Source organism: Streptomyces sp. NPDC005438 (assembly GCF_040606315.1).
In the GTDB taxonomy this organism is placed as follows: Bacteria; Actinomycetota; Actinomycetes; order Streptomycetales; family Streptomycetaceae; genus Streptomyces.
The window spans coordinates 1-57,671 of the sequence record NZ_JBEXEP010000001.1 but is presented as its reverse complement, the minus strand read 5'-3'; the positions used below and the strand labels follow the sequence as shown (position 1 = coordinate 57,671).

Annotated in this window: 52 protein-coding genes and 1 rRNA gene (1 of these 53 running past the window's edge); 15 read left to right on the top strand and 38 right to left on the bottom strand. The window is 71.8% G+C overall.

The window, feature by feature from the left end; genetic code table 11:
• A protein-coding gene (hemL, locus tag ABZT14_RS00265; protein ID WP_356296939.1) for a glutamate-1-semialdehyde 2,1-aminomutase crosses the window boundary here: on the bottom strand, positions 1–589 show its beginning. 734 nt of this gene lie to the left of the window's left edge; only the first 589 of its 1,323 coding nucleotides appear in the window; the start codon lies at positions 587–589; its stop codon lies off the left edge, out of view.
• A 118-nt stretch (positions 590–707) separates the two neighbouring features.
• Between hemL and ABZT14_RS00260 the strand changes: the two genes are divergently transcribed.
• On the top strand, positions 708–1,325 hold the full coding sequence (locus ABZT14_RS00260) for a hypothetical protein (protein WP_356294606.1): 618 nt from the start codon (positions 708–710) through the stop codon (positions 1,323–1,325).
• 1,112 nt (positions 1,326–2,437) lie between these two features.
• Positions 2,438–4,177, top strand: a complete 1,740-nt coding sequence (locus ABZT14_RS00255; protein WP_356294603.1) for a BCCT family transporter — start codon at positions 2,438–2,440, stop codon at positions 4,175–4,177.
• An 837-nt stretch (positions 4,178–5,014) separates the two neighbouring features.
• On the opposite strand, the gene ABZT14_RS00250 is transcribed toward ABZT14_RS00255, so the two are convergent.
• Positions 5,015–5,740: a VTT domain-containing protein gene (locus tag ABZT14_RS00250; RefSeq protein ID WP_356294600.1), complete on the bottom strand. Its 726-nt coding sequence runs from the start codon at positions 5,738–5,740 to the stop codon at positions 5,015–5,017.
• Positions 5,741–5,986: 246 nt separating this feature from the next.
• Here ABZT14_RS00250 and ABZT14_RS00245 point away from each other — a divergent pair, with 246 nt between their 5' ends.
• Positions 5,987–6,730 (top strand): SDR family oxidoreductase, encoded by a 744-nt coding sequence (locus tag ABZT14_RS00245; RefSeq protein WP_356294596.1) that lies wholly within the window; start codon positions 5,987–5,989, stop codon positions 6,728–6,730.
• A 131-nt stretch (positions 6,731–6,861) separates the two neighbouring features.
• Here the strand turns inward: ABZT14_RS00245 and ABZT14_RS00240 are convergent, their stop codons facing one another.
• Positions 6,862–8,055, bottom strand: a complete 1,194-nt coding sequence (locus ABZT14_RS00240) for an RtcB family protein (protein WP_356294593.1) — start codon at positions 8,053–8,055, stop codon at positions 6,862–6,864.
• Positions 8,056–8,350: 295 nt separating this feature from the next.
• On the opposite strand from ABZT14_RS00240, the gene ABZT14_RS00235 reads away from it, so the two are divergent.
• From ABZT14_RS00235 to ABZT14_RS00225, 3 genes are all read left to right on the top strand, one after another.
• Complete coding sequence (locus tag ABZT14_RS00235; protein WP_356294591.1) at positions 8,351–9,193, top strand: hypothetical protein; 843 nt, start codon at positions 8,351–8,353, stop codon at positions 9,191–9,193.
• A 136-nt stretch (positions 9,194–9,329) separates the two neighbouring features.
• Complete coding sequence (locus tag ABZT14_RS00230) at positions 9,330–10,025, top strand: DUF3558 domain-containing protein (RefSeq protein WP_356294588.1); 696 nt, start codon at positions 9,330–9,332, stop codon at positions 10,023–10,025.
• A 166-nt stretch (positions 10,026–10,191) separates the two neighbouring features.
• A complete protein-coding gene (locus ABZT14_RS00225) occupies positions 10,192–11,634 on the top strand; it encodes a DUF2637 domain-containing protein (RefSeq protein ID WP_356296936.1) in 1,443 nt (480 codons plus the stop codon).
• Positions 11,635–12,084: 450 nt separating this feature from the next.
• Here the strand turns inward: ABZT14_RS00225 and lysS are convergent, their stop codons facing one another.
• Positions 12,085–13,806, bottom strand: a complete 1,722-nt coding sequence (gene lysS, locus ABZT14_RS00220) for a lysine--tRNA ligase (RefSeq protein ID WP_356294585.1) — start codon at positions 13,804–13,806, stop codon at positions 12,085–12,087.
• A 344-nt stretch (positions 13,807–14,150) separates the two neighbouring features.
• On the opposite strand from lysS, the gene ABZT14_RS00215 reads away from it, so the two are divergent.
• Together ABZT14_RS00215 and argS are read left to right on the top strand one after the other, a co-directional pair.
• Positions 14,151–15,011 carry a DUF1206 domain-containing protein gene (locus tag ABZT14_RS00215; RefSeq protein ID WP_356294582.1) on the top strand — a complete coding sequence of 287 codons (861 nt, stop codon included), beginning with the start codon at positions 14,151–14,153 and terminating at the stop codon, positions 15,009–15,011.
• Between the two features lie 228 nt (positions 15,012–15,239).
• Positions 15,240–17,039 (top strand): arginine--tRNA ligase, encoded by a 1,800-nt coding sequence (argS, locus tag ABZT14_RS00210; protein WP_356294579.1) that lies wholly within the window; start codon positions 15,240–15,242, stop codon positions 17,037–17,039.
• Between the two features lie 283 nt (positions 17,040–17,322).
• On the opposite strand, the gene ABZT14_RS00205 is transcribed toward argS, so the two are convergent.
• Positions 17,323–18,276 carry an alpha/beta hydrolase gene (locus ABZT14_RS00205; RefSeq protein WP_356294577.1) on the bottom strand — a complete coding sequence of 318 codons (954 nt, stop codon included), beginning with the start codon at positions 18,274–18,276 and terminating at the stop codon, positions 17,323–17,325.
• A gap of 268 nt (positions 18,277–18,544) precedes the next feature.
• Between ABZT14_RS00205 and ABZT14_RS00200 the strand changes: the two genes are divergently transcribed.
• On the top strand, positions 18,545–18,940 hold the full coding sequence (locus ABZT14_RS00200; RefSeq protein ID WP_356294574.1) for an SseB family protein: 396 nt from the start codon (positions 18,545–18,547) through the stop codon (positions 18,938–18,940).
• A gap of 37 nt (positions 18,941–18,977) precedes the next feature.
• Here the strand turns inward: ABZT14_RS00200 and ABZT14_RS00195 are convergent, their stop codons facing one another.
• From ABZT14_RS00195 to ABZT14_RS00150, 10 genes are all read right to left on the bottom strand, one after another.
• Entirely contained in the window at positions 18,978–19,892 is a 915-nt protein-coding gene (locus tag ABZT14_RS00195; RefSeq protein ID WP_356294571.1) for an alpha/beta hydrolase, read from the bottom strand.
• Positions 19,889–20,719 carry an IclR family transcriptional regulator gene (locus tag ABZT14_RS00190; protein WP_356294568.1) on the bottom strand — a complete coding sequence of 277 codons (831 nt, stop codon included), beginning with the start codon at positions 20,717–20,719 and terminating at the stop codon, positions 19,889–19,891. The genes ABZT14_RS00195 and ABZT14_RS00190 overlap by 4 nt, the downstream gene beginning before the upstream one ends.
• Positions 20,720–20,788: 69 nt before the next feature.
• Complete coding sequence (locus ABZT14_RS00185; protein ID WP_356294565.1) at positions 20,789–21,616, bottom strand: DUF6282 family protein; 828 nt, start codon at positions 21,614–21,616, stop codon at positions 20,789–20,791.
• Positions 21,617–22,094: 478 nt separating this feature from the next.
• Positions 22,095–22,925 carry a nitrilase-related carbon-nitrogen hydrolase gene (locus tag ABZT14_RS00180; protein ID WP_356294562.1) on the bottom strand — a complete coding sequence of 277 codons (831 nt, stop codon included), beginning with the start codon at positions 22,923–22,925 and terminating at the stop codon, positions 22,095–22,097.
• Positions 22,926–24,652: 1,727 nt separating this feature from the next.
• Positions 24,653–25,648 carry a porphobilinogen synthase gene (hemB, locus tag ABZT14_RS00175; protein ID WP_356294560.1) on the bottom strand — a complete coding sequence of 332 codons (996 nt, stop codon included), beginning with the start codon at positions 25,646–25,648 and terminating at the stop codon, positions 24,653–24,655.
• Positions 25,645–27,276, bottom strand: coding sequence for a bifunctional uroporphyrinogen-III C-methyltransferase/uroporphyrinogen-III synthase (locus tag ABZT14_RS00170; protein ID WP_356294557.1), 1,632 nt, complete (start codon positions 27,274–27,276; stop codon positions 25,645–25,647). Before ABZT14_RS00170 ends, hemB begins: the two co-directional genes overlap by 4 nt.
• Positions 27,273–28,256, bottom strand: coding sequence for a hydroxymethylbilane synthase (gene hemC, locus ABZT14_RS00165; protein ID WP_356294555.1), 984 nt, complete (start codon positions 28,254–28,256; stop codon positions 27,273–27,275). The genes ABZT14_RS00170 and hemC overlap by 4 nt, the downstream gene beginning before the upstream one ends.
• Positions 28,257–28,338: 82 nt before the next feature.
• Entirely contained in the window at positions 28,339–29,646 is a 1,308-nt protein-coding gene (locus tag ABZT14_RS00160) for a glutamyl-tRNA reductase (RefSeq protein WP_356294552.1), read from the bottom strand.
• Positions 29,647–29,680: 34 nt separating this feature from the next.
• On the bottom strand, positions 29,681–30,472 hold the full coding sequence (locus tag ABZT14_RS00155) for a redox-sensing transcriptional repressor Rex (RefSeq protein WP_356294549.1): 792 nt from the start codon (positions 30,470–30,472) through the stop codon (positions 29,681–29,683).
• 270 nt (positions 30,473–30,742) lie between these two features.
• Positions 30,743–31,021, bottom strand: coding sequence for a glutaredoxin family protein (locus ABZT14_RS00150; protein ID WP_356294546.1), 279 nt, complete (start codon positions 31,019–31,021; stop codon positions 30,743–30,745).
• 191 nt (positions 31,022–31,212) lie between these two features.
• On the opposite strand from ABZT14_RS00150, the gene ABZT14_RS00145 reads away from it, so the two are divergent.
• The gene (locus ABZT14_RS00145) at positions 31,213–32,160 is read left to right on the top strand and encodes an HAD-IB family hydrolase (RefSeq protein WP_356294543.1); all 948 of its coding nucleotides are present in this window, start codon (positions 31,213–31,215) and stop codon (positions 32,158–32,160) included.
• A 262-nt stretch (positions 32,161–32,422) separates the two neighbouring features.
• Here ABZT14_RS00145 and ABZT14_RS00140 read toward each other — a convergent pair whose 3' ends face one another.
• Complete coding sequence (locus ABZT14_RS00140; RefSeq protein WP_356294540.1) at positions 32,423–33,019, bottom strand: TIGR03086 family metal-binding protein; 597 nt, start codon at positions 33,017–33,019, stop codon at positions 32,423–32,425.
• Positions 33,020–33,081: 62 nt separating this feature from the next.
• Between ABZT14_RS00140 and ABZT14_RS00135 the strand changes: the two genes are divergently transcribed.
• From ABZT14_RS00135 to ABZT14_RS00125, 3 genes are all read left to right on the top strand, one after another.
• Positions 33,082–33,924 (top strand): AraC family transcriptional regulator, encoded by an 843-nt coding sequence (locus ABZT14_RS00135; RefSeq protein ID WP_356294537.1) that lies wholly within the window; start codon positions 33,082–33,084, stop codon positions 33,922–33,924.
• Positions 33,925–34,350: 426 nt separating this feature from the next.
• Positions 34,351–35,241 (top strand): ECF subfamily RNA polymerase sigma factor, BldN family, encoded by an 891-nt coding sequence (locus tag ABZT14_RS00130; RefSeq protein WP_356294534.1) that lies wholly within the window; start codon positions 34,351–34,353, stop codon positions 35,239–35,241.
• A gap of 180 nt (positions 35,242–35,421) precedes the next feature.
• Positions 35,422–36,654, top strand: coding sequence for a DUF5667 domain-containing protein (locus tag ABZT14_RS00125; protein ID WP_356294531.1), 1,233 nt, complete (start codon positions 35,422–35,424; stop codon positions 36,652–36,654).
• Between the two features lie 63 nt (positions 36,655–36,717).
• Here ABZT14_RS00125 and ABZT14_RS00120 read toward each other — a convergent pair whose 3' ends face one another.
• The 5 genes from ABZT14_RS00120 to ABZT14_RS00100 form a co-directional block, all read right to left on the bottom strand.
• The gene (locus tag ABZT14_RS00120; protein ID WP_356294528.1) at positions 36,718–37,734 is read right to left on the bottom strand and encodes a lysophospholipid acyltransferase family protein; all 1,017 of its coding nucleotides are present in this window, start codon (positions 37,732–37,734) and stop codon (positions 36,718–36,720) included.
• Positions 37,734–38,819, bottom strand: a complete 1,086-nt coding sequence (locus ABZT14_RS00115; protein WP_356294525.1) for an NAD-dependent epimerase/dehydratase family protein — start codon at positions 38,817–38,819, stop codon at positions 37,734–37,736. The genes ABZT14_RS00120 and ABZT14_RS00115 overlap by 1 nt, the downstream gene beginning before the upstream one ends.
• A gap of 222 nt (positions 38,820–39,041) precedes the next feature.
• Complete coding sequence (locus ABZT14_RS00110) at positions 39,042–39,140, bottom strand: AURKAIP1/COX24 domain-containing protein (protein WP_003948845.1); 99 nt, start codon at positions 39,138–39,140, stop codon at positions 39,042–39,044.
• Positions 39,141–39,327: 187 nt separating this feature from the next.
• A complete protein-coding gene (locus ABZT14_RS00105; RefSeq protein WP_356294522.1) occupies positions 39,328–39,537 on the bottom strand; it encodes a helix-turn-helix domain-containing protein in 210 nt (69 codons plus the stop codon).
• 392 nt (positions 39,538–39,929) lie between these two features.
• On the bottom strand, positions 39,930–41,102 hold the full coding sequence (locus ABZT14_RS00100) for an acetoin utilization protein AcuC (RefSeq protein ID WP_356294519.1): 1,173 nt from the start codon (positions 41,100–41,102) through the stop codon (positions 39,930–39,932).
• Between the two features lie 189 nt (positions 41,103–41,291).
• On the opposite strand from ABZT14_RS00100, the gene ABZT14_RS00095 reads away from it, so the two are divergent.
• Positions 41,292–41,732, top strand: a complete 441-nt coding sequence (locus tag ABZT14_RS00095; protein ID WP_356294516.1) for a hypothetical protein — start codon at positions 41,292–41,294, stop codon at positions 41,730–41,732.
• 67 nt (positions 41,733–41,799) lie between these two features.
• A complete protein-coding gene (locus ABZT14_RS00090) occupies positions 41,800–42,531 on the top strand; it encodes an A24 family peptidase (protein ID WP_356296933.1) in 732 nt (243 codons plus the stop codon).
• Positions 42,532–42,562: 31 nt separating this feature from the next.
• On the opposite strand, the gene ABZT14_RS00085 is transcribed toward ABZT14_RS00090, so the two are convergent.
• The 17 genes from ABZT14_RS00085 to rrf form a co-directional block, all read right to left on the bottom strand.
• Positions 42,563–43,072: a GNAT family N-acetyltransferase gene (locus ABZT14_RS00085; protein ID WP_356294513.1), complete on the bottom strand. Its 510-nt coding sequence runs from the start codon at positions 43,070–43,072 to the stop codon at positions 42,563–42,565.
• A gap of 881 nt (positions 43,073–43,953) precedes the next feature.
• A complete protein-coding gene (locus tag ABZT14_RS00080) occupies positions 43,954–44,583 on the bottom strand; it encodes an OmpA family protein (protein ID WP_356294510.1) in 630 nt (209 codons plus the stop codon).
• Positions 44,583–45,170: a hypothetical protein gene (locus ABZT14_RS00075; protein ID WP_356294507.1), complete on the bottom strand. Its 588-nt coding sequence runs from the start codon at positions 45,168–45,170 to the stop codon at positions 44,583–44,585. Before ABZT14_RS00075 ends, ABZT14_RS00080 begins: the two co-directional genes overlap by 1 nt.
• 31 nt (positions 45,171–45,201) lie before the next feature.
• Positions 45,202–45,828 carry a pilus assembly protein TadG-related protein gene (locus ABZT14_RS00070; protein ID WP_356296931.1) on the bottom strand — a complete coding sequence of 209 codons (627 nt, stop codon included), beginning with the start codon at positions 45,826–45,828 and terminating at the stop codon, positions 45,202–45,204.
• Positions 45,829–45,839: 11 nt separating this feature from the next.
• Positions 45,840–46,079, bottom strand: coding sequence for a hypothetical protein (locus ABZT14_RS00065; RefSeq protein WP_356294504.1), 240 nt, complete (start codon positions 46,077–46,079; stop codon positions 45,840–45,842).
• Positions 46,080–46,285: 206 nt separating this feature from the next.
• Complete coding sequence (locus tag ABZT14_RS00060) at positions 46,286–47,161, bottom strand: response regulator transcription factor (RefSeq protein ID WP_356296928.1); 876 nt, start codon at positions 47,159–47,161, stop codon at positions 46,286–46,288.
• 160 nt (positions 47,162–47,321) lie between these two features.
• Entirely contained in the window at positions 47,322–48,623 is a 1,302-nt protein-coding gene (locus tag ABZT14_RS00055; RefSeq protein WP_356296925.1) for a histidine kinase, read from the bottom strand.
• 92 nt (positions 48,624–48,715) lie between these two features.
• Positions 48,716–49,606: a DUF5936 domain-containing protein gene (locus ABZT14_RS00050; RefSeq protein WP_356294501.1), complete on the bottom strand. Its 891-nt coding sequence runs from the start codon at positions 49,604–49,606 to the stop codon at positions 48,716–48,718.
• A 13-nt stretch (positions 49,607–49,619) separates the two neighbouring features.
• Positions 49,620–50,555, bottom strand: coding sequence for a type II secretion system F family protein (locus tag ABZT14_RS00045; protein WP_356294499.1), 936 nt, complete (start codon positions 50,553–50,555; stop codon positions 49,620–49,622).
• 68 nt (positions 50,556–50,623) lie between these two features.
• Positions 50,624–51,961, bottom strand: coding sequence for a CpaF family protein (locus ABZT14_RS00040; RefSeq protein WP_356294496.1), 1,338 nt, complete (start codon positions 51,959–51,961; stop codon positions 50,624–50,626).
• Positions 51,962–52,035: 74 nt separating this feature from the next.
• Positions 52,036–52,419 carry a TadE family protein gene (locus ABZT14_RS00035; protein WP_356294493.1) on the bottom strand — a complete coding sequence of 128 codons (384 nt, stop codon included), beginning with the start codon at positions 52,417–52,419 and terminating at the stop codon, positions 52,036–52,038.
• A 10-nt stretch (positions 52,420–52,429) separates the two neighbouring features.
• A complete protein-coding gene (locus tag ABZT14_RS00030) occupies positions 52,430–52,777 on the bottom strand; it encodes a TadE family protein (RefSeq protein ID WP_356294491.1) in 348 nt (115 codons plus the stop codon).
• An 84-nt stretch (positions 52,778–52,861) separates the two neighbouring features.
• Positions 52,862–54,226, bottom strand: coding sequence for a P-loop NTPase (locus tag ABZT14_RS00025; protein ID WP_356294488.1), 1,365 nt, complete (start codon positions 54,224–54,226; stop codon positions 52,862–52,864).
• Positions 54,227–54,238: 12 nt separating this feature from the next.
• Positions 54,239–54,955, bottom strand: a complete 717-nt coding sequence (gene cpaB / locus ABZT14_RS00020; protein ID WP_356294485.1) for a Flp pilus assembly protein CpaB — start codon at positions 54,953–54,955, stop codon at positions 54,239–54,241.
• 156 nt (positions 54,956–55,111) lie between these two features.
• Positions 55,112–55,972, bottom strand: coding sequence for a hypothetical protein (locus ABZT14_RS00015; RefSeq protein WP_356294482.1), 861 nt, complete (start codon positions 55,970–55,972; stop codon positions 55,112–55,114).
• 539 nt (positions 55,973–56,511) lie between these two features.
• Entirely contained in the window at positions 56,512–57,192 is a 681-nt protein-coding gene (locus ABZT14_RS00010) for an HAD family hydrolase (protein WP_356294479.1), read from the bottom strand.
• Positions 57,193–57,372: 180 nt separating this feature from the next.
• A 5S ribosomal RNA gene (gene rrf, locus ABZT14_RS00005) occupies positions 57,373–57,489 on the bottom strand.
• Positions 57,490–57,671 lie beyond the last annotated feature (182 nt).

Below are 57,671 nucleotides of genomic sequence, written 5' to 3'. Positions count from 1 at the left end.
CCTCCAGGTCGTTGTACGGCAGCACCAGGGTCTCCCCGGCCTGCGCCCCGGTCACCCCGGGGGTGTCCGGCAGCCCGAAGGTGGCGACCCCGGAGCCGGCGGCGGCCAACAGCGCGTCCACGTGACCGTGGTAGCAGCCGGCGAACTTGATGACCTTGGCCCGGCCGGTGAAGCCCCGGGCCAGCCGGATCGCGGACATGGTGGCCTCGGTACCGCTGGACACCAGGCGTACCCGCTCCACCGGCCCGACCCGGTCCACGATCTCCTCCGCCAGGGCCACCTCGTCCTCCCCGGGCGTACCGAAGGAGGTGCCGCGCTCGACCGCCCTGCGCACCGCCTCCAACACCTGCGGGTGGGCGTGGCCGAGAATCGTCGGCCCCCAGGAACAGACCAGGTCAACATAGTCACGACCGTCCGCGTCCGTCAGATAGGGGCCACTGCCGTGGGTCATGAACCGAGGGGTGCCGCCGACCGCGCCGAAGGCCCGCACCGGCGAGTTCACGCCTCCCGGAGTGACGGCCTGGGCCCGGTCGAACAGGGACTGCGATACTGGGGCTTCGTCTGCGTACGGGTAGCTCACGGCCACCATGGTGGCAGAGCCCACGCGACAGGGTGCCGCCCGGGCGTTTCACCTCCGTCAGGGCGGGGAGGTCACTGTCACATTGATCGGGTTGCGCGGCGGGGGTCGCGAGTGTTCGGGTGGTGACATGCAGCGCGGAGGCGAACTGGGCGAGGGCACCGGGGACCTTGGGCCCAAGCGCACGCGGGGACGGCACCGTCGGAGAGAACAGACGGATACGGGCGGCGCCCAGGGTGAGTTCGCCCTGGGACGGCAGCAGGAACACCGGGGAGAGCCCTCCACGGACAGGGGAAGCAAGGGTGGCGGCCGAGTGGGGGTGACCTACAAGTACTTCGGCGCTCCCGACGGCGCGACCGCCGCGCGGGTCCCCATATCGATGCGCCCCGAGGAGCTTGGCGGAGACGAGCTGGGCCAGGGGATGTTCACCAAGATCAAGCCGGAGACCATGGCCGCCATGGTCCTCACCGGCATCGAGGGCATCCCCCTGCACCGGGTCCCCCCACTGGAACTGGTGGTGCTGCACCCCGACTACGCCGTGGTGAAGCTGCCGATGACCGTGGTCGACCCGCTGCGCGGGGTCGGCGAGGAGTCGGTGGGCGCCGCGGCGTTCATCTGGTCCACCGTGCCCGACCGTGGCGGCCCCCAGGACGCCTTCAACGTCTACCAACTCCTGCACCAGTGGCAGGACTTCAGCCACCGCCTCCACTCCGCCGGCCACCAGCCGTACTGCCTGGTGTGGCCCTGAGCGTCTGAGCCTCCGGGACGGGACGGCGCGGCGAAACGGCACGGAATTCGGGCGGGACCCCTGACGGTCCCGCCCTTCTCGTACGTCCTGGCGTCCCCTTTGGTCGGCCCCTACGTACGTCACCGCACCCCGGTCACGGCGGCCGGCCGTGATCGGGGTGATGTCGGGGCCGCTGGCGGCCGGAGGGGGCGGGCCCGCACCGGCCAGCGAGGACACGGCACCACCGGGAGAGCAGCACCCCGCGCCCCGGGCACCCGAACAGGGCGTCTGGCAACGGCCCGTGGACCCTGGGGTCGCCGGGGGCCAGCCGCGCGGGCCCGCGCCCCCGACTCCTGGCCTGCCGTGTCAGTGGCCGGCTCCTGGCGGGGCGCGAACCGGGGTCGCGCACCGGTCAGTTGGCCTCCCCCCTCGGACGTACGGGCCCCGGGGCGTCCGGGCGGAGGGGGTGCCGTACCGCCCGCCCAGCCGCTTCGGACCGTGGACACCGGGCATCCGCGGGGGCGGGCCGCCCGCCCCGTTCACCCCCTTCGACCGCTTCTGTCGCCAACACCCGAGCGACGTTTCCCGCCATGATCACCAGCGCCGCCACCACCAGGACGCCCACCACCCCGAGCGGCCTCGCCACGCCGGCCCACCGGCCCCTCCGACCGGGGCCCCTCGGAAATTCGGCCACCGCGTCGGAGGCTCGACCCCGGAGATCACGCCACCGCCGCGAGGGGGCGCCGTGGGGCCGGGGTACCCGCCCACCGAGGGGACCGCGTACGCCGCCGCCACTGCGGGCGACCAACCGTCCGACAGAGGGGAGGTTTCCAGCCCCGTACGCTCTGTACGCACCCGCGAACCGAGTGGCGCGAACCGTTCGCCCGTACACGGCGGCAACCGGACACCTCACGGGAGGCGGCCTCGGGCGCCCTAACAAAAGCACAGCTCGTACGAGCGGGCGTCGGTCCTCCAGAGTCGACCCTTTGCCCTCGAAACTTACGGAACGCTTACCTCCGAGCCGTCTCGGCAGGGAGTGAACGAGCCGTTACGGAGGAGCCGTTGCATGGGGCAAGGGATGTCGGGTAGCGGCCAGGAGTTCACGTGAACAACAGAACGGAAGGTTCCAAGCCATGTCCGCTGAAGGGGACAGCAAGGAGATAAGGGGTGGTTCGGCTGGTTCGGGCACTCCTGGAAGTCTGCTGGACAGGGCCCCACAGACCGACCGGTGGGTGTTCGGCATCACGGCCTTCGCCACCCTGGCCTTCGTCCTGTGGGGCGCCCTGGGCACCGACTCGCTGAAGAACACCTCCCAGAGAATGCTGAACTGGGCGATGCACAACGGCGGTTGGGCCTTCGTACTGGCCGCCTCCGGCTTTGTGATCTTCTCACTGTGGCTGGCCTTCAGCCGCTACGGAAAGATCACCCTGGGGCAGGAGGGCGAGAAGCCCGAGTTCCGCACCGTGTCCTGGATCGCCATGATGTTCAGCGCGGGCATGGGCATCGGCCTGATGTTCTACGGCGTCAACGAGCCGCTCACCCACTTCGACTCCTCGCCTCCGGGGACCGGTGGGGACGCCAACGCGAAGACGGCCACCGCGATGGCCACCACGCTCTTCCACTGGACCCTGCACCCCTGGGCCATCTACGCGGTCGTCGGTCTGGCCATCGCCTACAGCACCTTCCGCAGGCGCCGCCGGGGCACGGTCAGCGCGGTGTTCACCCCGCTCATCGGGGAACGGCACGCCAACGGCGGGCTGGGGCGCGCCATCGACATCCTGGCCATCTTCGCCACCCTGTTCGGCTCCGCCGCCTCCCTGGGCCTCGGCGCCCTGCAGATCGGCAGCGGGGTCAAGGAGGTCGGCTGGATGGAGAGCGTCAGCACCACGCTGCTGGTGGTCATCATCGCCGTACTGACCGGGGCGTTCATCGCCTCCGCCATCTCCGGTGTGGAGAAGGGCATCCAGTGGCTGTCCAACATCAACATGGTGCTCGCCGGACTGCTGGTGCTGTTCGTGTTCGTGGCCGGGCCCACGATCTTCATGCTGAACCTGATCCCCTCCTCCATCGCGGACTTCTTCCGTGAGCTGCCGCAGATGGCCGGCCGCACCGACGCCAGCGGCGGCAAGGAGGTCGCCACCTGGTTGTCCAAGTGGACGGTCTTCTACTGGGCCTGGTGGATCTCCTGGACGCCCTTCGTGGGCATGTTCATCGCCCGTATCAGCCGGGGCCGCACCATCCGCCAGTTCGTCGGCGGCGTGATCCTGGTGCCCAGCGTGGTCAGCCTGCTGTGGTTCTGCGTCTTCGGCGGGGCGGCCATCCGCGAGCAGCGGGGCGGTGCCGGCCTGGTGGAGAAGGGCGGCCAGGAGGCCCAGCTGTTCGGGCTCCTCGACCAGTACCCGATCGCCGGCGTCACCACCCTGCTGGTGATGACCCTGGTGGCGATCTTCTTCGTGTCCGGTGCGGACGCGGCGTCCATCGTCATGGGCACCCTCTCCCAGAAGGGCACGCTGGAGCCCAGCCGTATGGTCGTGATCTTCTGGGGCGCGGCCACCGGTGCCGTCGGAGCGATCATGCTGCTGATCGGCGGAGGTGGGGACAAGGCCCTGGAGGGCCTTCAGAACCTCACCATCCTGGTCGCCGTACCGTTCACGGCGGTGATGGTGATGCTCTGCATCGCGCTCACCCGTGACCTGCGGCGCGACCCGCTGATCATCCGTGGTGAGCAGGGCGACGTGGCGGTGGAGACGGCCGTCATCGCCGGACAGGAGCGCTACGACGGCGACTTCGAGTTCCACATCGTCCCGGCCGAGAACGGTGACGGCCCCGACGAGGGCGGTTCCCCGCACAAGACCCCTGTCAGCAAGAACTAGCGGTCGCCCACGGAACGCGGTGGGGTGCCCCTCCCTCGGAGGGGCACCCCACCGGTCGTTTCGGTACCTCGGTCGTACGGCGCCCCCGGACGCGCGCACCGTGGATCCACGGTGACCGCCGGTCCTCGAAGCCCCTTCCGTACGGCCGCCCCTCCGGTCCCGGTACGGCGCCCACCCCAGGGCGGGACCCACCCGCCACCCGCCCCTCCGACGCGAGGCCCCTCGGGGTGGCCCACCCCCACGGCACCCCGGCCGTACGGGCACGCCAAGGCAAGGCCCGCCCGGCACCCGCCCCTCCGACGGCGCCCTGTCCCACCGCACCCGGCCCCACGGCGCCCCGGCCGTACGCGCACCGGCGGCGGGAGGGCTCGCCTTCGTACCGTCCACGAGTGCGTACCGCACCCCAGGGCGGGCCCCGGACACGGCAACCCCCACCCCGCCCCGGTCCTCCACCCGACTCCGCACCCCCACACCCCGTACCGGCCCCACCTACGCCCGCCCCAGGGCGGGCCCGGCCCACCGGGCGCACCACGAGGGGCGAGCCCTCACCGGGGCCGGCACCCCCTCGGGGATGCCCCCGGGGCGGTGCCGCGAGGAGGGGGCCGGGCCGGACGGGGTCAGGTGAAGCCCGTAGCGAGCAGCCGGACAGGGCCGAGCCAGCCACGTACCGAGCGGCCCGACGAGGTCAGGTGGCGGCCGTAGCGAGCGGGCGGTCAGGGCCGGTGGAGGCCGTAGCGAGCGGGCGGTCAGGGCCGGTGGCGGCCGTAGCGAGCGGGCGGTCAGGGGGAGGAACCGGACCGGCGGGCCCGGTGCTCACGCCGGTCAGCGCGTCGTCGGTCAGCGCATCGCGTGACGGCCGCGACCGCGCCGGCCCCGGCGCGGCTCCTCGCCGCCGCCCGGGCCCTGGGCGCCCTCCGAGGAGGCCGCCTCCCTGGCCTTGGCGCTGCCCCGTCGGGCGCGGAGGAACTCGATCACGATCGGCATCACCGACAGCAGCACGATGCCGACCAGGATCATCTCGATGTGCTGGTGCACGAAGTCGACCTGTCCCAGGGCCGCACCCAGCAGGGTCACCCCGGCGCCCCACAGCACACCGCCGAGCACGTTGAAGATGACGAAGGAGCGGTACCGCATCCCGCTGACGCCGGCGATGATCGGGGTGAAGGTACGGACGATGGGCACGAAGCGGGCCAGCACCAGGGACTTGGGGCCGTGCTTCTCGAAGAACTCGTGCGCCTTCTCCACGTTCTCCTGTTTGAACAGCTTGGAGTCCGGGCGGTTGAACAGCGCCGGCCCCACCTTGCGTCCGAACAGGTAGCCCGCCTGGTCCCCCAGCACGGCCGCGATCACGATCAGCGTGCACACCAGCCACAGCGGCTGGTGCAGGTACTGGCCGGTGGCCACCAGCAGACCGGTGGTGAACAGCAGGGAGTCACCCGGCAGGAAGAAGCCGATGAGCAGGCCCGACTCGGCGAAGACGATCACCAGGATGCCCAGCAGCCCGAACTGGGGGATCAGATAGTCCGGGTCGAGCCATTGCGGACCGAGCGCGAGTTGGGTCACGTAAGGGGCTCCTCGTCAGGGCACGTCGACGGGCGGCGCGGGAGTGGAGAGTCGCTCCACGCTACCAAGACCACGCCTCGCGCCCGCCCGGCAGCGGCCTCGGCTCTGTGGGGTAAGAACGCCCCTCCACCCCGCCCGGTTCCCCACCAGGGGCCGCCGGCCCTGGTGATCACGGCGCCGTATCTCGTTAGGCTCGCCCCTGGAAAGCGGCAGCAGCCGGCCGACCGAGGAAGCCAGGAGCAGATCGTGAGCACCCGTACCGCCGTCGTCACGGGCGCCAGCAGCGGCATCGGCGCCGCCTGCGCCCGCCAGCTGGCCCACGCGGGATACCGCGTCGTCCTCCTCGCCCGCCGACGGGACCGCGTCGAGGCGCTGGCCGGAGAACTCCCCCAGGCCGAGGCCCGGGTCGTGGACGTCACGGACCGGGAGGCGGTGGACGCCTTCGCGGCCTCCCTCGACCGTTGCGACGTCCTGGTCAACAACGCCGGCGGGGCCTTCGGCCAGGACACCGTGGCCGGGGGTGACCCCGCCGACTGGCGCTGGATGTACGAGGTGAACGTCCTGGGCACGCTCCACGTGACCCAGGCCCTGCTGCCCGCCCTGGAGGCCTCCGGCGACGGCACGGTGGTGGTGCTCTCCTCCACCGCCGCCCTCGGCACCTACGAGGGGGGCGGTGGTTACGCCGCCGCCAAGCACGGCGCCCACGCCCTGGCGGCCACCCTGCGTCTGGAGATCGTCGACCGTCCGGTACGGGTCATCGAGATCGCCCCGGGCATGGTGCGCACCGAGGAGTTCTCCCTCAACCGCTTCGGCGGCGACCAGGAACGGGCCGACCGGGTCTACCAGGGCGTGCCGGCACCCCTGACGGCGGACGACGTGGCGGACACCGTCACCTGGGCGGTGACCCGCCCCTCGCATGTGAACGTCGACCTGCTGGTGGTCCGGCCCCGGGTGCAGGCCTCCAACTACAAGGTGCACCGGGAGGGTTGAGCCCCCGGGCGGACGCCGACGGTCCGGCGCCCGCCCCGAGCGGCGACGGGGTGCCCGGGGTGCCGGGACCGTGGTCCCGACGGAGTCCCGGGCACCCCGACCCGTACGGCCTCGCTCCGGCCGGCAGGGGCTCAGCCCTTCACGCACACCACCTGCTTGAGCTTGGCGACCACCTCGACCAGGTCGCCCTGCCGCTCGATGACCTGCTCGATGGACTTGTAGGCGGCCGGGATCTCGTCCACCACCCCGGAGTCCTTACGGCACTCCACCCCCTGGGTCTGCCGCTCCAGGTCGTCCGCGGAGTACCGCCGCTTGGCGGCGCTACGGCTCATCTTCCGGCCCGCCCCGTGGGAGGCGGACTGGAAGGAGGCGTCGTTGCCCAGGCCCCGGACGATGTACGAGCCGGTGCCCATGGAACCGGGGATGATGCCCAGTTCGCCGGCGCCGGCCCGGATGGCGCCCTTGCGGGTCACCAGCAGGTCGACGTCGTCGTACCGTTCCTCGGCCACGTAGTTGTGGTGGCAGGAGATGACCGGGTCGAAGGTCGGCCGGGCCTTCCTGAACTCCCGCCGCACCACGTCCCGCAACAGCCCCATCATCAGCGCCCGGTTGTGCCGCGCGTACTCCTGGGCCCAGAACAGGTCGTGGCGGTACGCGGCCATCTGCGGGGTCTCGTCGACGAACACCGCCAGGTCGCGGTCGACCAGCCCCTGGTTGTGCGGCAGTTGCTGGGCCCGCTGGATGTGGAACTCGGCCAGTTCCTTGCCGATGTTCCGCGAACCGGAGTGCAGCATCAGCCACACCCGGTCCTCGGTGTCCAGGCAGACCTCGACGAAGTGGTTGCCCGAACCCAGTGTGCCCAGCTGCCTGGTGGCCCGCTCCCGCCGGAACCGCACCGACTCGGCGACCCCGTCGAAGCGGTTCCAGAAGTCGTCCCAGCCGGAGGTGGGCAGCCCGTGCACGTCGCCGGGGTGCACCGGGTCCTGGTGCATCCCCCGGCCGACCGGGATGGCCTGCTCGATCCGGGACCTCAACCGGGAGAGGTCGCCGGGGAGTTGCCCGGCGGTCAGCGAGGTCCGTACCGCGGACATGCCGCAGCCGATGTCCACGCCGACGGCGGCCGGGCAGACCGCGCCGCGCATGGCGATGACCGAACCGACGGTGGCGCCCTTGCCGTAGTGCACGTCGGGCATCACCGCGAGCCCCTCGACCCAGGGCAGGGTGGTGACGTTGCGCAGTTGGCGCATGGCGCCGTCCTCCACGGTGGCCGGGTCGGCCCACATGCGGATCGGTACCCGTGCCCCGGGCACCTCGGTGAACGCCATCCGTCTCACTCCCCCCGTGTTGGTGACGGTCGCACCCGGGCACTACGTGACCCCCGAGGAAAAACCGGACGTATGCCGGCAACTCGCGCAACGGACCGGACGGTCCGGCATCGGGTGCGGTAGACATTGTGTTCCGCTGCCCTCGGGCGACGGCAACACGTTTTCGACCCGCTCCCCCTTCGGGGCAACCGTGGCGGTGTCGAAGGTCGCACCCGTACCGGGCCGCCCCCTCGGGTGATGTGGAACCGGCCACTCCTGGTGGCCGTCCCAGTAGACGGAGGAGCAGGAGGTCACCGTGCGTCGAAGGGCCGGTCTCATCAGCGCCCCGGGAGCCGCCGCGGCGGTCGCCGCGGGAGTCACCGCGCTGGCCCTGGGCGTGAGCGGCTGCACCGGCGGCTCCTCGGAGGGGAGCACCGGGGACACCAAGCCCGGTGAGCCCAAGGAGAGTTCCAGCGCCGCGCCCCCGGGGAAGTACCGCACCCTCCCCGAACCCTGCGGGGCGGTGGGCGCCGGGACGCTGGAGGAGATGCTGCCCGGCACCAGCGTGGCCCCGGACGGCGGCGGCCCCTCGGGCGCCAGCCCCTCCCCGTACGAGGGCGAGGCCACGGTCACCTACGACACCGACCGTCGGGTGGGCTGCCGTTGGCAGAGCGAGACCCGGCTGAGCACCCGCCATCTGAAGGTCAGCTTCGAACGGGTGGTCTCCTACGACAAGGAGGTCTCCGACGACGAGCGGGCCGAGGAGCTGTTCAACGAGCAGGCGTCCGCCGCCCGCATCAGCCTGCCGAAGAAGGACAACGCGACCGGCGACCCGGCGGACAAGCAACTGCCGCCCAAGCGCCCGACGCCGGAGCGGACCGGTGCGGACAGTTCCGACGATCCAGACGCCCAGGACCCGGAGTTGGCCCCCCGGGCGCTGACCGACGTGGGGGACGCGGCCTACCTCGACGACCAGTTGGTGACCGGGGACTCGGGGGTGCACCGGGACGTCACCGTGGTCTTCCGTACCGCGAACGTCCTGGTGACCATCGAGTTCGACCGCTGGGTGACGGACAAGCGGAACGTGCCCGACAGCGAGCCCCTGCAACGCCACTCGCGGCGGCTGGCGTCCCAGCTGGCCGGCAGCTTCCAGGACTGAACCCGGGCCCCGCCCTCCCCCGTCCGGGGAGTGAGACCAGCCACTTGTACCCGCTTTGTGTGGACTTCCCGACCGAACCGCTCCCGCGCTACGGCACACTGTGTGGGCCGTACGAGACCACGGAAGCGAAGGAACCATGCACCTTCAACGCGCCTCGCGCCTCACCCGCACCCTGCTCAGCGCTGCGGTAGCGGTCCCCGTTCTGCTGGCGGCCGGGTGCTCCTCGGACGACTCCGGCGGTTCGGACGAGGACGCCAAGGCCAAGCCCTCCAGCAAGCCGAGCGCGTCCCTGGAGCCGGCACGGTTCAAGAAGCTGCCCCCCGTCTGCGAGAGCCTCACCAAGGGCACCGTCGAGGACGTCGTGCCAGGGGTGGACAAGGCGAAGGGCAAGAACCTGGGCCCCAAGGACGGCGACAGCTACGGCAGTTGCATCTGGACCGGCCTCAAGGAGTACGACTACCGCTCGCTCACCCTGTCCATGCGCCGCTTCGACTCCCACGCCACCCTCGGCTCGGCGGACGCCCGGGCCAAGAAGTTCCTGTCCCAGCAGGTCGCCGCCACCCGCTCGGACAAGAGCAACGACAGCCTGGACGAGAAGCCCCTCAAGGGCGTCGGCGACGAGGCGACCTCCCTGGAGTACAAGACCAAGGAGAAGTACGGCAAGTCCAAGGAGGAGCACCGGCTCAACAAGCTGGTCGTCCGCTCCGCGAACACCGTACTCACCGTCGACTACGGCGGCGCCGGCTTCGAGGACGGCAAGCTCCCCAAGGCCGAGGACCTGCGCAAGGGCGCCGAGAAGGCCGCCAAGGAAGCCCTCTCCTCCCTGGGCTGACCCCCACCGTCCACCAACCCGCCCGGTACGCCCGGGAGTTCACCGTCCGAAGGCCGCCGCACCAGCGCAGGGTGCGTCGGGGGAACGGTTGTGCGAGGCTAAGCGCCGCCAGAAGGCCGGCCGGAAGCCGGCCGCGCCCCCACGAGCCTGAGGACGACCCGTGCAGCTGAACCGTACGCACCGGATACTCGTCGGGGTGGTGGTCGCCGGGGCGGTCCTGATCGCCGCGATCGGCTTCGCCGGCTCGTACTCCGCCGTACGGGACCTGGCCGAACGCAAGGGTTTCGGACAGTTCTCCCCGTTCTTCCCCATCGGCGTCGACGCCGGCATCGTGGTGCTGCTGGCCCTGGACCTGCTGCTGACCTGGGTGCGCATCCCCTTCCCGCTGCTGCGCCAGACCGCCTGGATGCTGACGGCCGCCACCATCGCCTTCAACGGCGCCGCCGCCTGGCCCGACCCGCTGGGCGTGGGGATGCACGCGGTGATCCCGGTGCTGTTCGTGGTCACCGTCGAGGCCGCCCGGCACGCCATCGGCCGCATCGCCGACATCACCGCCGACAAGCACATGGAGGGCGTACGGCTGTCCCGCTGGCTGCTGGCCTTCCCCTCCACCTTCCGCCTGTGGCGCCGGATGAAGCTGTGGGAGCTGCGCTCCTACGACCAGGTGATCCGCATGGAACAGGACCGGCTGGTGTACGAGGCCCGGCTGCGCGGACGCTACGGCCGGGCCTGGCGACGCCGCGCCCCGATCGAGGCGATGATGCCCCTGCGGCTCGCCCGGTACGGCATCCCCCTGTCCGAGACCGCCTCGGCCGGGCTGGAGGCCGCCGGCATCAGCCCACCCGTACGGCCGCCCACCGAGGAGGCCCGCGCCCTGCCGGGTACCGCCTCCCCCCGGGCCACCGAGCGGCCCGTACGGCCCGAGCCCGCCGCACAGGCGGCACCCCCCGAGGTGGATCAGCCCGCGCCGGCGGCCGACACCGAGGAACCGCCCGGGCATCCCGCCGACCCCGAGGCCGCGCCACCGGTGGCCGAACCGGCCCCCGAACCCGCCGCGCCCCCCGCCGTCCAGGCCCCGGCCGTGGAGGCGCACCCCGAGGAGCCCGACCCCGCCCGGTCGCCCCACCCGGCCCCCACCGTCCCGGTGGGCCCCGGACGCGTACGGTCCCTGGGCCAGGCCAGCGCCCCCACCAACGGCTACGCCGCCTACGTCCCCCCGCCCCACCCCGAGGAGGAGGGCCCGGCCGCCCGGCCGGCACCCGCCCAGCAGCAACTGTTCCGGGAACCGCCACCACCCCCGGAGCCCGAGGCCACCCCCGTGCCCGAGGCGGCCGAGTCGGTGCCCGAGCCGCCCGCCCCGGTGGAGGAGGACCCGTCCCCGGTGGGGATACCGGACGGGGTCGCCCGGGAGGAGGTCTACTTCGAGGCCTTCCGCCAGTTCGCCGCGGGCCGGGGCGACTTCCCCAACGCACGGCAGCTCTCCCGGACCCTGGAGGAGAGCTTCGGCATCACCAACGCCGACGGCTCCCTGCTGAGCGAGCCCTATCTACGGGAGTACGTACGGGAGTTCAGAAACCGCTACCGCTCCGAGATGGGCATGGCCGGCTGACCCCGCCCCGGCGTTCCGTACCGTCCCGTGGGCGCCGGGCCACCACGGCCGGTCACCTCACGCGAGCCCACGCCCGCCCCCCGGCCGGGCCCGTTCGAGCGGCGCCGCCTTCCTCCCGGGGGCCGCGAACTCCTCGCGGGTGACCCGTGCCCTGTCGTCACCGGGTGCGGGGGGGGGGCGGCTCCCGCCAGGACGGGGCGCCTGCCCTGACAGCGTCAACCGCCGCACCGCGTACCGCGTGCGGCGACCACCGCGGGGCGACCGGAGCGGCGGCTCCCCGCCACCCGACCACCCGGAACCCCTCGGGCCCCCGCCCAGCGAGGACCACGAGGCCGGACGACGCCCCGGAACCGGAACCGGCATCCACTCACCGCCCGACCCAGGCCCGCCCCCCCGGCCCGGGAACGCTCCCGACCGGAGGTGCCCCGGCCGGGAAGCGACCTCCGGGTGTCAGGCGCCCAACAGCTTCCGCACCCGGTCGGCGCCGACCGCCAGCAGCAGGGTGGGCAGCCGGGGCCCGGTCTCCTTGCCCACCAGCAGCCGGTACAGCAGGACGAAGAACGCCCGCTGCGCGGTCTTCAGTTCGGGGGTGGGCTTCGCCTCGGGCGGCAGCCCGGCCATCCGCTTGGGCACCCCGTACACCAGCGAGGTCAGCCCCTCCAGGGACCAGTGGTCGTCCAGCCCGTCCAGCAACAGCCGCAGGGACTCCCGCTGTTCGTCGTCCAACGAGGACAGCAGGTCGGTGTCCGGCTCCTGGAGGACCCGGGTGCGCTGGTCGGCCGGCACCTGGGTGGTGATCCAGCGCTCCGCGCGGTCCAACCGGGGCCGGGTCTGGTCCAGGTCGGTGATCGGCCGCTCCGGGTCCAGCTCGGACAGGATCCGCAGGGTCTGGTCCTCGGCCCCCTGGGTGATGTCGGCCACCGAGGCCAGGGTGCGGTACGGCAACGGCCTGGGGGTACGCGGCAGTTCACCGAGGGAGGTGTGGGTGGCCCGGTGGTGGGAGGCGATGTCCCCGGGCTGCGCCTTGCCCTCGGTGATCTTGCGCTCCAGGGCGTCCCACTCGTCGTACAGCCGCTGGATCTCCTGGTCGAAGGCGATCTTGAAGGACTGGTGCGGCCGACGGCGCGCGTACAGCCAGCGCAGCAGCGGGGCCTCCATGATCTCCAGGGCCTCGGCCGGGATCGGCACCCCGCCCCGGGAGCTGGACATCTTGGCCATGCCGCTGATGCCGACGAAGGCGTACATCGGTCCGATGGGCTGCTGCCCGCCGAAGATCTCCTTCACCAGCTGGCCGCCCACCACGAAGGAGGAGCCGGGCGACTGGTGGTCCACGCCGCTGGGCTCGAAGATCACGCCCTCGTAGACCCAGCGCATCGGCCAGTCGACCTTCCACACCAGCTTGCCGCCGTCGAACTCGCTCAGCAGCACCGTCTCCCGGTGCCCGCACTGGCACTCGTAGCTCAGCTCGGTCGACTCGTCGTCGTAGGAGGTGATGGTGGTCAGGTCCCGCTGGCAGACCGTGCAGTACGGCTTGTACGGGTAGTACGCGCCGCCGGTGGTGGTGCCGTCGTCCTCGTTGGCCGCGCCGGAGCCCTCGGCCGCCTCCACCTCGGCGGCGTCCAGCGGCTTCTGCTGCTTCTTGGCGGGGGCCGGCTTCTTCTCCAGGGTGCGGTACCGGTCCAGCACCGCGTCGATACGGCCCCGCTCGCGCATGGCGAACAGGATCTGCTCGCGGTACGCGCCCGAGGTGTACATCTCGGTCTGGCTGATGCCCCGGTAGTCCACGCCCAGTTCGGCCAGGGACTCCACCAGGGCGGCCTTGAAGTGCGCCGCCCAGTGCGGGTGCGGGCTGCCGGGGGGCGCCGGCACGCTGGTCAGCGGCTTGCCGATGTGCTCCGACCAGGAGGGGTCGACGCCGGCCGGCACCTTGCGGAAACGGTCGTAGTCGTCCCAGGAGATGATGTGCTCGCAGGGCAGCCCCCGGCGCCGGATCTCGTCGGCGACCAGGTGCGGCACCATCACCTCCCGCAGGTTGCCCAGGTGGATGGGGCCCGAGGGGCTCAGCCCGGAGGCGCAGACGAGGGGTTTGCCGGGGGCGCGACGCTCCGCCTCGGCGATGACGTCATCGGCGATTCGGGAGACCCAGTCGGCCTCGGGGGTGGTCTGAGCCACTTCCGGCACTTCCTCACTACGTGTGTCCCACCGGCGACCCGGGAGCCGGCCTCGGCCCGGCCGGATCGCCACGGCTTCCGGCCGCCCATTGTTCCACTCCACCGCCCGTGCCCCGTCCTCGGCCGGCGCTCTCCCGGGCCCGGTCGGGGAAGCGCCGGGGCGACCCGCGCGGTACGCGAGGCGGCCCCGCCGCCGTCGGGCCACCCGACCGCCAGCGACCCCGGGGGGCGACCCCCGGCGCCGTTTGTACCGGTCAGCCGGGGGCAGACGGTGAACACCCGTACGAGGGACGGCAGTTCCCCGGGTGCCCGGCCCAGGGGCGCCCACCAGGAGGAGGGGTACGGATGAGTGCAGCCAGGACCGTCGGAGCGGGCCGGTCGGCCACCAGCGGTGGCCGTGACGCGGCGCGGCGAGCCGCCGACAGCAGGGCGATGGAGTACGCGGGCCGGGCCGGGCTGGCCGGTCGGGGCGTGATCTACCTGCTGGTCGCCGCCCTGGCCCTGCACATCGCGCTGAACGGTTCGGACCAACAGGCCGACCGGGGCGGCGCGTTGGAGGAGGTCGCCAAGCGGCCGTTCGGCTCCTGGCTGGTGTGGGCGCTGGGGGTGGCCCTGGTGGGCATGGCCCTGTGGCGGCTGTCCGAGGCGGCGTTCGGCGCCGCCGACCCCAAGGGGCACAAGGCCCGTAAGCGGGCGACGTCCGCCGCCCGGGCCGTCTTCTACTCCTTCGTGGCGTACTCGGTGCTGTCCTTCGCGATCGGCGAGAAGGGCAGCGGCAGCGGCTCCAGCGACAAGCAGTCCAAGGACGCCACCGCCCGGGTGCTGGAACTGCCCTGGGGCCAGTGGCTGGTGGCGGCGGCCGGGCTGGGCGTGGGGATCGCCGGTGTGGTGATCGCGGTACGGGCCGCCCGGCGCAAGTACCACAAGCACCTCAAGCAGGCGAAGCTGTCCGAGCGGAGCCGCCGGGTCGTCGACCTGCTGGGCGTCCCCGGGGGCGTGGTGCGGGGCTGCTTCTTCCTGGCCGCCGGCGTCTTCGCCGCCCAGGCCGCCCGGGACGCCGACCCCGACGAGGCCAAGGGCATGGACAACACCCTGCGGTCGTTCACCGACACCCCGGCCGGGCCCTGGCTGCTGGTGGCCGTCGGAGTGGGCCTGGCCCTGTTCGGCGCCTTCTCCCTGGCCCTCGCCCGGTGGCGGAGGGTGTGAGCCGTACCGGTACCGGCGGCTGAGCCGGACCGGGCGACGTACGGGCCGGCCGGGTCCCCCCGAGACACCCGGCCCGCCACCGGCCCTCCGGCCCACGGCGGGCGCATCCGGGGCGCCGCCCCACCGTGGGATACTCGCCCCGGGACACTTCGGGCGACCCGGCCACGCGCCGGCGGGCCCGGGTGGCACCCACGAGACGACCACCCGCTACGAAACGGCACCGCATCCATGGCCTCGGTTCCCTCCCTCGCCGCATCGATCCACCAGCGTCTCGCGGACGCCCTCGGCGCCGCCCTGCCGGAAGCCGGCTCCGCCGACCCCCTGCTGCGACGGAGCGACCGAGCCGACTTCCAGGCCAACGGCCTGCTGGCGCTGGCCAAGAAGCTCGGCGGCAACCCCCGCGAGCTGGCCGGCCGGGTCGTGGACGCCCTGCCCGAGGGCGCCGAGATCGAGGGTGTGGAGGTGTCCGGGCCGGGCTTCCTCAACATCACGGTCGCCGACGCCGCGATCACCGCGCGGCTCGCGGACCGCGCCGAGGACCAGCGGCTGGGCGTCCCCCAGGCCGAGTCCCCCGGCACCACCGTCATCGACTACGCGCAGCCCAACGTGGCCAAGGAGATGCACGTGGGCCACCTGCGGTCCACGGTGATCGGCAACGCCATCACCCGCATCCTGGAGCACCGGGGCGAGCACGTGATCCGCCGCCACCACATCGGCGACTGGGGCACCCAGTTCGGGATGCTGATCCAGTACCTCATCGAGCACCCCCACGAGCTGGACCACGCCTCGGACCGTGCCTCGGACCACGCCGCACCGCGCGCCGGCGACGAGGGCTCGGCGGCCATGGCCCGGCTGAACCGCCTCTACAAGGACTCCCGCGCCCTGTTCGACAGCGACGAGGAGTTCAAGACCCGCGCCCGGGACCGCCTGGTGCTGCTCCAGTCCGGGGACCAGCAGACCCTGGAGCTGTGGCACAAGATCGTGGACGAGTCCACGATCTACTTCCAGGGCGTCTACGAACTGCTCGACGTGGAGATCCGCGAGGAGGACGTCAAGGGCGAGTCCAGCTACAACGACGCCCTGCACGGCGTCGTCGAGGACCTGGAGTCCTCCGGTGTCGCCGTACGCTCCGACGGGGCGCTGTGCGTGTTCTTCGACGACGTGAAGGGCCCCGACGGCAACCCCACCCCGCTGATCGTGCAGAAGTCCAACGGTGGCTTCGGCTACGCCGCCACCGACCTCGCCGCGATCCGCGACCGGGTCGGCGACCTGGGCGCCGACACCCTGCTGTACGTGGTGGACGCCCGCCAGTCACTGCACTTCAAGATGGTGTTCGAGACCGCCCGCCGGGCCGGCTGGCTGCCCGAGGGCGCGGCCCGGCAACTGGCCTTCGGCACCGTCCTCGGCAAGGACGGCAAGCCGTTCAAGACCCGGGCCGGGGAGTCGGTACGGCTGGTGGACCTGCTCGACGAGGCCGTGGAACGGGCCGAGACGGTGGTGCGGGAGAAGTCCCAGAACCTCGGCCTGTCCGAGGAGGAGATCGCCGAACGCTCCGCCCAGGTGGGCATCGGTGCGGTGAAGTACGCGGACCTGAGCACCTCGATGTCCCGCGACTACGTCTTCGACCTGGACCGCATGGTGTCCCTCAACGGCGACACCAGCGTCTACCTCCAGTACGCCTACGCCCGCACCCAGTCCATCCTGCGCAAGGCCGCCGGCGGCTCCGCCGCCCCCAAGCCGCACCCCGAACTGCCCCTGGAGCCGGCCGAACGCGCCCTGGGCCTGCAACTCGACGAACTCGGCGAGACCCTCGACACCGTCGCCGAGACCTACGAACCCCACCGCCTGGCCGCCTACCTGTACCAACTGGCCAGCAGCTTCACCACGTTCTACGAGCACTGCCCGGTGCTCCGCGAGGACAACGACCCCGCCCTGGTGGAGAACCGGCTGTTCCTGTGCGAGCTGACCGGCCGCACCCTGCGCGAGGGCATGAGCCTGCTGGGCATCCGCACCCCCGAGCGCCTCTGACCGCACCACCCCGGCCCCCGGGCCCAGGCGCACCCCGAGGCGGGGTCGCCCGGGCCACCACGAGGCTCACACGCCCTGGCGCCACGCCTCACCGCGTGGTCGCCGGGCGGCCGGGGCAGCCGCTCGGGATTGACCCGGCACCTCGGACCCCGCCCCACGAACCACGGCTCCAGAACGCGCTGACCGTCCCCCCGGGATCCGCACGGCACACCCGAGGGGCTGGCCCCACCGTCACCGGTGGGGCCAGCCCCTCGTCACGTACCCGCTCCGCACTCCCGGGCGCTCAACGCCCCTGCCGCACCAGCCGGCTGCCGGGACCGAAGTGCTCCACCGGAGCGCAGTACGGCAACCCCTCCAACGACTGACGGCCACAGAACCGGCCCACCAGCTCCGAGAACTCCTCCATCCGCTCGATCGGCGCTAGGTGGTCCGCCTCCCGCAGGGTGGTGAACCGGGCCGACGGCAACTGCCGCGCCAGCTCCCGGCCCCCCTCGGGCGGCGTCAGGCAGTCGTACTCCCCGGTGAACACCAGGGCCGGCACCGTGGGCCGGGGCGCCGGCCGGTACCACTCGTGCCGTACCAGCCGCTCGTTGTGGTCCAGCCACAGCCGCAGCTGCCGCTCGTCCTGGTCCAGGAACTGCCGGTACAGAAACCGGGTCACCGCCCGCTGCCGGCGCACCACCCCGGCCGAGGAGGCGGACACGAACCGGCCCACCATCTCGTCCGCGATCCGCTCCAGTCGCCCCGCCGCCACCGACTCCCGCCAGGTGGCCACCTGTTCGGCCAGATCCTCCGGCAACCGGGTCGACATCCCCACCAACACCAGCCGCTCCACCAGCTCCGGGTGCCGCTGCGCCAGCCGTACCGCCACCGCGCCCCCGAAACAGGCACCCACCAGGTTCACCCGGGGCAGCTTCCACTCGGCCACCAACCCGGCCGTCGCGTCCGCGAGGAAGTCCAACCCGTAGTGCAGGGGCAACGGCTCACCATCCCCGTAACCGGGCAGGTCCACCGTCAGTACGCTCCCCCACCGGGTGAGCCAACGCTCGTGCCGCACCCAGGAGTACCGGTCCTGCGACGAACCGCCCAGGATCAGCATCGGGGCGGTGCACGGCTCCTGGGCCCACACCGCCCGGCCCGTGTAGCCGAACCCCTCGTGGCGCAGTCTGCGCTCCTCCACCCGACCGGCCGGCTGACGGGTGGGGCGTGCGGTGGTGACAGTGGGGGTGTTGGACACCTGAAGCTCCCGATAGGCGACGCTGGGAACCCCGATGACTAGCAAGCCGACCCGCTTCCGGCCCGCCACACCACCCCATCGAGGGCGCGCCGCCACCGCCCCGCTCGATGACCTGTACGCACCTCGGCCAGCTGTCGCCACGCCCACCGCGCCACCCACCGTTCACGGCAGCAACGCGCCGGTGACCGGGATCACCACCGATGGTGGCCACCGCCCGGGTGTCGTAACCTCGCCTGGGCTCAGCACGGTTGATCAACGGGGGGACACGGTGGGTCTGGTCGAGGACATCGCCGCCTGGCGGGCCGGCAACGGAGACGCGCCGACAGTGCTGGGCAGCTTCCGGCGCAGCGAGATACTGGTTCCCGTTCGCGACGACGGGGTCCTCACCACCCCCTACGGCGGGATGCTCTGGCTCCAGACCTTCACCGACCCCGGCCAACTGTCCCGGTTCCGCCAGACCCAGGGCACCCCCGTGGACGACATCCTCACCGTCCACGGCGCCCGACTGCTGGACCAGCTCCTCCCCACGCTGGACGACCCCACCGGCATCGCCGTCAACGCCGCCGACCCCCCGCACTCCATCCTGCTGCCCCCGGCCCACCCGGTCGTCCCCCACCAGACCGGTACGCCCCCGGACACCCCACGAGCCCCCCACGGCCTCTGACACCGGCACCGACCCGACCGGGCCCGGGGCCCGGGCCTCAGGCCGGCTCGGGGGTGTGCGTGAACGCCTCCCGGAAGAACCCGGCCAGCTCCCCGACCAGCTCACGGAACGTCGGATGCTCGTCGTACATCCACTCGGTGTGGCCGGCACCCTCGATCATCCGCAGCCGCCGGGGCTCCCCCGCCCGCTCGTACAGGGCCCGGGCCTCCTCCGGGCGGTGCAGCGCGTTCCGGTCCCCGTGGACGACCAGCAGCGGACGCGGCGCCAACAGGTGCACCAGCGACTGCGGCGAGAACCGCAACAGCCGGTCGGCGGACTCCAGGGTGACCTCACTGCCGAAGCCCGGCGCCTTGTACAACTCGCTGCCCACATAGCTGTCGGTGTGACCGTCCAGGTCCAGCCGGACGATGTCCCACGGCGAGGCCAGCCGGGAACGCCCGTACACACTGCGGTGCGCCCGGTCGGCCGACACCCGCTCCAGCAGGCTGCTCCACGAGGCGTCGTCGTGCATCGCCCGCAGCGCCCGCGCCCCGTCGGCGATGCCGTTCACCGACGCCACCGCCCGTACCCGGGGATCGTGCGCGGCCTCGGCCACCACCACACCCCCGCCCATGCCCCAACCGACCAGCCCCACCCGGCCGGCGTCGAGCTGCTCCTCCGCCTCGGTACGGTCCACCGCCGCCCGCAGGTCCTCCACCCACTCCTGCGGCACCAGCCGACCACGCTCCCCCTCGCTGTGGCCGAAACCCCGGTAGTCGAAGGCCAGCACGGCGAACCCGACCCGGGTCAGCGCCCGGGCGAAACGTTCGGGATGGATCACCTTCAGACCCTGGTAACCGGACGACGGGATGACCACCGGATAGGGGGCGCCCGCCCCGTCGTCGTCGGGCAGGTGCAGGTCGGCGTCCAGTCGTAGGCCACTGCTGAAGAAGGGCAGGGGACGGGAGTTCATGGGTGCGCGCTCCTCGGGGTGGGGGACGTTCGGGTGGGTCCGTTCAGTGGCTGGCCGGCCATGGCGCGGGAGATCTGCCGGGCCGCGCCGGTCACCGCCCGGGCCAGGTGCCGGGGTTCGCGTCCGACGCGGTAGCGGGGCGCGGAGACGTTGAGCGCGGCCAGCACCCGGCCCCGGAAGTCCCGCACCGGAGCGGCCAGGCCCAGCAGTCCGGGCTCGAACTCCTCGTCGGCCAGGGCGTACCCCCGCTCCCGCGCGTCCCGCAGCCGCCCCAACAGCTCCTCCACGTCCCGGGGCGCCGACGCCTCACCCGGCGAGAACGGCACGTCGGCGCACAGGTCCCGCACCTCGTGGTCGTGGTGGTCGAACAGCAACGCCCGGCCGGAGGAGGTGCAGTGCACCGGCGTGGTGCGCCCCACCCATCCGACCGCCTGCACCGACCGCTGGGGGCTCTCCGAGAGCACCGTCAGCGCCCCGTCGGTGGTCAGTACGGTGATGTGCGCCCGCTCCCCCAGCACCATGACCAGTCGCCGCAGTACCGGAGGGGCGATCGCCAGCAGCCTGGGGTGGCCGGCGTTCGCCGCGAGGGCGAACATCCGCCACCCCAGCCGGTACAGCAGGGTGTCCGGGTCCCGCTCCACCATCCCGGCCTGGTGCAGGGCCTTCAGGGCACGGGAGATCTGACTCTTCTCCCGGCCCACCAGCTCGGCGATCTCCACCACCCGCAGCCCGCCCCGCTCAGCCGCCTCCGGGGTACCCAGGGCAGTGAGGATGGCGAGCGTACGACGCGTACTTGACGGGCCCTCAGCGGCCTCGGCCTCAGCCATACCCGGATCATCCGAGCCGCCCCCGACCTCGGGCAACCCCCGTTGCTGGCTCAGCAACCACCGCCGGGTTCAGGGCTCGACCAGGGCCTCGGGCAGCTCGCCCGCGCACGCCTCCAGAGCCCCCCGGTCCAGCCCCTCCGAGGCCAGGGCCCGCACCAGCATCCGGTGCGCCTCGGGCGGGCTGGGCGAGTCGGGTTGGCCGGCGTCGGAGGAGAGGACCACCCGGTCCAGCCCCACCCCGGCCGCGTACCGGGCCAGCCGGGCGGGGGTGGCACCGGGCTGGTGCAGCAGCTGGTAGGTGGTGATCTCCACATGGGCGCCCAGCCCGGCCAGGGCCGCGGCCCGCTCGGCGCTCATGTCCGGCACCGTGTACCCGGGATGCGTCAACAGCAGCCTGCGGACGCCCAGTTCCCGTGCGGTCGGCACCAACCACTCGACCTCGGGGGTACTGAGGTGGCCGGTGGCCAGCACCGCGTCCGCCTCGGCCACCATCCGGCAGATGTCCCGGACCGCCGTGGCGAGTCGCGGGGCCCTCGGGGGGATGGCGTAGCTGTGGTCCGACAGTTCGGGGCGGGCCCCGCACAGGCTGGGCAGTCCCGCCCGCCGCTGGGTGTGGGCGTCGGCGGTGGGCATCCACACCACCCGGCCCCCGGCCGAGAGGCACGCGGCCACCGCCGCCGGGTTGACCCCTCCGACGTGCTGGTTGAGGACGACCCCGCCGTACACCCTTATCCCCTGCCGCCGGTCCACCGCGGCGGCCCGTCCGACGGTGGACTCGTAGTGGGCCTTGAGTACGCACCCCGAGTAACCGGCCTCCGCGTAGGCGCTCACCACTCCGTGGTCGTCGGCGTACCGGGGCGTGATGTCGGGGGCCGCGTGCACATGGAGGTCGAACACCGGCCCAGGATGCGGCCCCCACCCCGTCACGGCAACGACGTTGCCCTGACGGCAACTGGGGGGGTGGTTGGGGGTTGGGCGGTGGGGTTGGTTGGGTGCGTGGGGTGACCGGTTGGGGGGTGGGTGGGGCGCGGCCGGGGATGGGGCGTGCACGGTTGTGGGGGTGGGGTGGGTGGGGCGCGGGTGAGGTGGGTGGGCCCGGTTGTGGGGGTTGGGTGCGTGGGGTGGTCGGTTGGGGGGTGGGTGGGGCGGGTGGGGAGCGGCCGGGATGGGGCGTGCACGGTTGTGGGGGTTGGGTGCGTGGGGCGCGGGTGAGGTGGGTGGGCCCGGTTGTGGGGGTTGGGTGCGTGGGGGTGGTCGGTTGGTTGGGGGTCTTGGTTCTGGGGCCGGTGTTGGACTCGCGGTTCTACGAGGGTGGAGGTTCGCCTCCGGCGTGGGGTCGAGGCAGAGGTGGGGGAGGGAGCGGGGGGCGGCTGGGTCAGTCGGCTCCCTCGGCCATGAGGCGGCCGATCTCCCGGGAGACCAGTCCGAACCGTGCCTCCTCGATGAGGGGCATCTCGCGTCGTCGACGGCGTACCGCCTGGATGTCGATCTCCACGACGGACAGCGAGGGCACCCCGTGCGGCGCCTCGGCCACCACCTCTCCCCAGGGGTCCAGCACCCGGGAGCCGCCCCAGAAGGAGGCACCGTTCTCCACACCCACGCGGTTGACGAACACCACCCAACACTGTTGGAGGCGAGCGATGTTGAGCAGCAGGTCCCGCCAGTAGACGGACGTGTCGATGGCTCCCGGAACGAGTCCGGTGGCACTGTTCGTGGGGACGAACAGCACCTCCGCGCCGTCCTGGGCGGCCAGCCACGGCAGTACGGACTGCCAGGCGTCGTTGCAGATCAGGGTGGCCACCCTGCCGTGAGCGGTGTCGAAGGCGCGCAGGGCGTTGCCGGGGCTGGCGTGCTTGCGTTCCTCCCACTCCAGGTAGTTGGGGAGGTAGAGCTTGCGGTGGGTGTGCAGGGGTGTGCCGGCTGAGAAGTAGGTGGCGGTGTTGTAGCGGCGGAGCCGTCCGTCCTCGTGGAAACCCACGAGGACGTCGGGCCCGTGTGCGGACAGTTCGGCGAGCCTCGGGTCGTGCACGGTGAGGGACTCGTCCCGTCCGATGGCCCCCAACGCGTAGCCGTGGAGGCTCAGTTCGGGGAAGACGACCACGTCCGCCCGCTGGTCGGCCGCCTGTTTGACCATGGTCCGTGCGGTCTGCAGGTTGTTCTCGACCTCGCCCAGTTCACAGTCCACCTGTGCCAGTGCGATGCGCACCGCCCTCACCTCTTCTCCGACTTCGCTGGGTTCCGCTTCTTCACGCGGTTCGGTGCTCGTGTTCGTTGGTCACGCGGGGGTCTTGGGGTGGTGGGCGCTGCCCGTTCCGGTTCGGTGGTCGGTCATTCCGGTTCGCTGGCCGGCTGGTGGGGGGTGGGGAGACCGGGTGGGAGGGAGATGGGGTGGGATGAAGTGCGGTGGGGTGGGGTGTGGGTTCGTCTTGGCGGTCGGCCCGGGGTGAGCTTTGTGGGGATGGGTTTGTCGGGGTGGGGTTTGGTCTGGGGTGAGCCTTCGCTGGGGTGGGGGGCGCGGGGTGGGGATGAGCCGGGGTGCGCTGGCCTGGTCGGACCTTGCTGGGGGCTTGTGCGGTGCGTGGTCGGGGACTGGGGCTCCGGCAGCCTGCCTTACGGCTGACCTCGACCGAGTTCCGGTGCGGTGGCGGTTCTACTGGTCAGCGGGATGTCCGGCAAGCGATGTTGTGCTGTGGGCAACGGCGCCTGTGCGGATCGTCAACTGGTTGTGGCGGGAGGGGAGTTGAGCGGGAGGACTGGGAGGCGGGTGGAGGAGGTGGGGCAGGGGGCGAAGGAGCAGGCGCGGGGGCGGGCAGTTGGGGAGGCGCCGGCGTTGATGCGGTCGAGGTGGGGGCAAGGGTGGGGGCGGTGAACTGTCCACAGGCTGTGGATTGTTGTGACTATCGAGGCCCCCTGTGGACAACTCGGCGCACGATTCCAGGCGGTTGTGCATCATGGGCGGTATCGCGGCGATCTCCGGTTCGTACCGCGTGGGCCCACTGGCCTGACCTCCGTTTAGCGGCGGGGCGATGCCAGGGGGTGAACCGGAGCCGTTGTCCGGGAGATACGCGCGACTCCCGGACAACAGGTGGTGGCGGTGGTGGGTGGGCACGGGGAGGGGAGGGACCCCAGAAGTACCCCGAAAACCCCCAACCACCCGCAACAAAAGCCCAGTTGGGGCACCGCCCCAACGGAGCCAGGGCAACCAACCAAGGCAGCGGAGCCCCAGGGCGGGTCACCGTCAACCCTCCCCTGCCCGCCTCCCGTACCCCAGGTTGAGGCTCCTCGGATAGCTCCCGGAAAACCCCGGCAGGCAAGCCCCTACCGAAGTCCTCGCCCTCTCCCCCACAAGCGAAGCCCCCACCAAACCAGCCCGACCAACACCCCAGCCCCACCCCCCACCCCCACAGCTCCTCCACTCACACAGCCCCAGACGCCAAGTCCCCAACCCCGCAAATCCGAGCCCCTCACCCCAGGGAACCAGAGCCCCCTGACCGGCCCAGCCTCCAAACCCACGAACCCACAGCACCAGCCCACCCCAGAGCCACGAACCCATACCCCACAGCACCAGCCCACCTCAGGACCGAAAACCCGCGACCCCACCCCCGGGACCGTGAACCCGCGTTGCCCACCCCCGGGACCGTGAACCCGCGCTGCCCACCCCGGGACCGTGAACCCGCGCTGCCCACCCCGGGATCAGGAACCCACAGCACCCCGAGGCAGCCGGAGCGCCCTCGCCCCCAGCCGCCACCCACGAGCCCCGGGCTCCCCCCTCAGGGCGAGCCCGCACCGGACTCAGGCTCAGGCTCGGACTCAAACTCAGGCTCGAACTTGGGCTCAGGCTCAAACTCGGGCTCGGGCTCGGGCTCGGGCTCGGGCTCGGACTCAAACTCAAACTCAGGCTCGGACTTGGGCGGGCCGACCCGGCGGTGGCGGTCAGCTCTGGCCGGCGGAGAGGCGCTGGGCGACCTCGGTGGCCCAGTAGGTGAGGATCATGTCGGCGCCGGCCCGCTTGGCGGAGGTGAGGGTTTCCATGATCGCCCGGTCCCTGTCGATCCAGCCGCGTTCGGCCGCCGCCTCGACCATGGCGTACTCCCCGGACACCTGGTAGGCGGCCACCGGTACGTCGGCCACCTCGGCGACCTGGCTCAGCACGTCCAGGTACGGCAGGGCGGGCTTGACCATGACCATGTCGGCACCCTCGGCCAGGTCCAGGGCCAACTCCCGTAGCGATTCGCGGGAGTTGGCGGGGTCCTGCTGGTAGGTCGTGCGGTCGCCCTGGAGGGAGGAGTCGACGGCCTCGCGGAAGGGGCCGAAGAAGGCGGAGGAGTACTTGACGGTGTAGGCGAGGACGGACACGTCCTGGTGCCCGGACTCGTCCAGGGCCTCCCGGATGACCCGTACCTGGCCGTCCATCATGCCGCTGGGCCCCACCACGTGGGCGCCGGCGTCCGCCTGGACGCGGGCCATCTCGGCGTACCGCTCCAGGGTGGCGTCGTTGTCGACCCGCCCCTGCTGGTCGAGTACCCCGCAGTGGCCGTGGTCGGTGAACTCGTCCAGGCACAGGTCGGCGGACACGACCAGGGAGTCGCCGACCTCCTCGCGTACCTCGCGCAGGGCGCGTTGGAGGATGCCGTCGGGGTCGGTGCCGGCGCTGCCGACCGCGTCCTTGCTGGCGGGGACGCCGAACAGCATGAGGCCGCCGACACCGGCGTCCACCGCCTCGGCGGCGGCCTTCCGCAGGGTGGCCAGGGTGTGCTGGTACACCCCGGGCATGGAGCTGACCGGGCAGGGTTCCTCGATGCCCTCGCGGACGAAGGCGGGGAGGATGAAGTCGGCCGGGTGCAGCCGGTGTTCGGCCACCAGCCGTCGCATCGCCGGGGTGGTGCGGAGCCTGCGGGGGCGATGGATCGGCGCGGCGTCAGGGTTCACGAGGTTCGGGCCCTCCTTCGGGCGGGTCTCTTCTCACTGGGCCGCTTGACCGGGTCGCCGGCCTCCAGGGCGGCGGCTCTGCGCTGGGCGCCGAACTCGGCGAGTGCCTCGGCCAGCCGGAGTACGGAGGGTTCGGGGGACAGTACGTCCACCCGCAGTCCGTGTTCCTCGGCGGTCTTGGCGGTGGCCGGCCCGATACAGGCGATCACGGTGACGTTGTGCGGTTTGCCGGCGATGCCGACGAGGTTCCGCACGGTGGATGAGGAGGTGAAGAGTACCGCGTCGAAACCGCCGCCCTTGATGGCCTCCCGGGTGGGTGCGGGGGGCGGCGAGGCGCGCACGGTGCGGTAGGCGGTGACGTCGTCGACCTCCCAGCCGAGTTCGATCAGCCCGGCGACCAGGGTTTCGGTGGCGATGTCCGCCCGGGGCAGGAACACCCGGTCGATGGGGTCGAAGACCGGGTCGTAGGGCGGCCAGTCCTCCAGGAGTCCGGCGGCGGACTGTTCGCCGCTGGGTACCAGGTCGGGCTTGACGCCGAAGTCGACCAGGGCGGCGGCGGTCTGCTCGCCCACCGCGGCGACCTTGATGCCGGCGAAGGCGCGGGCGTCCAGGCCGTACTCCTCGAACTTCTCACGCACCGCCTTGACGGCGTTGACCGAGGTGAAGGCGATCCACTCGTAGCGTCCGGTGACCAGTCCCTTGACGGCCCGCTCCATCTGCTGCGGGGTACGGGGTGGCTCGACCGCGATGGTGGGCACCTCCTGGGGGACCGCGCCGTACGAGCGGAGCTGGTCGGACAGGGAGGCGGCCTGTTCCTTGGTGCGGGGGACGAGGACCTGCCAGCCGAACAGGGGCTTGGACTCGAACCAGGCGAGCTGGTCGCGCTCCTCGGCGGCCCGTTCGCCGACCACCGCTATCACCGGCGGTCCGATGTCCCCGGCCGGGGGGAGCACCTTGGCGGACTTCAGCGTCTGCTGGAGCGAGCCGAGGGTGGCCGTCCAGGTGCGCTGGCGGGTGGTGGTGCCGGCGACGGTCACCGCGACCGGGGTGTCCGGCTTGCGGCCGGCGTTGACCAGTTCGGCGGCGGCGCCGCTGACCTGCCCCAGAGTGGTGGAGACGACCACGGTGGCGTCCGAGGAGCCGGCTTCGGACCAGCACTGTTCGTCGGCGGTACCGGCGTCCACCAGGCGTACGTTGACGCCCTGTTCGTGGCGCAGCGGTACGCCGGCGTAGGCGGGTACCCCGACGGCGGTGGCCACTCCGGGCACCACCTCGTAGGTGATGCCCTCGCGGGCGCAGGCGAGCATCTCGGTGCTGGCGTGGGAGTCGAGTCCCGGGTCGCCGAGGAGCGCGCGGACGACCCGCTTGCCGGCGCCGGCGGCCCGCATGACAAGATCTACGCGTTCGCCGGTGGGTTCGTCCTCGGCGGCCTGTAGCGGCACTTCCACGCCCGTACGGGTGTGGGCGCGCACCATGTCGTACACCTGCGGGTCGGCGACCAGCACGTCGGCTTGTGCCAGGGCCTCGACGGCGCGCAGGGTCAGCAGTCCCGGGTCCCCGGGTCCGGCACCGAGGAAGGTGACGTGCCCTTGGCCGCCCGGGTGTGGGTTGGCGTGAATGGGGCTCAAAGTGCTCGCTCCCCCATCAGACCGGCCGCGCCCTTGGCGAGCATCTCGGTGGCGAGTTCGCGTCCCAGTCTGGTGGACTGTCGCGCCAACTCCTCCCCGGACGCCGGTACGGGACCGGTGGTGGACAGCTGCACCAGCGTCTCGCCGTCGGTGGTGCCGACGACGCCGCGCAGGCGCATTTCGGTGACAGCCTGTTCGTCGGTCAACAGGTCGGCCAGCGCGCCCACGGGTGCGCTGCAGCCGGCCTCCAGCTCGGCGAGCAGGGTTCGCTCAGCGGTTACGGCGGCCCGGGTGTGCGGGTCGTCGAGTTCGGAGAGCTGGGTGGCCAGTTCCCCGTTGGCGGAGACGCACTCGACCGCGAGTGCGCCTTGCCCTGGGGCGGGCAGGACGGCGGCCGGATCCAGAAGTTCGGTGATCTCCTGGCTTCGGCCGACACGGTTCAGCCCGGCGGTGGCGAGTACGACGGCGTCGAGCTCGCCGGATCGCACGTACCCGATCCGGGTGTCGATATTCCCTCGGATCGGCACGGTTTCGATCACACGTCCCAGGGACCGTGCCCAGGCGTGGAGTTGGGAGGCGCGGCGGGGGGATCCGGTGCCGATGCGGGCGGTGCCGGGGCCGCTGGTGAGGCGTTCGAAGTCGTGCCCGTCCCGGGCGATCAGCGCGTCGCGGGGGTCCTCGCGTCGGGGTACGGCGGCGAGGGTGAGGTCTTCGGGCTGGGTGGTGGGCAGGTCCTTGAGGGAGTGCACGGCCAGGTCCACCTCCCCTCGGGTCAGCGCGTCGCGGAGCGCGGTGACGAAGACGCCGGTTCCGCCGATCTGGGTGAGTTGGGCTCGTGAGACGTCGCCGTAGGTGGTGATCTCCACCAGTTCCACGGGGCGTCGGGTGATCTGGCGCAGTTGCTCGGCGACCAGTTCGGACTGGGCCATCGCCAGCTTGCTGCGGCGGGTGCCCAGCCTGAGGGCGGTGGTGTCACTCATGCGCCTACCTCGCTGTGCCGGGCCCGTGGGATGCGGGTCGGGCGGCTGTCTCTGGTGGTGGGGAGCGGGGGTTTCATTCCGGTCACCGCCGCTCTTGTTGGGGGCTGCTGACGGCGGCCACGGTCTGGGGGTCGAGGCCGAACAGTTCGCGGAGGGCGTCGGCGTAGCCGGCGCCGCCGGGCTCTTGGGCGAGCTGCTTGACCCGTACGGTCGGGGCGTGCAGCAGTTTGTCGACGACGCGGCGCACGGTCTGGGTGACCTCGGCGCGCTGTCGGTCGTCGAGGTCGGTGAGGCGTCCTTCGAGGCGGGCCATCTCGCTGGCGACGACGTCGGCGGCCATGGCCCGGAGGGCGACCACGGTGGGGGTGATGGTGGCCGCGCGTTGGGCGGCGCCGAAGGCGGCGACCTCGTCGGCGACCAGGGAGCGCACCTGGTCGACGTCGGCGGCCATGGGTTCCTGTGCGGCGGCTTCGGCGAGGGTCTCGATGTCGACCAGGTGGGCGCCGTCGACGCGGTGTGCGGCGGCGTCGATGTCGCGGGGCATGGCCAGGTCGAGGAGGGCCAGGGGGCGGTCGCGGCCGGTGAGGGCGGTCTCGATCTCGGTGCGGGAGAGGACCAGTCCGGTGGCGCCGGTGCAGGAGACGACGAGGTCGGCGCGGGCCAGTTCGGCGGGTACGGCGTCCATGGCGACGGCCTGGGCGTCGAGGCTGTGGGCGAGGCGCTGGGCGCGGTCCACGGTGCGGTTGGCGATGACGAGTTCGGCGATGCCGGCGCGGGCGAGGGTGGTGGCCGCGAGGGAGGACATGGAGCCGGCGCCGATGACGAGGGCGCGGCGGCCGGGGGTCCAGTGTTCGAGGTCCTGGCCGTGGGCGAGTTGCCGTAGTCCGAAGGTGACGAGGGACTGGCCGGCCTTGTCGATGCCGGTCTCGGTGTGGGCGCGCTTGCCGACGCGTAGGGCCTGCTGGAACAGGTCGTTGAGCAGGCGTCCCGCGGTGTGACGTTCCTGCGCCAGAGCGAGGGCGTCCTTGATCTGGCCGAGGATCTGGCCTTCGCCGACGACCATGGAGTCCAGTCCGCAGGCGACCTGGAACAGGTGGTGGACGGCGCGGTCCTCGTAGTGGACGTAGAGGTAGGGGGTCAGTTCGTCGAGGCTGACTCCGCTGTGGCCGGCCAGCAGGGTGGAGAGTTCGGCGACTCCGGCGTGGAACTTGTCGACGTCCGCGTACAGCTCGATGCGGTTGCAGGTGGAGAGTACGGCCGCCTCGGCGGCGGGTTCGGCGCTGACGGTCTCCCGCAGCAGGGGGCCGCGGTCCTCGGCGGCGAGGGCGGCGCGTTCCAGGACGCTCACCGGGGCGCTGCGGTGGCTGAGCCCCACTACCAGCAGGCTCATGCGGGCCTCCCGGGGGTCGCGGGGGTGGGGGTGGTCATGCCGGCATCACCGCGGGCACGTCTCCGTCGGGGCCCTGTTCGGGTCGCTTGGTGACCGCCGCGGCGGGGGGTGCGGCCGGGGGTGCGGTCTCGGTCTCTTCGCCGGTGAGGGCGGCCTCTTCCAGTTCGCCGGCCTTGCGCTGTTCGTGGAAGGCGAGGATCTGTAGCTCGATGGAGAGGTCGACCTTGCGTACGTCGACGCCGTCGGGGACGGACAGCACGGTGGGGGCGAAGTTGAGGATGGAGGTGATGCCGGCGGCGACGAGGCGGTCGCAGACCTGTTGGGCGGCGCCGGCGGGGGTGGCGATGACGCCGATGGAGACGCCGCCGCTGTCGATGATGCGTTCCAGTTCGTCGGTGTGCTGGACCTCGATGCCGGCGACCTGTTTGCCGGTCATCTGGGGGTCGGCGTCGATGAGGGCGGCGACGCGGAAGCCTCGGGAGGCGAAGCCTCCGTAGTTGGCGAGGGCGGCGCCGAGGTTACCGATACCGACGATGACGACGGGCCAGTCCTGGGTGAGGCCGAGTTCGCGGCTGATCTGGTAGACGAGGTACTCGACGTCGTAGCCGACGCCGCGGGTGCCGTAGGAGCCGAGGTAGGAGAAGTCCTTGCGGAGCTTCGCGGAGTTGACGCCGGCGGCGGCGGCGAGTTCCTCGCTGGAGACGGTGGGCACCGAGCGTTCGGAGAGCGCGGTGAGGGCCCGCAGATACAGCGGAAGCCTGGCGACGGTAGCCTCGGGGATGCCTCGACTGCGGGTCGCCGTTCGGTGAGTTCGGCCAGTTGCCACGGTGCTCCTGCCGGTTACGCCAAGCTGTGAGCGGCCGGTCCCCGCGTCGGCCGTGCCGGCCCCGGAACCGTTCCATCTCGACCAGGCTATGCCTTTGTGAACGCGTGCACAAAGAAGAGGTCCGATTTGTCCGGTGAACGTGATGGGCGCCACAGGCACCAACGCGGACACCGAGCCACCTCCTTCTCACAAGGGACACCAGCTGCCCCAACCGAACAAAACCCCTGGCCGGGGGCCGTTCCCCGGCGCCCCCAGCGGCTGGCTACGCCCTCAGCCGGTCAGGGCCTGACGCAGCCGTCCGGGGTCGACCCGCCAGAAGTCGTGCTGCGCGCCGTCCACCAGGACCACCGGGATCTGCTCCCAGTACAGCCGGTGCAGTTCCTCGTCCCGGGTGATGTCCCGCTCCTCCCAGCGCGACCCCAGCTCTCCGCACACCTCGCGGATCACCTCTCTCGCGTCGTCGCACAGATGGCAGCCGGGCTTGCCGATGAGGGTGACCACACGCTCGGTGGGGTCGGGGCGCTCACGGCGGCGGAACAGCGCACACATGGCGCCATTGTCCCGCGCCCGTGGGCCCCCTAGGAACCATCGCGCGCCACCGTGGCCGGATCCGGCGGTCGGGCGGAGGGCGCCCGCTCCCCGCCCCGGGACAACCGGAGGTCGACCGGAGGTGACGGTGTCGTACTCCGGGGACACCCCGGCGTAACGAGACCACCACCCGGGCTGGCTATGCTCGCGGCATGGCCTCATTGGGATGGCTCACCCGTCGCAGGCGCCCCACGACCGCGCGCAGCGTGCTGGCCGGCGAGGCGGCGGCGGAGGCTGCGCGCCTGCGGGAACACGAACTCCACGAGGAACACGAGGAAGAGGAGCCGGGGACGCCCGAGGCCGTGGAGGAGGAGTTCCCGGTCGCCGGGGACACCGCCGCCGCGGCCTTCTTCGACCTGGACAACACGGTGATGCAGGGCGCGGCCCTGTTCCACTTCGGCCGGGGCCTGTACAAGCGGAAGTTCTTCGAGACGCCGGAGCTGCTGCGGTTCGCCTGGCAGCAGGCGTACTTCCGGCTGGCCGGTTCGGAGAACAGCGGCCATATGCAGGAGGCCCAGGACAGCGCGCTGTCCATCGTGGAGGGCCACCGGGTGTCCGAACTGGTGGCGATCGGCGAGGAGATCTACGACGAGTACATGGCCAGCCGCATCTGGCCCGGTACCCGCGCGCTGGCCGAGGCCCACCTGAAGGCCGGCCAGAAGGTGTGGCTGGTGACCGCCGCCCCGGTGGAGACGGCCACTATCATCGCCCGCCGGCTGGGGCTGACCGGGGCGCTGGGCACCGTCGCGGAGTCCGTGGACGGGGTCTACACCGGCCGGCTGGTCGGGGAGCCGCTGCACGGCCCGGCCAAGGCGGAGGCGGTACGGGCGCTGGCCTCGGCCGAGCAGTTGGACCTCAGCCGGTGCGCGGCCTACAGCGACTCCGCCAACGACATCCCGATGCTGTCCCTGGTGGGCCACCCGTACGCGATCAACCCGGACAGCCGGCTGCGGGCGCACGCCCAGGAGCACGGCTGGCGGCTACGGGACTACCGCACCGGCCGCAAGGCGGCCAAGGTCGGCATCCCGGCCGCCGCCGGGGTGGGCGCGCTGGCCGGTGGTACGGCCGCCGCCATAGCGCTGCACCGACGCCGCCGGTAGGCGGCGTCAAAAGCTCCCGCCGCTGAGCGGCGGCGTCAGAAACTCCCGCCGCTGTACCGCGATCCGGCCGGCCCACGGTCCCGCCCCAGCGCCCTCCCCCTTCCGTACGCCCCCACGGGTATCCCCACACCCACCTCCCCTCCGCACCAGGTCGGCGCCCGGCACCCCGGGGCGGGAGGTCCGGGGTCAGGCGGCTCCCCCTCGTACGCCTCGTGCGCGCCGTACGAGGAAGGGCACCGCACCTCGGGCGCCGTCGGCGGGGTCAGGGCGTGGGGCGCCACTCGGGGTCGCGGCCGGTGAGCCCCAGCAGCCGGGAGAAGGGCGGGGCGTCCTCGGGTACCGGCACCTCCGCGCCGAAGACCCCGTTGCTCCGGGCCATGGGCGCCATCTCGGTGAAGGTCGGCAGCAGTCGCGCCACCGCCGACCCCTCGGGGGTGAAGTCCCCTCCGGTGGCCCGCGCCACGTCCCAGGGGTGGACGGTCAGGTCGAGCAGTACCAGTTGCAGCACCACCGGCCGGGGCAGCCCCATCCCCGAGGGAGCGCCCTCCAGGGCGCCCGGCCGGGACCAGGCGTCCACCAGCTGGCGGGTCTCCCGGTCGAAGCGGTCCCGCCAGTCGCCGACCACCAGTTCGGGGGTGCCGGCGAAGTCGGCCGACTCGCCCCGGGCCAGCTTCTGGAACTCCACCACGACCTGGAGCAGGTGGTTCAGCAACTGCCGCAGGTCGTACTCGGCACAGGGGGTGGGCAGGTCCAGTTGCGCGTCGCTCACCGCGCGGAGGGTCGGCCGGGCCCGTTCGGCCACCCGGGCCAGCAGGTCGGGGAGGTCGGGGAGGTCGTCGTGCGTCATGTCGTGTGCCATGGGGCCGAAGCTAGCCGGGTGGCCGGGCGGCGGCTTGAAGATTCGCGCCATAGGCTGCCCGCATGGGTGACCCCACTCCGGCCGAGGAGCCCCGACGGGACACCTGGGGCATCGTGAACGCGCCGGAACTGCTGCGCCGGGTGTCCTTCCGCCGCCGGCTGCCCGCGCCCGGGCTGAGGCCGTACCTGGAGCACTACTGGCTGATCGACTGGGACCTGGACCAGCCCCATCTGTCCCAGGTGGTGCCGCATCCCTCGGTCAACCTGGTCTTCGAGCGGCGGACCGGACGGCCCCCGCACGGGCTGGTCGCCGGGGTGGGGCTACGGCTGTTCACCACCAAGCTGGAGGAGCGGGGGCGGGTGTGCGGAGTGCAGTTCCGCCCCGGCGGTTTCCGGCCGTTCTGGCCGACCCCCGGGCCGGTGAGCGCGCTGGCCGACCGCCACCTGCCGTGGACCGAACTGTTCCCCGGGTCCGACCCCGGGGTGGTGGACGCGGTACTGGAGCCGGCGGACGAGGAGGAGCGGGTGGCCGCCCTGGACCGGTTCCTGCTGGGGCTGTGCCCCGAGCCGGATCCGCAGGCGTTCCGCGCGGTGGAACTGGTCCAACGGGTACGCGGGGACCGGGAGATCCGTACGGTCGGGCAACTGGCCGGAACCTGCGGGTGGTCGGTGCGCAGCGTGCAGCGGCTGTTCGCCGAGTACGTCGGGGTCAGCCCGAAGTGGGTGATCCTGCAGTACCGGGTGCACGAGGCATTGGAGCGGGCCACCCGGGAGCGGGGGGTGCGCTGGGCCGAGTTGGCGGCGGAGCTGGGGTACAGCGACCAGCCGCACCTGGTGCGGGAGTTCACCACGGCGGTGGGGGTCACCCCGACCGGCTACCTTCGCGCTCTGGACGGCGGGTTCTGACCGCCCCGGTGACAGCCGGGTGACCGCGCCGAGGGATCGCGCCGGGTGAGAGCGCCGCGTGAGAGCGACGAACGGTCATCTCCCACGCGAATCGGTCAGCGACGCACAGCGGAACGACACCCGACGCTCCCCGGCGGTTTTTCTCGCGCGCACCGCTCCGGCCTGCCCCGTCCTGAGCAGGTGATCAGAAGCGGTCACCTTCGGGCCCCACAGTCGGCCCCAAGTGGTCATCTTCCCCGGCTTGTTCGAACGACGAGTGGGCGCCAAGCGCGTAGAGAGCGAAGCGAACCGGCGAAAACAGCAACTGGGCGTAGCTGCACCTATACGAAGCGTTATTCTCCTCAGATGCAATTCGGTCTTCGCCGCCCATCCCAGGCACCAGAGGACCGCTCTGCTCGTGATGGAAGCTCTGCCTCTGGGAGTCCCGTGTACCCACACGTCGGGGTTGACGCCTCGGGCCTGGCTACGCCACGCGGTTCGGTCTTCGACCGTCTGCGTTCCTTCGTCCCCACCGCGTACGCCGTCCCCGCCCTGGCCGCAGCCACACCTGTCCCCCCTGTCCCCACTAGGTCCCCCGCCCCCTGCTACGCACTGACCGACAGTCCCCCGGCCCGCGTCTCGGTGGCCGGCCGCCGCGCCCGCGCCACCCAGGCGCCACGCGCCGCCCCCACCGCCGCTCCCCCGGCCCCCCGACGCGCGGCCTCCCCCGCCGCGCAGCACACCACCACCACCGCCAACAGGCGCCGTTCCACCCCGGGTTCGGAAGCCGACAGCCGGCGGATGATGGACCTGGTGGAGGCGGCCCAGGGGGGCGAGACCGAGGCCTTCGGGCGGCTGTACGACCACTACAGCGACACCGTCTACCGCTACATCTACTACCGGGTCGGCAGCCGGGCCACGGCCGAGGACCTCACCAGCGAGACCTTCCTGCGGGCCCTACGCCGCATCGGCACGTTCACCTGGCAGGGCCGTGACTTCGGCGCCTGGCTGGTGACCATCGCCCGCAACCTGGTCGCCGACCACTTCAAGTCCAGCCGGTTCCGGCTGGAGGTCACCACCGGCGAGATGCTGGACGCCAACGAGGTGGAGCGCAGCCCGGAGGACTCGGTACTGGAGTCGCTGTCCAACGACGCGCTGCTGGCCGCCATCCGCAAGCTCAACCCCCAGCAGCAGGAGTGCGTGACCCTGCGGTTCCTGCAGGGGCTCTCGGTGGCCGAGACCGCGAAGATCATGGGCAAGAACGAGGGCGCCATCAAGACTCTCCAGTATCGGGCGGTACGGACCCTGGCCCGTCTCCTCCCCAACGACGCACGGTGACCGAAAGTGACGGCATGAGGGCGCCCGGTCACATCATCGACGGGTCCGTAACCCGACTGGCGTTGCCTCGTTGGGGGGTGTGCAGACCACCCGTGGTGGTGTTCCGTGCCGGACAGCGCGCGGCCCCCAACGGCAGCCGCCACCAGGGGAGTTGACCACCCGTTCCAGGAGGTGCCGCGCGTGATCGGTCCCAGTTCGGCCCGCCGGGCCTCCGCCTTCGCCACAGCCGTGGACGCCACGGACCCCGGGGGGAGCCCCCCGGACGACGCCCCCGACCCGACCGGCTCCCCCGTCGCCCCGTACGACGGGGCTCCGGCGGGCGCCGGGTCCGACACGTCACCGCAGGCCGGGCCCCATCCGGTCGGCGAGGACGCCGGGCTGGTCCGGCTCACCGAGGCCCTGCGTTCCCTGCCCCGGGCCACCATGGACTCCGAGGCCCGCACCACCCAGCGGGCCCAGCTGATCGCCGCCATGGAGAACTCCCTCCAGGAGGGCGGGGACACCACCACCGCCCACATCCCCGGCCAGCGCCCCGCGCGTTCCGGGCGCGGCGCCCACCGCGCCCCCGCCCGGCTCAACCCCCTGCGCCCCCGGTCCCGGCTGAGCCGGGGCCTCCTGGCCGGCGGGCTGGGAGTCGGGGTGGCCGCCAGCGCCCTGGGCGGGGCAGCCGCCGCGAGCAACCAGGCGCTGCCGGGTGACTCGCTGTACCGGGTCAAGCGCGGCATGGAGGACCTACGGCTGGGCATGGCCGGCGACGACGGGGATCGTGGCCGCATCTACCTCGACCACGCCAGCACCCGTCTCCAGGAGGCCCGTCGGCTGATGGAGCGCTCCCGGACCGGCGACCTGGACGCCGACTCGGAGCGGGAGATGCGCCGGACGCTGCGGGGGCTGCGCCACGACGCCGCCGAGGGCCGCCGGCTGCTGGGCCAGGCCCACCGGAAGGAGGGCACCCTGGGGCCGCTGCGGTCCCTGGACCACTTCGCCCAGTCCAGCCGTTCCGGCTGGTCCACCCTGCGGCAGCAACTGCCCGTACGGCTCACCGACGTGGGCGACGAGGTCGCCGGAGTGCTGGACGCCATAGACGCGGACCTGCTCGGTCTGCGGAGCGCCGACAGCGCGCGTTCCCCCGCGCCGGTCCGGCCCGCCCCTCCCACCGGTACCGCCCCGGAGGGTTCGGCCGATCCCCGCCGTGAGGCGTCCCCCCGCGAGGACGACGGCTCGCCCTCCCCCGAGGGCTCGCGTACGAAGCCGTCCGAGGGGCACTCCCCCTCCAGTGGTTCGGGCGCGCCGTCGAGCGGTTCGCCCACGGCCCCCGAGTCCCCGGACGAGAACGAGGGGGGCAAGGGTCCGCTGCCCGGGCTCGAACTGCCGTCCCTGGAGGACCTGTTCCCCCGGCAGGACAGGCCCTGAGGGGCGCCCCGTTCACCGGGGCGTTCCCCCCTCCTCCTCCCCTTCCCCCGAGAGGGGAAGGGCTCAGAAGAACAGCGAGCGGCGGCGTACCAGCAGCTTGTACAGGGTGTGCTGGATGGTCTCGCGCACCTGGTCGGTGAGGTTGAACATCAGCACCGGGTCGTCGGCGGCCTCCGGCGCGTAGTCCACGGTCTCCAGCGGTTCCCCGAACTGGATGGTCCACTTGGTCGGCAGCGGCACCGCGCCCAGGGGCCCCAGCCAGGGGAAGGTCGGGGTGAGGGGGAAGTACGGGAAGCCCAGCACCCGGGCCAGGGTGCTGGAGTTGCCGATCATGGGGTAGATCTCCTCGGCCCCCACGATGGAGCAGGGCACGATGGGGACCCGGGCGCGCAGCGCGGTCTGTACGAAGCCGCCACGGCCGAAGCGCTGGAGGCGGTAGCGGTCGGAGAAGGGCTTGCCGAGGCCCTTGAAGCCCTCCGGCATCACCCCCACCACCTCGCCCCGCTCCAGCAGGCGTTGGGCGTCGTCCGCGCAGGCCAGGGTGTGCCCGGCCTTGCGGGCCAGGGCGTTGACCACCGGCAGCTGGAACACCAGGTCGGCGGCGAGCAGCCGCAGGTGGCGTTCGTCGGGGTGGTGGTCGTGGACGGCCACCTGCATCATCAGCCCGTCCAGCGGCAGGGTCCCGGAGTGGTTGGCCACCACCAGGGCCCCGCCCTCGGCGGGGATGTTCTCCACTCCCCGCGCCTCGACCCGGAAGTACTTCTCGTACACCGGGCGCAGCAGGGACATCAGTACCTGGTCGGTGAGTTCCTGGTCGTATCCCAGGTCGTCGACCTCGTAGTCGCCGGTGAGGCGGCGGCGGAGGAACGAGAGCCCCTCGGCCGTCCTGCGGTCCCAGCCCTCGCCCAACACCCGCTCCAGCAGGGAGGGTTCGGGCTCCGGCTCCGCGGCCTGCGGGTCGGGGTCGGGCACCGGGGACAGCGGGACGGAGCCGGGGGCGGCCTGGTCGCCGCGCCGGCGTCCGCGGTCGCGGTCCCCGGGGTCGGACGGGCCGAACGGGATGACCTTGGCGTCCGCCATCACTTCGCCTCCTTGGCGGCTGAATCCCCTGCCGGGGACGGCTGGTTGACCCGTCGCAGCGCCTCCTCCAGCCGGTCCACGGCCTGGGCCATGGTCCTCGGGGGCAGCAGGCCCTCGCTCTGTCGGGCGACGAACTCGGCGAAGGTGTCGGCGGTGCTGTACCGGGGGGTGAAGCCGAGGACCTGCCGCATCTGCTCGGTGTGCACCACCCGCCCGTGGGTGAGCAGTCGGATCTGCTCCGGTGACAGGTCGCTGACCCCGACCGAGCGCAGCGCGCCGCCCACCCAGCGGATGGCCGGCAGCAGTACGGGGACGGTGGGCCGGCCGAGTCGGCGGGCGCACTGGGACAGCAGCAGCACCCCGTCGCCGGCGATGTTGAAGGTTCCGGCGCTGAGGGTGCCGGAGCGGTGTTCGCCGCACACCAGGCGCAGTACCTCGACCACGTCCCGTTCGTGGACGAACTGGAGCCGGGGGTCGTAGCCGAGGACGGTGGGCAGCAGGGGCATGGCGAAGTAGCTGGCCAGGGGGGAGTCGCCGGAGGTGCCCAGGACCTGGGCGAAGCGCAGCACGGTGACGGACACGTCGGGTCGGCGGCGCGCGAAGCCCCGTACGTAGCCCTCGACCTCCACCAGGTCCTTGGCGAAGCCGCCGCTGGGCAGTGCGCGGGAGGGGGTGGACTCGGCGAAGATCGCGGGGTCGCGGGCGGCCGAGCCGTAGACGCTGGTGCTGGACTTGACCACGAACCGCCGCACCTCGGGCACCTTCTGGCAGGCGCCGAGCAGCTGCATGGTGCCGATGACGTTGGTCTCCTTGACCGCCGCGCGGCCGGTACCGGCCAGGGGTCGCCCGTGGACGTCCAGGTGCACCACGGTGTCCACCGCGCGTTCGGCCAGCACCCGGGCGATGGTGGGCTGGCGGATGTCGGTGCGGACGAACTCCAGGCCCTCGCGTTCGCCCAGCCCCTCGTCGGGGGGCACCACGTCCACGCCGATGACGCGCTCCACCCCGGGGTCCTCGCGCAGTTCCCGGGCCACGCGGGCGCCCAGCCGTCGGCCCACTCCGGTGACCAGGACGATCCTGCCCAAGATCCCTCCCTGTCGGCGGTGTTGGCCGGTGCGAGTCGGTTTCGCGCCGTTGACGGTTCCGTGGCGGTCCGTTGGGCTCACCGTAACCGCCCGGGGCCGCCGGCGGGTGTCGCCTGCACGGGATCGTCGTGCCGTCATCGCGGTACGGACACAGCGAAGCCGCCGCCCTCGGCTCCCTGTCGGGGCGGGCGGCGGCTTGTGCTGTGCCTCGGGGGCGCGCGCCTACTTCTTGTTGCGGCGCTGCACCCGCGTGCGCTTCAGCAGCTTGCGGTGCTTCTTCTTGGCCATCCGCTTACGCCGCTTCTTGATTACAGAGCCCACGACTACCCTCGCTCGGATTCGATCCCCGCACTCGGGGAACTCACTTCACTCGACGCGGGGCATCCGAGCCCACACGACCTACACGGCGGCTAAGCCTACCCGTTACCGGGTGGTGGTCGGAATCCGAGGGTCGCCCGGGCGACGATCGGGCCCGTCGGACGGGCCCGCCGGCGACCGGGCGGCGCCGTCAAGCGCTTTCCATACCCACGTAGGACTCCCGCAGATAGTCGTGGACGGCCTTCTCCGGGACCCGGAAGGACCTTCCGACCCGGATAGCCGGCAGATGACCGCTGTGCACCAGTCGGTACACGGTCATCTTCGAGACTCGCATCAGGGCGGCGACTTCCGCCACGGTGAGAAACGCGACCTCCTGGAGAGGCCTTTCCTCAGCAGCCATGTCACACCTTCCGCACATGTCGGACACCGGGCTTGGCCTCCGGTGTTCGTACTCGCTGTCGCGTACATCCCCCGTTTCGGGGCCAGTGATGCAAGAGGGGTACGAGAGAGGGGCCCACGCGGGCCGGCACCCGACCCTACGACCACGCCACGAAACGCCCCATAGCGGACAGCGGTTGCCGGCGCACCGCCACCGGCGCCGACTCGGGGCGAACGGTCTCAGCCACCGTCAGCTGACCGCCCGCCACCCCGGGGCACACCCCAACGCCGCAGGTCCCGGCCACAGTTGACGCGTTGTCAGCCCGGATCAGCCACCCGCGCCCACACCCTGGGCGCACACCGGCGCACCATGCGCCCACCACACGCATCCCCGCGCCCCCTGGGTACCGTCCGTCACGGCAGCAGCCCGTGCGCCGGATACACCGCCCGCCGGGTCGCCAACACCGCCTGGTCCACCGTGGACGCCGGGTCGTACCCCGACTCCCAGTCCGACCACCGCGCGTCCCGGCCGTCCGTCATCCGCCACGGCGCCACCGGGGCACCCGCCAGGGCGTACACCGACTGCCGCCACCCCTCCGGGACCTTCGTCTCGGGAGCCACCGGCGCCCCCGCCGCGATCCCCACCAGGTGGGCCCACGAACGCGGCACCACCTCCACCACCGCGTACCCCCCGCCCCCGAGGGCCAGCCACCGGCCCCCCGCGAAACGGTGGGCCCACTCGTGGGCCGACTCCTGCACCCTCCGCTGGGCGTCCAGACTCACCGCCAGGTGCGCCAACGGATCCTCGAAGTGGGTGTCGGCGCCGTGCTGGGTGACCAGGAACTCCGGCTCGAAGGCCCCCAACAGCTCCGGCACCACCGCGTGCGTCGCCCGCAGCCACCCCTCGTCCCCGGTACCCGGCGGCAGCGCCACGTTCACCGCGTGCCCCTCCGCCCCGGGCCCACCGGTCTCCTCCGGCCAGCCCGTACCCGGGAACAGCGACCGGGGATGCTCGTGCACCGAGACGGTGAGCACCCGGGGGTCGTCCCAGAACGCCGCCTGCACCCCGTCCCCGTGGTGGACGTCCACGTCCACGTAGGCGACCCGCCGCGCGCCCAGTTCCAGCAGCCGGGCGATGGCCAGCGCCGCGTCGTTGTACACGCAGAAGCCGGCCGCCGCCCCGGGCATCGCGTGGTGCAGGCCCCCGGAGAAGTTCACCGCGTGCTCCGCCTCACCCCGCCACAGCGCCTCGGCTCCCCCCACCGACAGCCCGGCGATCAGCGCGGACACCTCGTGCATGGAGCGGAACGCCGGATCGTCGATGGTGCCCAGCCCGTAGGACTGCTCCGCCTGGTGCGGGTCGGCCGAGGCACGGCGTACCGCCTCGATGTAGTCCGCGCGGTGCACCAGCCGCAGGGTCGACTCGCCCGCCGGGGTGGCGCCCCGGACGGTCAGCCGGCTGTCCAGGCCCAGCGACTCCACCAACCGCATCGTCAGCGCCAGCCGTACCGGGTTCATCGGATGGTCGGCGCCGAAGTCGTAACCGGTGACCGCCTCGTCCCACATCAACCGTGCCCCGCAGCTCATGGCGGACACCGTACCGGCCATCCGGGCATCCGGGACAGCGGGCACACAACTGCCCCTCGCCTGGGCCCACTTAGGGCCCAGGGACTCAATCCACTGGGCCTGATCAGGTGGTTCGCTGGTGTGACGCGGCCCCCACCGCGTGGGAGCCGTCCCCCCGAACCCCCCACAGTGAAAGGCGGCGACGCCCGCATGACGATGCGAGGCACCCCCCACCACGCCCCCGACTCGATGACTGCGGCGGCGGTCGCCACCGCGCGGTCCTGGGTGATCGGGGCCGTCGTCTACGCGCTGGCCTCCCTGCTGGTGCACTCCATGACCGACAGCTGGGCCACCGATCAGCGCCTGGAGAGCACCGAGTGGCGGGTGTTCCTGCTCTACCTGCCGGCCGCCCTCTACGCCTTCCTCGCCACCCTGGCCGCCGCCCAGCTCCACCCCGAACCCTTCCGGGACCAGCCGGCCGCCCACCTGCTGGCCTGCCTGCCGGTACCCGTGGTCGCCCAGCTGGTCAGCCTGCTCCGGCACCGGGGCGCGGGAGTGGAGGGCCAGGCCGCGCCCACCGTCGCCATGATCCTCGGCTGCCTGGTGGCCGTCGCCGTCGACCTACGGCTGTCCACCGGCACCCCCGACTGAGCGGCCCTTGGGCCCCCGGACCCAGGCGGGGCGGACCGGCGCCACATAGGGTCGGCCCGTGTCCGTGCTGACCCTGACCCTGGCCCTGGGCGCCACCGGTTACGGTGCCGCCACCGGAGCCCTGCTGCCCCGCGCCGCCTACCGGCTCACCGTCGAACCGGAGGAGCCCTGGCGCGACACCTGCCCCCAGGGCCACCCCGTCACCGGCCCCCTGGCCGGCTGGGTCGGCCTCTCCCGCTGCCCCGACTGCGGTACGGCGTACGGGAGTTGGGCCCGCCACACCCTCGCCACCGCCCTGCTGTGCGGACTCCTCGCGCTGGCCGTGGGCCCCCGCCCGGAACTGGCGGTGTGGCTGCTCGCCACCCCCCTGTGGGTCCTGCTCGCCACCGTCGACTGGACCGTCTACCGCCTCCCCGACACCCTCACCCTCCCGCTGGCCCTGGGCACCCCCGCGCTGCTGGGGCTCGCCGCGCCGCTGCCGGGCTCGGCCGGCCACTGGGTGACCTCCCTGCTGGGCGGCCTGGCCCTCGGCGCCGCCTACGCCGTGCTGTTCCTGATCAACCCCGGCGGCATGGGGCTGGGGGACGTCAAGCTCGCCCTCAGCCTGGGCGCCGCCCTCGGCTGGTACGGCTGGTTCCTGGTGTTCCTCGGCGGCTTCCTGGGCCTCGCGCTGGGCGCCGTCTACGGACTCGGGCTGCTGCTGACCCGTCGCGCCGGCCGCAAGTCCTCCATGCCCCTCGGCCCCTTCATGATCCTCGGCACCCTGCTCACCCTGCTCCTGGGCGGCCTCGCCGCCTAGCCGGCCGCCGGAGGCGCGGGGGCGAACGGGGTCAGCGGCACCCGTCGTCCGTCGCCTCGTACGTGGCCGTACCGTCCTCGGTGGAACGGTGGACGAAGCCGACCCTCTCCAGTACCCGTACCGAGGCCGGGTTGGCCCCCTCCACCCGGGCGCGCACCGTGTGGACCTCCGGCACCGCCAGGGCCAGGCCCACCAGGGCCCGGGTGGCCTCCGGGGCGTAGCCACGCCCCCGACGCGAGGGCACCACCCCGTAGCCGATCTCGACGACGCCCGCCCGGGGCGGCCAGAACAGACCGAGCGAACCCACCACCAGGCCGCCGTCCCGCTCCACGACCAGCCGGTGACCGCAGGCCCCGAACCAGTCGGCGTGCTGGTCGAGCAGGCCGGCGATCACCCGGTCACCCTCGGCGGGAAAGTCCTCCGCCCACTCCTGGTACCGCCGCCCCTCCCGCACCGCCCGGGCCTCGGCCGGGGTCCAGGAACGAAGGAACAGACGGTCGGTGGTCAGCACGGGGCCGACCGGGGAGGAGGGGTACGTCACTGGGCACTCCGAGGTGTCGGGGACCCGGACCACGGCCTACCGCCACCGGGCCCGGACGGGACCCGCCGAACCGGCCCCCCCGACCCCGCCCACGCGGGCGGTCCGGTGTTCCCGGGTGCGCACGCCCACCCGTCATGGGCCGGCTCCTGTCCCACCTCGTGACGGTACCGGCACCCCCACGGTCAGCGAACGCCTTTTCCGGGCGGAGGACGGTACTGGTGACGGCACCCACGCCACCAGAAGAGCGGCAACTCGCCGCAAGGCCCCGGCAGTCACCTGTCAGTGGCCCCCGCCCCGGGTCAGCCAGGTACGCCCGGCCACTCGGGCCTCCCCCCGAGGAGCTACCGAACCACCCCCGGAGCACCGACGGACAACCACCACACTCCCCGGAGGGGCACCGCCCAGGGGCGCGGCTCCACGCGAGAAAGGGGCTGGAGCACGAAGGCCACGCGGTGCCACCCCGGGTCACGCCCCAGCCAGGCCAGGTACGGGCGGCCACTCGGGCCTCCACCGAGGAGCTACGAGACCGTCTCCAGGGCACCAGACCGTGCACCAACCGGAGGAGCACCGCACCGAGGGGCACCGCGCCCCTGCCCGGGGCTGCCCCCTCGGGCAACCCCTCGGGGCGTTGACGACCAGAGGCCCGTACAGCGCGGACCGTGCCGCTCCTGCCGAGGGTGGCCGGCCGGAACGAGGTGCCGTCCGGCCCCGGGCGGCACCGACACCGGTGCGCCACGCAGGCGTTGACGGCCCGACGGGCGACGTGACCCGTACGGCGACACCGACGGGCCCCGCGAACCGGTCAGGGCACCGGCACCGACCGCACAACGCCCGCGGGCCCGGCCTGACGGCCGGGCCCGCGCTGTCACGACGTCGGCGCGTCAGTCCTGGCGGGGGAAGGAGATCTCCACCCGACGGTTCTTCTTGCGGCCCTCTTCCGTGGAGTTACTCGCGATGGGGTAGTCCTCGCTGTAACCACGGATCTTGAAGGTCACGTCGCTGCTGTCGTCCAGCTGCTTCTCCAGCGCCTTGTGCACCGCCTCGGCACGGTCCTTGGACAGCTTCTTGCCGTGCTCGTAGGAGCCCAGGTTGTCGGTGAACCCGAAGACGTTCACCCTCGTGGCGCTCTGCTTCTTGATCTCGGCCACGACCTCCGCGATGCGGTCGTCAGCGGCCGAGTTCAGCTTGGAGCTGTCCTTGCCGAACAGCACCTCCGCCTGGAGGCCGATCTTCACGTTCTCGTTGGTGTCCTCGCGGCGCTCCTCGCCGCCCTGGGACTCCACGACCTGGACGATGTCCAGCACCTTTGCCGGCGCCAGCTTGGCGCTGCCCGGCAGCTTCAGGTCCGGGTCGTTCTCGTCCACCTCCGGCGGCTTCGCCGTCGACTCGGTGCCGGGCGGGTCGTCAGCCAACGCCGAGGTGGCGCCCCCCAGTTGGACACCGGTGAACAGTACGGTGGCCGCCAACGTCGTCGCCGCGGCCCTGCGGTGGCGATGGTTGCGTGCGGCCATCAGGAGATCTCAATCGAAGTGGTGGGGAAGCCCGGGAAGGTGAGGTTGACCTCCGTGCTGCTGTCCGGCGGAGCCGGGAACTGGGCGAAGAAGGCCAGGCTTTCGCCGTCGTCCAGACCAGGGCTGAAATCGGCTGTGGTGAGCGGCCGGTTGTCGGTGTCCCGCAGCACGTAGTAGCGCTTCTTCGCCTTGGAGTCCACCAGGGTCATCCCGGCAAGCGAACGTCCCGAACGCTTGATCTCGCTCTCCTGGCCACCCCACCCGAGCGGCACGGTGACCCGACCACCACTGGTGTTCTTGAAGGTGCCGTTGATCGTGAGGAACCCACCGCTGTCCCGCTTGGCCTCGTGCACCACCATGTCGATGCCCTTGTCCCCCTTGAGGGTCGCCAGGGTCTTGCTGGTGTCCGGGGCGGTCTTGCCCTTGTCGCCGTCGTCGTCCGACTCCTTCTTGGAGGACTGGGACTTCTCCTCCTTGGGCTTGTCGTCGTCGCCACCGCCGCAGGCGGCCAGGGAGAAGGTGAGCGTGGCCGCCAACAGGGTGGCGGCAGCCGCCCGCCGCGACGTCCTCACGTGCCGAATACTCATGCCTGGTGTGTTCCTTAGGGTGTGTTCGCGATCAGTTCTCGGCAAGACGGACCCGGAACAGGTCCGCCATGTCGGGCAGCAGGTCCCCGTCATCGGGATCGAGGACCCAGTCACGGTCGTCGCACTGGAGCTTGCCGGGGGCCGGCTTCTCGTCGTCGTCACCCGGCTTGTCGTCGTCCGCCGGGCCGTCCTCGTCCTCGTCGGGCTTGAAGGAGCACTTGGGCTCGACCAGCGCGGTGGCGGTCGCCTTGGCGTGCTCCTTGTCCGTGCCCGGGAGGATGCTCTTGCCCATCGACTTCTTGCTCTTGACGTCGACGGTGAAGCCCCAACGGCCGTCGCCCACCTGCTGGCAGGACACGCTCTCGGCACCGTTGCTCTTGGCGAACCGGCTCGCCTCCTGGCAGCCGTCGTAGGTGCCGATGAGGTCGCCGTTGAAGAGGTCCCTGAGGTAGTCGCCGTCCAGGAGGTTCTCCAGGAAACCGCCCTTGAGCTGGTCCCTGGACTCCTGGGCGGCGGCGAGGGCCGCCGAGTCCGCCGCGGACTGGGTGCCGTTGCGCGAGGCGTCAGCCTGACCGAACGCGAAGAACATCAACGCAAGAAGGAGCAGACCGACCACCGCTGTGACGTACAGCGGGGCGGCCTGCCCCTTCTCGCTCAGTGGGCCGCGGATCAGTCGCCGCCCTCGAGCACCTCGTCGATCTTCTCGGTGAACTTGTCCGCGATGGTGTCGCCCATGTCGGTGCCCAGCAGCGCCACGATGATCGCCACCACCAGGATGGTCACACCGACGTACTCGATGGCGCCCTGACCCCGGTCGCGCCTCTTCTCGAGCTGGTCCTTGCAGGTGTTCGCCCAGGTACCGACGTAGACCTTGGTGGCGGTCGCGGCCTTCAGCATGGCGTCGTTCATGGTGTTCCCCTCCGTTGTCACTCGGCCACTTGCCGGCCGCTACAGAAGTCTTGGTGGCCGCCCGGGATCCGGCTTCGTCCCTGGCGACACTCAAAACGTACGAGGAGGGGCGGTCCTGGGGCATGGGCCCCAAGACCCAACTCGGGGCCCAAAACGCGGGCTGGGTCTTCGGACCCACCCCGGCCACGGAGGGGCCCGGACGGCGCTCAGTCACGACGGCCCTCCTCCCGACGGGAGGTGCCCAGCCAGACGGCTATGGCCTCGCTGCGACTTGAGCTGTCGAGCTTGGTGAAGATGCGGTTGATGTGGTTCTTGACGGTCTTCTCACTGATGAAGCAGGTGGCGGCGATCTGTTTGTTGGTCACCCCGGAGGCGATCAGCTCCATCACCTCCACCTCCCGTCCGCTCAGACCGAAGCGTTCACGGGCCGACGCCGATGATTGCGACTGCGACCCAGGGACATGTCCATGCCCATATCCCGCCCCCGACGATGTCACATGCTGTGGCCGTGACGATACGGTTTCCGACAGCTGAGACGGAACCGAAACCGGGCCCTGGTGGGGCGGGGGCCAGGGTGACTCCCCCTGCCGGGTGGGCGGTTGGGCCGGTGGCGGACCCGGCGGATGGTGGTCCGGTGGAGCCTCCTCGCGGAACTGCGAAAGCAACGCGCTGGCCGCGGAGGGGGTGAAGTGGGCCCGGCCTCCACGGATGTCGCGCACCGCGGCGACGAACTCGTCGGCGGTGAACTCCCCGTGCACCAGATAGCCGCTGGCGCCCAGGCGCAGGGCCTCCCGGACGATCTCGTTCTCCCGGCTGTAGGTGAGCATCATCACCGGGGCGATCCGCACCAGGTACGGCAGCGCGGAGATGCCGTCGACCCCGGGCATCCGCACGTCCAGCAGGATCACGTCGGGGCGGTGGCGCACCGCCTCGTCGTAGGCGGCGCGGCCGTCGGCCGCCTCGGCGACCACCTCGATCTCGGCCCGGCCCTGGAGCAGCACCGTGAGCCCGGCGCGGACCACGGGGTTGTCGTCGGCGACGACGACCCGCAGGGTCCGTTGCTCCTCGGACGCCGCCGGCATGGTCGGCCAGTCGCCGTCCGGCGGTGGCGGGGCCCCGCCGGGGGGCGGTGGGGGGACGTGGGTGGCGCTCTGCTCCGGCACCGAGTCCGAGGGGGACGAGGTGTGTTGGGACACGGAGGCAGAGCTGTGGGCCGGGTAGGTGCCCGAGCCGGTGTAGCGGTCATCCGGCATGGTGCGGCCTCCTCTCGGTGAGGGGTGGATGTGCGGGGGCCGGGGCCGTGAACGGTGGCCCCAGCGCGGTGAGCGGAAGATCGATGCGGACCTCGGTGCCGCGCACCGCGCGACCCTGGCCGATGCGGATACGGGCGCCCACCGAGGCGGCCCGTTCCACCATGCCGACCAGCCCGAAGTGGCCGGCCCGTTTGAGGCCGTCCAGGGTGGTGCCCGGGGGCAGGCCCTCCCCGTCGTCCAGTACGGAGATCCTCAGCAGCCCGTCGGCCACTCCGGCGCCGGTCTCCACCCGGGTGGCCCTGGCGTGCCGGTGGGCGTTCTCCATGGCCTCGCCGGCGATGGTGATCAGCTGTCGGGCGATGGCGGCGGGCACCGCCGGGGTGGGTGCCTCGCTCAGCGGCTGGAAGCAGGCGTCGGTGCCGGTGCGGCGGGCGAAGTCCTCGGTGCGGGCGGCGAGTTCGTCGGCGAGCGGCACGGTGCCGTCGGCGCTGGTTTCCCGGCGCAGGTCGGACAGCAGCTCGCGGGACTCGGCGGCGGCCCGGCGGGCGGAGCGGGCGACGACCTCGGCCTGGTGCCGTACGGCGGCGGGGTCGAGCCGGTCCACGGTGCCGGCGAGTCCGTCGGCGGCCATGGCCAGCCCGTGCAGGGTCTTGGCGACCGAGTCGTGCATCTCCCGGGCGAGGCGGGCGCGTTCGCTCTCCACCGCCTCGGTGACGGCCAGCCGGGAGCGGACCTCGGTGAGGGTCTGGAGGGCGGTGCCGAAGCGCAGCAGCAGACCGCGCAGGGCGCTGCCGACGGCGCCGGCGATGACGCAGAGGCCGACCAGCAGCAGGGTGTAGGCGTCGGCGTCGACCTTGTCGTTGACGCCGTAGGCGGCGGTCAGCAGCAGGCTCTGGAGGCCGGCGAAGATGGCGGCGCCGCGCCAGCTGTAGACCAGGCCGGCGAGCAAGGGGGTGCAGATGGTGACGTAGGCGAGGGTGGAGTTGGGGGAGGCGGCGAACAGCAGCAGGGCGCCGAACAGCATGTCGACGCCGAGCAGCGCGGGGTGGCGCAGGAGGATCGGGCCGAAGCGTTCCCAGTCCCGCATCAGGGCGTAGGACACCATCACGGTGACCAGTACGGCCGATCCCAGCAGCAGGGAGCCGGTGGTGCCGTGGACGTTGCGCAGGGCGAAGGGCGTGGCCAGGGCGATCATGGCGAGCCGGAAGCCGAACAGTTGCCGGCACAGCGCCTGGAGGGCGTTGACCTGGATGGGCAGTGAGGGCACGTGCCCGGGCTCGGGCGCGGGCACCCCGGCGGTGACGCCGCCGGTGAGGGCCTTGCTCAGTCGTTGGGGTAGCACGGTGGTGTCACCTCCTTTCGTCCCTGGGGCCGGGGGTCGGGTTACTGGCCGAACAGGTCACCGAAGTTGACGTCGGCCGCGTAGTAGAAGCCGACGACGATGAGGATCATGGTGGCCGGCAGCATCACGCTGGTGACGATCATGGTGGACTTGGGTACGGCCTTGGCCGCCTTGCGTCGGGCGTTCTGGGCGTCGGTGCGGCGCATGTCGTCGGCGATCTGGATGAGGGTGTCGACGATGGGGGCGCCCAGTTCCTCGCCCTGTTGGAGGGCGGAGACGAACATGGCGACCTGTTCGGACTCGTTGCGCTTGCGCAGCTGGTCGAAGGCCTCCTTGCGGCTGACGCCCATGTCCATCTGCCGCAGGGTGATGCGGAGTTCGTCGGCCCAGGGCCCCTGGTACTTCTCGGCCACCCGGTCCAGGGCCTGGCGGAAGCCGAGTCCGGCGGAGACGACCACCGCCAGCACGTCCAGGAAGTCGGGCAGGGTGCGGTCGATGTCGTCCTTGCGCTGCCGGATGCTGGAGCGGATCACCACGTCCACCCAGAAGAACCCGTAGACCACGAAGAGGATGGCCAGCAGCACCTGGCCGCGCATCAGCATGGCCAGCGAGGCGAGGACGCCCAGGCCGCCGTAGACGGCGCGACGGGCGGCGTACCGGTCGAGGGTGAGGCCGCGGGGGTTGCCGGCCTGGTCCAGGCGGCGGCGGACCTTGTCGACCCGCTTGGGGCCCATCATCCGCAGTACGGCGGGGGCGTAGCGCATTCCGAGCCGGTCGATGGCGCCGCCGGAGGTACTGGTACGGGTGGAGCCGACCTCCAGGGCGATCGCCAGGTCGCTGGGCAGCCGGGCCTCCGCGCGGTAGAGGCGGATGCCGTGGAAGACGCCGTAGACGGCGAGCGCGAAGACGGTGGCGAGCAGCAGTGCGGTCATCTCACGCCTCCCTTCAGACCCGTACCCGGGACAGCCGTTGGATGAGGAAGAAGCCCAGCGCGTACAGGGCGGCGGACAGCACGATGGCGATCTTTCCGGGGGTGGCGGCGGCCATGTCGTCCAGGGCGCCGGCCCGCATCCCGTTGATCAGCAGCAGGAAGCCGATGCCCAGCAGGGGGATGGCGATGGCCGTGACCCTGACCTGGGCGAGCAGGGTGGTGACCTCGCGTCGGGTCTCCTTGCGCTCCTCCAGGGTCTGGGTGAGGTTGCGCAGGGAGGAGACGATGGTGCCGCCGGCCCGGTTGGAGAGGATCAGGGTGGTGATCAGTACGGTCAGCTCCCGGGAGGGCAGCCGCTGGTTCAGGTCGCCCAGGGCGTCCTCCAGGGTGTGGCCCACGGCCAGCTGGTTGGCGACCCGGCCGAACTCCTCCCGGGCCGGGGACTCCAGTTCCTCGGCGGCCATCCCGATGGCGGTGCGCAGCGCCAGGCCGGCCTGGGTGGCGTTGGCCAGCACCCGGGTCAGCTCGGGGAGTTGGTTGATGAACGCCTCGGTGCGCTTGTTGCGCTGCATGGTGAGGAAGCCGTTGGCGGCCCACAGGGCGATGGCGGCGGCCAGCAGCCCGAAGAAGGGGGCGAACAGGTAGCTGACGACCAGGTAGGTGCCCAGGACTCCGGCGATGACGTAGACGAAGTACTCGCCGGCGGTGACGTCCATGCCGGTGACGGCGATCTTGCGGTCGATCCGCTGGCCGAGTCCGGTCTTCTTCAGCCGCTGGTCGAGGCCGCCGAACCGGCGGTGCCGGCCGTAGGCGGGGGGCTGTCCGGTGTAGGTGAGCCGGTCGACCAGTTCCTGTTTCTGGGCCTTGCCGTTGGAGTAGACGCGCAGGCCGACGACCCCGGTGACGCAGGCCAACAGCGTCACTCCGATGGTGAGCGTGGAGATGTCCATGTCCGGTGGGGATCCTCGGGTCGGGCGGATGGGAGGCGGGGGGCCGTCCGCGGGCTGGGCGGCCGGGGTTACTCGGTTCTGCGCATCGCCAACTCGTTCTCGTCGTCGGCCACTCCGAAGGCGGGCGGCAGGTTCTCGTTCTTGAGGTAGAGCCGGTCGGCGACCCTCCGGGGCACCGGGTGGTAGCGGAACTCGCCGTACACCACGCCGTCCGAGGCGAGCGGCCTGGCCTCGAAGCGGCAGGCGGTCACCAGCCGGTAGTCCTCCCGGCCGTGGGAGTCCACCAGGGCGATCTCGGTGACCTTGCGGCTGCCGTCGGCGTGCCGGGTGAGCTGCACGATGCAGTCCACGGCCGAGTTGATCTGGTCGTGGATGGCCTCGAACGGGATCTCCACCTCGGACATCGACCCCAGGGTCTGGAGGCGCAGCAGCGCGTCCTCGGCGCTGTTGGCGTGGACGGTGGCGAGCGAGCCGTCGTGGCCGGTGGACATGGCCTGGAGCATGTCGAGGGTCTCACCGCCACGGACCTCACCGACGATGATGCGGTCGGGGCGCATACGCAGCGAGTTGCGGACCAGGTCGCGGATGGTGACCTGGCCCTTGCCCTCGACGTTGGCCGGGCGGGACTCCAGGGTGATCACGTGGGGCTGTTGCAGCTGGAGTTCGGCGGAGTCCTCGATGGTGACGATGCGCTCGCCGTCCGGCACCAGCCCCGACATCGCGTTCAGCAGGGTGGTCTTGCCGGTGCCCGTACCCCCGGAGACGATCACGTTGAACCGTGCCCGCACCAGGCTGGCCAGCAGCAGGGCCATCTGTTCGTCCAGCGAGCCGAAGGCCAGCAACTCCCGCAGGGTGTACGCGCGGGGGAACCGTCGGATGGTGAGGATGGGGCCGGTCAGGGACAGCGGCGGGATGATCACGTTGACGCGCTCGCCGGAGGGAAGGCGGGCGTCCACCATCGGGTTGGCCTCGTCCACCCGACGGTTGACGGTGGAGACGATCCGCTCGATGGTCTGCATCAGCTGCTCGTTGGAGGCGAACCGCATCGGTAGCTGCTCGATCCGGCCGGCGCGCTCCACGTAGATGTGGTCGGGGCCGTTGACCATGATCTCGCTGACCGAGGCGTCCTCCAGCAGGGGTTCGAGGATGCCCAGGCCGAGGGCCTCGTCCACCACCCGTCGGATGAGGTGGGCGCGTTCGTGGGTGGAGAGGACCGGGCCCTCGCGGCTGATGATGTGGCCCAGGACGCGTTCCAGTCGCTGTCGCCGTTCGGCGGCGGCCAGCGCGGACATCTCGGCGAGGTCGATCTCTTCCAGGAGCTTGGCACGGTAGGTCGCGACCAGGTGGCTCTCCTCCACCTGGCCGTTGTTCGCCTCGGGGGTGTTGATGCGCGCCCTCAGGCTCATCGCTCCGAATCTCCTTACGTCACGGGCCCGGTGGGCCCAGGAGCCGGTCCCTGGTGCCGGGCCGGCCGCCCGCCTCAGTCACGCGGCATGGTCACGGTGCGCTCCGCCGTACCGAGACCCAGTCCGGGCACGATCGAGGGGATCGGCACCTTGGCGGTCACCTCGACCTCGTCGGACTGGCCACCGACACTCTGGGTGAACGTGGCCTTCTTGGCCAGCCAGTCGCTCATGGAGTCCCGTCCGGCCTGGGTCACCGAGGTGCCGGGGTGGGAGTGGCTGGCGGTGCGGGCGGCGGCGCGGGAGGCCGTACCGGCCTGCTGTACGGCGTAGATGGCGAGGCCCAGTTGGACGGCCGCCAGGGCCACCAGGATCAGGATGGGGGTGATGCCCACCAGTTCCAACGTGGCCTGGCCCCGCTCGCGGCCCGGTCGCTTACCTGGCTGTGGCTGTCGCCGCACGTTCCTCACCTCAGCTCTCCCTCGTCGCCGCGGCCTCGCCGCCCACGGTGATGGGCAGGTTGAACGCCCCGGGGAACAGCACCGGAACCTTCAGGTCGGACTTGGCCTTCACCAGGTCGCCGTCCACCCAGCAGTCGATGCTGGCCCCGTCGCGCCAGGCCTTGTCGAGGTGCTCCTCGCCGCCCTTCTTGCAGGCCTGCCCACGGCCCTTCCACGGGTCGGCGACCGATCCCGAACGGGCCGCCTGGTCGGCGGAGTTGCCGGCGAGCATGAAGGTGTAGCCCACCAGGGCGCCCTGCCACATCAGCACCAGTACGGCGGCGATGATCGGCACGATGGACGTGAACTCGACGGCCACCTGGCCCTCGTCCCGTCGCCACCACCTTCGGCCGGCGCCTTCACGGCGCCGTCTGTCACTGGCTGGTCTGTCCCCGCCCATGTGTCAGCCCTCCCCTGCGATCTGCTTCGCCGAAGTGCCGGGTTCGCTCCCGTTCTCCAGGGCGGCCGGGGCGCCCTGGGAACCGCCCCGCCGGCCCCCGAGCAACCGGGCGCCGATGCTGGTCTCCTGCCGTGGGTCGCTGGTGCCGTTGGTCTTGTTCCAACCCCGGCCGCGGCCGTTCTTCCGCATCTGGGCGGCCGAGGCCACCAGGCCCAGCTCGCCGGCCAGTGCCCAACTGGCCTGCCGTACCGTGCTCTTGCTCTCCAGGTCCTGCACCCGGCCGGCGTCCACGCTGGGCTGGAGTTCCTTGAAGTGGGCGGGGACCGTGGTCTGCGCCACCGGGGTGCCGACGATGCGTTCCACCAGGGCGGGCTGGATCTCGGTGTTGCGGGTGGCCCGGTTGACCACGGCGCTGGTCTCCTCCGCCTTGCGGATCTGCAACCGCTCCCACATCCGCACCATCCGCTTGGCCGCCCGTACCGCGACCACGTCCGGGGTGGTGACCAGGGCGGCGGTGTCGGCCATCTCGATGGCGGCGGCCACCGCGGCGTTCATGTGGCTTCCGGTGTCGACCACCACCACCTCGTACCGGGTGCGCAGCACGCTCAGCACCTGGCGGACGGTGCGGTCGCTGACGTCCTCGCCCCGCTCGGACTCGGCCGGGGCCAGCAGTACGGACACCCCGCTGGGGTCGTTGAACAGGCAGTCCTGCAACACCCGGGGGGAGATCTCGCTGATCTCGGACATGTCCGCGATGGAGCGCCGGAACTGGATGTCCAGGAACGCGGCCACGTCACCGCCCAGCACGTCCAGGTCGACCAGGGCGGTGCTGCGGCCCGAGGCGCAGGCGGCGAGGGCCATCTGCACGCTGAGGAAGGTGGCGCCCACCCCGCCCTTGGCACCGGTCACGGTGGCCACGGTGCCGCCCGGGCCGGTGACCATCTCCACGTCCGAGGACAGGTGGCGGCGTACCCCCACGGCCCAGGTGGACGTGGACTGTACGCGGGCCAGCAGCTCGTCGTAGCTGAGCGGCAGACCTATCAGCCCGCGCGCCCCGGCGTCCATGGCGGCGGAGTACAGGCCCGGGCTGATGTCCTGGGTGATGAGGATGACGCCCACGGCGGGGAACCGCAGCGCCACCTCCCGCACCAGTTCCAGGGCCGGTACGGGACCGATCCGTTCGTGGACCAGCACCACCTCGGGCAGGTCGGCGATCCCGTCCCGGGCGAGGGTGGCGAGGGTGTCCAACAGGGCCGTCGAGTCGGTGACCGGCTGCCCGGGCTCGGCTTCCGGCAGCTGGGCGAGCAACGTCGTCACGTGGCGTGCGGCGTCCTGGTCGCTGACCGCTGGAAGGATGCGTGTGACCATCCGTTACCTCGCTTAGTTGCCCTTGTCGCCGGACAAGGTGTACTTCCGGTCGCGTTTCGGGATCGTGGTATCGCTACCCGAACCGATGAGCGCGAGTCGGACATGGGACGCGAAAGACTCGGAATATGCGACGCGTTGGGCGTCCTTGGTGCTCAGCGCGAAGGTGATGGGCACCGCCTGCTTCACCTCTGAGGCCTTCTGCTCGTCCCCCTTGGGCCGCAGCGCGGTGATCTGGCCGACGTCGATCACCTTGGCGTTGGTCACGATCACCCGGGACTCGGGCTTCTCGGACTGCCCCTGCGGGCTGAAGGTGGCGTAGATGTTCACCGAGTGCCCGGGCCGGATCTTGCCGGCCACACCGGTCTCGGCGTCGATCATGATGGCGATCTCCTGCTGCCCCGGCTCCAGTTCCGGCTTGTCGGCCACCATGTCCGCCTGGAGCAGCGAGCCCTTCCTGAGGGTGTTGGTGGCGATCTTCCCCTGTACGTCGCTGATGCGGGTCACCGCGGTCTCCGGCACCCAGCGCTTGGGCATCCGCACCTTGGTGAAGCTGCCCGAGTCCAGCGCCTTGTACGGCTCCACGTCCCTCTTCAGCTTGTACGCGGTCACCTCCGGGCCCACCTTGGACTCGGTGTCGCTGATCACCGACAGCACCCCGGCGAAGGCCGCGAAGGCGCAGAGGATCGAGACGAGCAGCAGGATGATGCCGCGACGCTGGCGCGAGTTCATTGTTCGGACTACCTCGCTCGAGGATGTGGGGAGAGGGTCGGCCCAGTGGTGGTCGGTAGCGTGCGGCCGATCTCGGGGACGGACGGTCGGGGGACGGACGGCGGCGGGCGAGGTCGTACGGGGGACCGGACGAGAACGCCGTCAGCCACCCGGGGACTACGCGCTGTTGTGCACGACGCCTCCCGAGGACACTTGGTTCTCCGGTGGGACGAGAGGAGCCGAACAGAACGCGCAGCTCTCTCCCAGGAGTTCCACCCCGCACCACCGGCACCTCTGGCGACGTACCGAACTGACCAGCTGGTGCAGGGTGCCGACATCCGGGATGGCGGCCGTGAACTCGACGAGCTTGCCGGTGCCCCACCACTTGGCGGACTCCTGGGGCACGTCGACCTCTTCCAGCGCCTGGACCGGCCAGGTGGTGGCCAGTTCGCGCACCCACTCGGTGGCCAGCTGCCCCTTGGCCATCACCATGGTGGTCGCGTACTCCGGCCCCCGCAGCGAGGCACCCGGCGCGATCTTCACCAACTGCGGCTCCGGGTGGGCCAGTACGCCGAACTGGCTGCCGGGCATCCACGACTTGGCGTGCGCCTTGAGGCTCACCGGTACGTGGTCCAGCTTGGCCACGGTGTTGAGCATGGCCCCCGCGTGCACGTAGTACGCCAGCATCCGCACGGCGGTGCCCAGCACCCCCGGCGGGAAGTCGAAGCGCGACAGCTGCCGCAGTTGCCGCACCAGTACGGCCAGGCCCAGCGGAGGCAACGGCGAGGGCACCAGGGCGATCCGGTCCGACTCCAGCAGCGACCGTACGGTGTGCATCCGCCGGACCATGGCAGTGGAGGTCGCGGTGGAGAACGGCACGACCACGTACCCGTACCGGTCCAGCAGGTCCTGCCACTCGGCGAGGGCCGCCTCCAGGGACTGGCTGCCGGGGTCCGTCAGCACATGGGCCAGCGGGGTCTGGCCGTCCTGGGACGGAAGCACCAGTCCCTGACTGGTCACTGCTAGCACGGTGGACATGTCCCCCGCTCCCCCAACTGTTCGTTTCGCACGGTTTATCCAGCTAGTCCGGCACCTGGGGTGCCTCGGCCACCGCTGCCCACGGCACGCACCTTAACCGCGCCTCAGCCCACCAGAGAAGGGCGACTATTGGCTGCGAGTCAGTCAACCCACCCCGAAAACGGGCACACACCCACACCGTCGCTGTACAAACGGACCGCACCACACCGCCGGGGAACCGCCCCGAACCCTCAACTCGTCGCCCACGCCCACGTCATCGCCCGCCCCTCACCACCCGACCGACCGGGAACAACGGCCTGAAAACGGAAGCTGGCCCAGACCAGTGAGTTGCCCCACAACTGATCGGGCGCGGGAAAACGGTCATATCTCTGGGGGATCCCCCACAGGAGTTCCCAGGCCGGCGGAGTACGGCACGAAACCCGCGTAACCGTCATAGCGGAACTCCCGGGCAGTTCCTCCACCGTGAGGCCAACTCCCCTTCCCCCAGGCCCGGTCGACCCGTCACGGGCACCGCCAACACCCGTACGGGACCGAGGCGCTCAGCCCGTCACAGCGGGCCCCACCAGCAGGTCCGGCACCTCCGACATCCTGGTGAACGTGGCCACCGCGTCCGCCAGCTGCCCGGCGGGCGTCATCCGCGCGAACCCGTACACGTCCATACCGGCCGCCCGGGCCGCCGCCACACCCAGCGGGCTGTCCTCGATCACCACACACCGGTCGGGCGGTACGCCCATGGACTTCGCCGCGTGCAGAAACAGGTCCGGCGCCGGCTTCCCCTCCGCCACGTCCTGCGAGCTGAAGCGCCATTCCCGTACGCCGGAGGGCTGCCCGACGAACAGCTCGTACAGCCCCGTCCTCCGCAGCGTCCTACGGATGCGCTCGTGCGTCCCCGAGGAGGCCACGCAGTACGGCGTCCCCGTACCTCCCACCCAGGCCAGCAGTTCCGCGACCTCGGGAACCGCCCCCAACTCCCGGTCGAACACCGAGAACACCCGCTCGTGGAACCGCTCGTCGAAGTCCTCGGGCAACGCCCGCCCGTACCGCCGCCACACCGTGTCGTGCACCCGCCTCATGGAACCGCCCATGAAGTCCCGTACCGACTCCTCGTAGCTGGTGGGGAAACCCAGCTCGCTCAGATACCCGGCCAACGTGGCGTTGGACAGCGGCTCGCTGTCCACCAGCACCCCGTCGTTGTCGAAGATCACCAGGTCATAGCGCATGACCCCACCCTACGAAGCCCCGGTTCCCAGCGTGCCCACCCACCCCAACAACAAAAAGGGAGAGGGGAACCCAGTCCCCTCTCCCAGAAATGGCCTACCCCCCGCCACACAAAAGAAAGAGGGCCCCGATTCTCCTGGACCAAATCGTCCAGGGAACCAAGACCCTCTCCCCTAAAAAGAGTTCGGCGGTGTCCTACTCTCCCACACACTCCCGTATGCAGTACCATCGGCGCTGTAAGGCTTAGCTTCCGGGTTCGGAAAGTAACCGGGCGTTTCCCTCACGCTATAACCACCGAAACACACACCACCCCAACCCACCCCACAAAAACAGGGCGGAGGGTGGAAGCATTCCAGCAACACACACTATCCACATATAATTTGGACAGGTTGTTGCCTCAGAAACCACACAGTGAACGCGAACAGCAATGGACAAGCCCTCGGCCTATTAGTACCAGTCAACTCCACCCCTCACAGGGCTT

Bases quoted from the DNA above. Each gene is read 5' to 3' on its own strand.
- ABZT14_RS00095 (WP_356294516.1), top strand. From the start codon at position 41,292: ATGACGATGCGAGGCACCCCCCACCACGCCCCCGACTCGATGACTGCG.
- hemC (WP_356294555.1), bottom strand. From the start codon at position 28,256: ATGAGTGACACCACCGCCCTCAGGCTGGGCACCCGCCGCAGCAAGCTG.
- ABZT14_RS00230 (WP_356294588.1), top strand. From the start codon at position 9,330: ATGCACCTTCAACGCGCCTCGCGCCTCACCCGCACCCTGCTCAGCGCT.
- ABZT14_RS00260 (WP_356294606.1), top strand. From the start codon at position 708: ATGCAGCGCGGAGGCGAACTGGGCGAGGGCACCGGGGACCTTGGGCCC.
- ABZT14_RS00100 (WP_356294519.1), bottom strand. From the start codon at position 41,102: ATGAGCTGCGGGGCACGGTTGATGTGGGACGAGGCGGTCACCGGTTAC.
- ABZT14_RS00145 (WP_356294543.1), top strand. From the start codon at position 31,213: ATGGCCTCATTGGGATGGCTCACCCGTCGCAGGCGCCCCACGACCGCG.
- ABZT14_RS00050 (WP_356294501.1), bottom strand. From the start codon at position 49,606: ATGACCGCACTGCTGCTCGCCACCGTCTTCGCGCTCGCCGTCTACGGC.
- ABZT14_RS00160 (WP_356294552.1), bottom strand. From the start codon at position 29,646: ATGAGCCTGCTGGTAGTGGGGCTCAGCCACCGCAGCGCCCCGGTGAGC.
- ABZT14_RS00010 (WP_356294479.1), bottom strand. From the start codon at position 57,192: ATGCGCTATGACCTGGTGATCTTCGACAACGACGGGGTGCTGGTGGAC.
- ABZT14_RS00255 (WP_356294603.1), top strand. From the start codon at position 2,438: ATGTCCGCTGAAGGGGACAGCAAGGAGATAAGGGGTGGTTCGGCTGGT.
- ABZT14_RS00075 (WP_356294507.1), bottom strand. From the start codon at position 45,170: ATGAGTATTCGGCACGTGAGGACGTCGCGGCGGGCGGCTGCCGCCACC.
- ABZT14_RS00135 (WP_356294537.1), top strand. From the start codon at position 33,082: ATGGGTGACCCCACTCCGGCCGAGGAGCCCCGACGGGACACCTGGGGC.
- ABZT14_RS00215 (WP_356294582.1), top strand. From the start codon at position 14,151: ATGAGTGCAGCCAGGACCGTCGGAGCGGGCCGGTCGGCCACCAGCGGT.
- ABZT14_RS00080 (WP_356294510.1), bottom strand. From the start codon at position 44,583: ATGGCCGCACGCAACCATCGCCACCGCAGGGCCGCGGCGACGACGTTG.
- ABZT14_RS00065 (WP_356294504.1), bottom strand. From the start codon at position 46,079: ATGAACGACGCCATGCTGAAGGCCGCGACCGCCACCAAGGTCTACGTC.
- ABZT14_RS00105 (WP_356294522.1), bottom strand. From the start codon at position 39,537: ATGGCTGCTGAGGAAAGGCCTCTCCAGGAGGTCGCGTTTCTCACCGTG.
- ABZT14_RS00150 (WP_356294546.1), bottom strand. From the start codon at position 31,021: ATGTGTGCGCTGTTCCGCCGCCGTGAGCGCCCCGACCCCACCGAGCGT.
- ABZT14_RS00040 (WP_356294496.1), bottom strand. From the start codon at position 51,961: ATGAGCCTGAGGGCGCGCATCAACACCCCCGAGGCGAACAACGGCCAG.
- ABZT14_RS00045 (WP_356294499.1), bottom strand. From the start codon at position 50,555: ATGGACATCTCCACGCTCACCATCGGAGTGACGCTGTTGGCCTGCGTC.
- cpaB (WP_356294485.1), bottom strand. From the start codon at position 54,955: ATGAACTCGCGCCAGCGTCGCGGCATCATCCTGCTGCTCGTCTCGATC.
- ABZT14_RS00025 (WP_356294488.1), bottom strand. From the start codon at position 54,226: ATGGTCACACGCATCCTTCCAGCGGTCAGCGACCAGGACGCCGCACGC.
- argS (WP_356294579.1), top strand. From the start codon at position 15,240: ATGGCCTCGGTTCCCTCCCTCGCCGCATCGATCCACCAGCGTCTCGCG.
- ABZT14_RS00190 (WP_356294568.1), bottom strand. From the start codon at position 20,719: ATGGCTGAGGCCGAGGCCGCTGAGGGCCCGTCAAGTACGCGTCGTACG.
- ABZT14_RS00195 (WP_356294571.1), bottom strand. From the start codon at position 19,892: ATGAACTCCCGTCCCCTGCCCTTCTTCAGCAGTGGCCTACGACTGGAC.
- ABZT14_RS00120 (WP_356294528.1), bottom strand. From the start codon at position 37,734: ATGGCGGACGCCAAGGTCATCCCGTTCGGCCCGTCCGACCCCGGGGAC.
- ABZT14_RS00015 (WP_356294482.1), bottom strand. From the start codon at position 55,972: ATGTCCACCGTGCTAGCAGTGACCAGTCAGGGACTGGTGCTTCCGTCC.
- ABZT14_RS00140 (WP_356294540.1), bottom strand. From the start codon at position 33,019: ATGGCACACGACATGACGCACGACGACCTCCCCGACCTCCCCGACCTG.
- ABZT14_RS00060 (WP_356296928.1), bottom strand. From the start codon at position 47,161: ATGCCGGCGGCGTCCGAGGAGCAACGGACCCTGCGGGTCGTCGTCGCC.
- ABZT14_RS00240 (WP_356294593.1), bottom strand. From the start codon at position 8,055: ATGGCGTTCACCGAGGTGCCCGGGGCACGGGTACCGATCCGCATGTGG.